We start from the raw sequence: 56640 nt of genomic DNA, 5'->3' as shown, positions 1-56640 counted from the left end.
GCCGGCGGGAGAAAGGGCTGCACTCGAAAAGTTGGACACGTTCGCCCGAGAGAGGCTTCAGGACTACAAGGCCGATCGAGACGTCCCCTCCAAACCTGGCACCAGCGGACTCTCGCCGTACCTGGCCGTCGGCGCCTTGTCCCCCCGACAGTGCGTCCAGGCCGCCCATGGCGGCTATGATCCGACCGATCCGTTCGAAGGCCTGGGGCCAGGCGCTGCAACGTGGGTTTCGGAGATCGTCTGGCGAGAGTTCTATACCCATGTCCTGGTCGGGTTCCCCAGGGTCTGTAAAGGGCGGGCGTTCCAAGCGGCCTCCGAGGCGGTGGAATGGTCGTACGACGAAGCCGCCTTCCGGGCCTGGTGCGAAGGCCGGACGGGCGTGCCGATCGTCGACGCAGCGATGCGGCAACTCTTGGCGACCGGTTGGATGCACAACCGGCTCCGCATGGTCACAGCCATGTTCCTGACCAAGAACCTGCTGGTCGACTGGCGGTGGGGCGAAACGTTCTTCATGGAACACCTGATCGACGGGTCCTTCGCCAGCAACAACGGAGGCTGGCAATGGTCTGCGAGCACGGGCACGGACGCCGCACCGTACTTCCGCATCTTTAATCCCGTCAGCCAAGGCCGGAAGTTCGATCCCGACGGGACGTTCGTCAAGGAGTGGGTTCCGGAACTGCGTCACCTCGATGGGCCCGACGTCCACGAACCTTGGGCGCACGCTTCGTTGTTCGAAGAGTCCGACTACCCTTCGCCGATCGTCGACCTTGGCGCCAGTCGACTTCGCGCCATCGCGGCGTTCGAAAAGGCGAAGTCCAAGGCGTAAGCCGCTTGCGCGGCATAATCCCGTTGTGACGACCGTCGTAGGCTCGAACGTGGCGACAGGGATGCGGATCGGCATCGTCGTCAGCCGCTGGAACGAGTTGGTGACGAAAGAGCTATTGGACGGTGCCGTCGACCACTTGCAGCGGTCCGGCGAACCGGAACTGACCGTCGTCTGGGTTCCAGGCACATGGGAAGTGCCGCCCGCGGCGTCAGCCTTGGTCGAATCGGGCGCCGTCGACGGTGTCGTCGCGCTAGGCTGCATCCTTCAAGGCGCGACGCCCCACGCGACCATGCTCGCCCATGACGTCAGTTCGGCCCTGATGGACCTTCAGAACCGCACGGGAGTGCCCGTCGCCTGGGGGGTCTTGACGCCCGAAACGCAAGAACAGGCCCTGGAAAGGGCCGGCATGAAACTGGGGAACAAGGGTCGCGAGGCGGCCTGGGCTTGCGTCGAAATGGTCGATGTCCTCCGCAAGATCGGCCGCCCCGGAGCCTGAGCCTAGGGTGTCGGTCGCTGTCCCGCCGCCAGATAGCGACGGAACTCCTCGGGCCGGTTCCTGGCCCACTCCGTGTCGTTCTTGAAACGGTGCTTCGGTGCAAAGGAAGGACCGGTGCCGCTGCTCTTGTACGAGACGAAGTTGAAATCCGAGTTCACGAGGTTGCTGTTGAACGTGACGGCGACGACAAGGTCGCCGTTCAGGCTGGTGGCGCCGAAGGTGTTCCCTAGCGCGCTTCCGACCGTCGTGAACGTCTGAGCGACATAAGTGAAGCCGTCGATGTGGACCTGGTACGTGCCCGTCGCGGTCTTGGTCACGGTGAAGTTCCCCGAACCGGACTGCACGGCCCCCGTGCCGTCGACCGTCCCATAAGCGATCGGCACCATGCGGGCGTAACCGGCCCCGTAGTCCTTCATCACGTCGCCGCTGGCGACGGCGATCGCCCGACCGTCGGTAGCAGGGGCCGAGGCTTGGACCGCGGTCCCCTGCGGGCTTGCGGTCTGGGCGTCCACCGCGACGGCCCCCGTGAACTTTCCTCCCGTACCGGCGCCTGAAGCGTTTCCAGCGACCGCGATACCCGGCGACTCGCCCAAGACCCCGGTCCCGACCGTACTGGCCGACGTCCCACGGACGCCGATCGGGGCACCGCTTCCGGAGGTCGAAAGCGCCCGTCCCCAGACGCCCTGACCCGTCGTGCTCGCGGCTTGGAACATGCCTCCGATGGCGTTCCCACCTGTCCCCAGCGAGTCGCCGAAGACCGCCCGCCCTCCGGAACTGTTGCTCACGAAGTACCCGCCGTAACCCGTGCCCGTCGGTGAAAGGCTCTGACCGAACACGCCGGTCCCTTGTGATCGGGCATAGAGCGCGTTCCCGATCGTGCCCCTATCGACGGCGATCGAGCCCCCTGCCGGACCGTTCCCGACCTTGACCGATCCGGCGAGGACGTTTCCTGTGACGTTGATGTGGCCGGTCTGTGCCGTCCCCGGTGACGTGGCCTGGAGTTCGACCGTGTTGACGAAGACGAACGTGCCTCCGACGACCGCAGAAGTCAGAGCCGACACGGCAATGTTCGAAAATTGCGACATGCCTTAACTATAAGGCCTGATTGGTCTTTCAAGGTCGCGAATGTTCTTGACTTTGGAATTTGAGGGCGGTCCTCCATGCCGCAGAGCCGTCCGCCTTGTGACTTCGGCTCCGAACAAGAAGATCTGCGACATGGCGTTCGCCCAGACCAAGACCGCCGCCAACACGCCGGCCGCACCGAAGCCGGAGAGAGCGTCGGCCCGCGTCAGATAGAGCGTGAACGCAGGCTTCAACACCGTCGCCAAAGCCGCTGCGACGCCGGCACCGAACCAGACGTCCTGCCATTCGACGCGGATCCTCGGCAAGTAGCGGTAGAGCGACGCTGAAAGGAGGCCCAACATCAGGAACGTGACCGTCAGGTCGGCCGCCCTCGTCATGCCGGCTTTGAACCCCGGATAACCGGACAATCGTCTGAGTCCGGCTTCCAAGACCGTGCTCGAGGCTAGCAACGCCAACAAGACGACCGCCGCCAAGAGCACCATCAAGAAGGAGCGGAAGCTCTCGCGGATGAATCCCCAGAACCCTTCGTCCGGAGCCTTGGTCTCCCAGACGGCGTCCATCGCTTGCTGGAGATGGGCGAACACACCGGACGCACCGGCCAACAAAGCGACCGTGCCGACAAGCGGAGCGAGAGGCCCCGTGCCGTGTTCGGAAGCCGACACCGCCAACTTGTGGACACTTTCGGCGGCCTCTCTGCCCAACCAAGGCCCGATGAGGGACACCAGCTTCTGGCGGGACGGCTCGTCCCCGAACGCCCGTCCGGCGACTGTGAACACGAGCGCCGTCAAAGGGGCGAGCGAAAAGAACGCGTAGTAGGCCACCGCAGCGGCCAGAGCGGGCCCACGGTGGGACTGAAAGTCCGACGCCGCCTCCTTGAGCATCCGGACAGCGTCGCTGACGAGCACCCTTTCAACGACGCCGCCCTGGTCCCCCGGTCATGTCGGCCGCAAGTCCCTCAGGCCCGATGGCCCCTCACGGGGTCCGTTCAATCGGTCAATGTCCAGACCGCCTGATCGAGGCCCAGACAAGGAGCGGCTGACGCGCTCGGCCCGACCCTCCACGTCCTCACCCGGGCCCGGACTTCACCCGAAGCACCGACGTAGTCGCCGGCAGGAGTCGCCGTGGCACTGAAGTCGGTATAGGTCGTTCCGACCGCCGTCTTGACGCCGGTGTCATAGACCCCGTTCACGAACCGGTAGGGCTCCAAGGCGGCCTGGAACTGTCCGGAATTGAGCATGTGCGCCCGGACCTTGAAGATGTACGACGATGCCGCGGACAGCGTCGTCGCGCCGTCGACGACCACGTTGACGATCGGAGACTGCTGGGTCGGAACGACGAATTTGCAGACGGCGTAATCGGTTCCGTCCGCCACGGCCAGATCGGCCACCGTGCCTGCCGTGTGCTGTCCGAGCACGACGGTCACCGAAGAGGGCACGACCGTCTGACTCTGCGACCCGTACAAGGTGAACGCCGTGTCTCCGCTCTTGGAGCCGAACCGTGCGCCGCCTGCATTGAAGTAGAAGTGGCTACCGTTGCCGCCCGATCCGGTTGCGATGCCCCAGTCCGGGACCGAAGGATGGGAGGCCAACATCCGGATCCAATACTTGACGCCACCGCTCAAGTGAAGGGGTCGGGACAGCGTGTAACGGTAGTCGTACATCGTCGTGCCACCGAACGTTCCGGCGGCGGTTTCCTGGGCGTTTCCGTTCACGAAGTAGCGGGCCAGATAGATGTTGTCCTCGACGTGCGGGTTGCCGCAAAGGGGCTGGCTGTCCAACGCCGCCGACTCGAAGAAGTACACGCTGAAATCGAAGGCCTTGCCGAACATCGCCCCGTAGATGTAACCGCCCCGCCAGCGGACCTCGGTCACGTCCGTATCGGAGGCGAGGACGAAGCTGTCGTACGTGTACCAATCGCCGTCATAGCCGTCCGGATCGAGCCATGACGACTGCAAGAGGGCTCCAGTGCCGTTGTGGGGTTGGCTATAGACGACTCCTGCGAACGCTGACGGTGAGAAAAGTGCGGCCAAGAGCAGAAGGTGTTTCATCGGACAACGGACGGACTCAGGCTTGTTCAACCGGGACGTCCCTCCTTCCTTCTGTACGTTGGAATCAGAGGGACTGACAACCCGGATGCCGCTTCGAATATGTGCAGATTTCTGAAAGGGGGCCTTCGCGGTCATGGCCGCCTAACGTCAGGCGCCCGACCGCGCGTTCGGCAACGTCCTCTTCGGATCGCCAATTGTGTGGAGAAGACGGTGGAAAATCGGCCCCGCACGAATATTCCGGTTCAAAGATGACGTGGACTGTTCACACCCTGTCGCCATCGGGGGCGAAGAGTCTTCGCCCGGATCGTCGCTTGACGTTCGTCCCTTCGTCCTGCGGCGTTCCGGACAAGCCCATGGCCGCGTGACGGGGCGGGCGGGCAGGCACGATTTCGACAGCCGCCGACTTTCGCCCCTTCTACTCGCGGCTGACAAGGACTGTGGACGACTTCCACTCGCCTTGGGCCGAAGTCTGCTTGACGATGCCCGTACCTGGCGCGATCCACGTCTCCTGGCGACTGTCGCCAAGGTCTTCAGAGTGCCGCTGAACGGTCACGTGCCACGTCACGAACGTTCCCGCAGGGACGGTCACCTTCTCATCAACGCTGACCAAAGTGGCTTTGCAGTGGGTCTTCAACCGCTCCCAGTCGAGCTCTTTCGCCCCTGGTCCGCCGCTCGTCTGTCCTCGGAACGGTTCGACCCATTCCCACGATTGTCCCGCACGCTTGTTCTTCAAGAGGACGGGCACGGGAGCCGAGTCCTTGTCCAAGGTCGTACCTTGCATGTCGGACACGTAGAACTGGAACAACCCTTCGGGCGAAACGCCGAAAAACTGGTGCCGACCGTTCTCCATCTTGATGTCGAACACGTCCATTCCCTGGGCGCGCGTCTGTCCGACCACTTTCGACTTTTGGAGCTTCTCACGTTCCGCACCGGTCGTGGTCTGATAGACCCTCTCGGTTCCAGGTTTCAATCCGAACTCGTCAGGACCGTGCGTCCAGGCGGACGCTCCCAGCAGGATCAACGGGATGATCGGCATCGTTCTACACCTTCATAGGCCTCTACGCCGGCCGTCACCCGATACGTTCCCGCACGGGAGCCGCCATGCGTCAGACCACCCGTGCTTCGACTTCGCGTTTGATCGAAGAAAGGGCCTGGTCCAAGCCCTGGTCGATCCGGGACTCCCAGTTTCCGCCGCTGTGCTCTTCCATCTTCTTGTCCAGGTCTGGCGGGGGGTTGATGTGAAGATGGATCGTCACTGTCGATCCGTCGCCGTCGCCCATCGCCTCGATCCGACCGTGGTAGTCGTGGTCCTCTGAGCCCCACTTAAGGGCCCTATCGCCGTCCACGCGGAGGTAGCCGCCGTCCTCATGGTCTTCGCCGTCGATCTCGACGGCTATGTGGACGTGGTCTTCGTCCTCCATGGACGCCCTTTTGACCGTCGGAAGGTACTTCGGCATGTTCTTCGGGTCGGCGACGAAGGCGATCACCTCTTCCCCGGTCGCGGCCACATCGATCGATTTTGTAAAGTCGGGCATGGGTTTCCTTGGACGGGCGCTTGGCCCGGTTCCATCCCAGACGCCGGACTCTGGCCGTGCGTTCTCTCCCGGAAGCCCGGTAAGAAGACCGGAACCAGGGCCAAGCTTCCGCGCCCTTACCAACGTCAGTGTTCCTTCGCAACGATCCTGCGCTACCATGACCCTCGATGAGAGCAAACGACGTCAGGACGGTCGTCCTTGGTTTCACAGGTGGACTCGCGGCTTGGGGACTCGTCCACTCCGGCCCCGCCGTCGCCCAAAGCGCGAAGGAGTTCATGGTGCGGTTGCAACCGACCACGCCCGGCACGCCGCAAGCCGGTCATGTGAACGTCTCGGGCACCGTGCTCGCAGGGCACCTGTCCGGAGACGGCTCGGCCGTCACTGGGGTCGACGCCGCCAAACTCGGCGGCCAGGCTTCGTCCGCCTACGGGCAGGTCGGCGCGACCAACAATTGGAGCGGCGTCAACAACTTCAACAACGCCTCCAACTCCTTCACAGGCTCCGGCAATCTCTTGACGGGTCTGAACGCCTCGGCGCTGGCAAGCGGCACCGTGCCTGACGCCAGGTTGTCCGTCGGAGGAGACCTGTCCGGCCCTCTCAGCGCGGCGAGAGTCGTCAAGCTTCAATCGTCCACGGTCTCGAACTTGCCTCCGGAAGACGGCAACGTCCTCCACTTCGACGGGTCGAAGTGGGTGCCCTTTGCGGACGGCGTGACGCTTCCGTTCCTGAAGAGCTTCAACGGTACCAGCGACGCCTTCCATGTCTTCAATCAGACCGGTAGCGCGGTCAAAGGGTGGGCAGGCACAGACGGGAGCGGTGTGATCGGGGTTTCGGACACCTTCCTAGTGGTCGAAAACGGCCACGGCGTGTACGGCCAGTCCGGGCGGCCGAACGGCTTCGGTGTCGTCGGCCGAGCGGGCAACAGCGCTGCGGGCGCGGGCCGGTTCTTCGGGAACGGACAGACGGTCACACTGGGAACGTCGGCCGGCGCGGTGCACAACACGGGGTTCTATTATCGGACTTATGCCTTGAACTCACCCAGCGTCGCCGTCCCGATGGCTTATGGGACGGTCAACGCGGCCGGCACCATTGCGGGCGGGACGGGCAACTTCTCGGTCGTCAAGGACTCCACGGGCTTCTATACGGTGACGGTCGACGGCGAGACGTACAGCAACAGCAGCCACGTCGTCACAGTCACGCCCGTCGTCTCGTCGCCCCGCACGTTCGGAGTCGTGAACCCGGGCAACGGCGGCTTCGTCCTCCGGTTCTGGGACTCGGCCGGTGCTTTGACCGACACGCAGTTCCAGTTCACCGTCTGGACAAGGAACCCCCAGTCGCCAGGATAGTCGCGCGTGGAAAGACCGACCGTCGTCTCCCGCGTGTGGTCCGGGATACCGACCTGCGTCCACACTCCGACCGGGGCCTCGGCGTCGTCCGTCCGTATCACGCGTGATACGGACGTATTACGGACGTATTACGGTCGTGATACGGAAACAGGGCGCTGCAAGCTCTTGAGCACGGAGAAAGAGCACGGTCTGAGGCGTCTGACGGCAGGAACCTGACCGGGCCCAGAGAAGGCCGCGCCGAGCGGCCTTCTCTTTGAGACCGGCTTACGGGAAGATGCCGCGGACGGTCGTAGCGTGGGCCACGCGGTCGACGGCGATGATCATGGCGGCGGTGCGCATGTCCGTCTTGTGCTTGAGCTGAGTCGCATGGACGGCGGCGAAGGCGCTGCGCATGATGCGCGAGAGCCTGTCGTTGACCTGCTCTTCTTCCCAGAAGAAGTTCTGCAGGTCTTGCACCCATTCGAAGTAGCTCGTGACGACGCCGCCCGCGTTGGCAAGGATGTCCGGCACGACCATGACGCCTTTGTCGGACAGGATGTCGTCCGCCTCCGGAGTCGTGGGGCCGTTCGCGCCCTCGACGATGAGCCGGGCCTTGACGTCGCCCGCGTTCTCGCCCGTGATCTGGCTCTGGATCGCGTTCGGCATCAAGATGTCGCACTTGAGGGCGAGCAGCTCGGCGTTCGTGATCTGGTCGCACTCCTTGTAGTTCCGGATGCCGCCGTCGATGCCGCTGTACCGCTCGTAGAGCTCGCGGATGGGCAGGCCGTTCTCGTTATAGATCGCACCCGTCGCGTCACTGACCGCGATGACTTTGGCGCCGGCCTCTTCGCTGAGTTCGGCCGCGACCGAACCGACGTTCCCGAAGCCTTGGACGACGATCTTGCTGCTCGCGAAATCCATGTTCAGGACTTTGCAAGCTTCGTGCGCGCTGACGACAACGCCGCGGCCCGTGGCCTCGACGCGGCCCTCGGAGCCGCCCAGCTCGATCGGTTTGCCCGTGACGACGCCCGGCGCCGTGTATCCGACCTGCATCGACAGCGTGTCCATGATCCAGGCCATGACCTGCGGGTTCGTACCCACGTCCGGGGCGGGGATGTCGCTGCGTTCGCCGACGACGATGTTGAGCTCGGAGATGAAGCGGCGGGTCAGCTTCTCGAGCTCGCGCTTACTGACCTTCTTCGTGTTGACCTTGACGCCGCCCTTCGCGCCTCCATAGGGGATGTTGACGACCGCGCACTTCCACGTCATCCACATGGCGAGCGCGGTGGCTTCGTCCAGGTCGACTTCGGGGTGGTAGCGGAGACCGCCTTTCGTCGGGCCGCGGCTCGAGTTGTGTTGGACGCGATAGCCCTGGAAGCACTCCACGGAACCGTTGTCCATCACGACGGGAAAGTTGACGACGACCTGCCTTTTGGGCTGGGCGAGGACGGCGTGAAGGCCCTCGTCGAGGTCGAGATACTTCGCGGCCGACGCAAGCTGCTTGCGGGCCATTTCTAAGACGTTGACTTCGCTCATCCTTTCAATCCACCGGCGGGTCCAGCCATCGCCGCAGGAGAGCGTCTAGGGACGCCGCGACGACACCGTTGTAGATCGCTGTCCCGATTGTAACCCCTAGGAACGCACCGATGTCAGGCGGCTGGGCCATGAACAAGAGGCCGGTTTGGGCGACAAGAGTGAACACGATCGCGACCAGTCCGACGAGCAGGCTTCCCACCTGGAGGCCGAGTCCGACGACGAACGACGTCAAGAACGAAACGGCCGTCCGGGAGAGCGTCAAGGCCGTCATGTCCGCACCTGCCGGCCCTGCGGCCAGGACGCCGGCCATGAATCCGAAGAAAGCCGAGACGCCTGGTCGGGAGCGTACGGAGGCAAGGACGAGCACGACCAGGACGGGATTGAAGCGATGGCCGAACAGTAACGACCGGCCGGCTTCGGACTGGTTCCAGCACGACGCGAGCCACAGCAGGACGACCACTCCCGCGACTTTGAGCGCGTTCATTTCAGCACCCAGACTTCGGTGGCCTTGCCGACCTGCACGGCCGGGGCCACGTAGACGCGGCGGATGCCGTAGTTCTCGTCGGTGACGACTTGGACGACGCGGCCGACGGCCAGTCCCCGAGGGATCTTTTCCGAGAATCCGGACGTGACCACGGGATCGCCGACCTCGACCTTGTTCGTGTCGAGCACGTCCAAGGTCAGGCGGACCGGCGACTGACCCTTCAAGAACCCGGCGACAGGCGGGTCCCGGAACACCATCGCGCCGATCTTCACGGCGGGCGAAGTCAACAGCAACACCTGGCACCGGTCCGCTTCGACGGCCTGTACGACGCCGAGCAGGCCCTGGGCGCTGACGACGGGCAAGCCCTTCGTCACGCCTTGGTCGCGGCCGGCCGAGACCGTCACTTGGTTCTGGTAGGCGAAGTAGGCGACCGTCCTGGCAGGAACGCGCGTCCGGCCGACGTCGGGGAACCCTTGCAGGGCCCGGAGGGACGCGATCGTCTGGTCCTTCACGGCCACCGTATCGGCGTAAAGCTTGGCCGCACTCTCCACATCCTTGAGCCGCGCCAACTCGCGCTGCAGGCCCGGGCCGGAGGTCAGGTTGACGGCCGTCGATCCGAACCACGCGGACATCCCGTCGAACGCGCGTGCGAGGGGAAGGGTCACGGTCCTTGTGAAACCAGAGACCGGATCGACGGACCCTGTCGCCCGGGCACGGTTCTGGAACTGCCCGAACACGATGGCAAGGGCCACGAAAACGGCGAAGGCGATCCAGTCCGGACGCCGGGAACCTTCTAACCCCTCGATGCTTTCTCCAGCATGCGGCGGATCGCCGGCTCTTCATAGAGGGCATCGAGCATGCGGCCCGTGCCGATCGCGACACAGTCGAGGGGGTTCGGTGCGATATGGACGGGCATGGACGTCTCTTCGCTGATCAACCTGTCGAGACCTCTGAGAAGGGCCCCGCCTCCAGCGAGGACGATACCGTGATTCATGCAGTCCGCGGCAAGTTCTGGAGGCGTCGCTTCCAGCGTGAGCTTGACCGCTTCGACGATCGAATTGACCGGCTCTTGGATCGCGACCCGGATCTCTTCGCTGGAGATGACGGCGCTGCGGGGCAGGCCCGTCACCAAGTCGCGTCCCTTGACCTCTAAGGTCAAGACCTCTTCCAGCGGGTAAGCGCTTCCGATTTCGATCTTCGCCTGTTCGGCCGTCCGGTCTCCGATGAAGAGGTTGTGGGCCCGCCTGACATAGGCGCCGATCGCTTCGTCGATCTCGTCGCCCGCGACCCGGATCGAGCGCGAGTGGACGATGCCCGCGAGCGAGATCACCGCGACTTCGGTCGTCCCGCCTCCGATGTCGACGATCATGCTTCCGATCGGCTCGACGATCGGAAGCCCGGCGCCGATCGCGGCGGCCATGGGTTCCTCGATGACGTACGCCTTGTGCGCGCCCGCTTTCTTGCACGCGTCGAGGACGGCGTCGCGTTCTACCTCCGTCACGCCGCTCGGAATACCGACCACGACGGTCTGGTGCAAGGTGATCCCGCTCCGTGCCCTCTTGATGAATTTCTGGATCATCTTCAGGGTCATCTCGTAGTCGGCGATGACACCGTCGCGGAGCGGACGGGTGGCGACGATGTTCGCAGGCGTCCGTCCGAGCATCCGCCGGGCTTCCTCACCCACTTCCAGGACTTCCTTCGTGTCCTTGTTGATCGCGACGACGCTCGGCTCGCGGATCAAGATGCCTCGTCCCGCCACGTGGACAAGGGTGTTGGCCGTCCCGAGGTCGATCCCGATGTCGCTGGTGAAGCGCTTCAGGATGGACCTCCAAAGGGGCACGGGCTGGCCGTTGGACTTCATGAAAAAGGAGAAAAGGAGCCGCGGCCCTTTCCTGGCAAAGATGACACATCGCGCGAACCTAGCGTGGGCCGAAGCCGGGCGCCGCGCGAGTCCCAGCCGGACAAGGGGCGGACGGTGCCGCGATGCGTCACAATCCGTCCATGCGCGGGAAGTTCTGGGCGCTCGCCGCCCTGACGACGTTGGCCTTCGTCATCGGGTGCGAACAGCCTCAACGCGGTATCGAAGGACGGCCGATCGACAAGCCCAAGAGGATCGTGAGCCTCAGTCCGAGCACGACCGAGATCGTGTCTCAGATCGGACTTTCGAACTCGATGCAGGGCCGAAGTTCGTCGTGCGACTTCCCGGCGGGCGTCAAGCAAGTCCCGGTCGTCGTCGACGGCACGAAACCCGACTTCGAAAAGATCGCGCAGATCCGGCCCGAAGTCATCATCTTCGACGGCGCCCTCTTCGGCGACGACGTCAAGCAGAAACTCCTCCAGACAGGCGCGACCCTCGTCGACGTTTCGCCCACGACGATCGCGCAGTACGAGGACCAGCTCCTCGACTTCGGATCGATGACCGGCACCATCACGCGCGTGTCCGACCTCGTCGACAAAGTCCACAACGCTGCCGAAACGGCCGCCTCGAAAGTCCCCGAACCAAGGGTCAAGGGCTGTGTCCTCATGGCCGGATCGGGAGAGTTCCTGACCGCAGGCAAAGGCTCGTTCGTCGCCGACGTCCTCAAAACCTGCGGCGTCGACGTCATCGGCCCCGACACGCGGCTCTTCGCACCGTTCCCGGTCGAACAACTCGTAGCGGGCGATCCCGAGATCGTCTTCACCGGGTTCGGCGAGGGAGAGAAGATCCTGAAAGACCCGAGACTGGCCTCGACCAAGGCTGTCAGACTACGCCACGTGTACGAAGTCCGATCCGACATCCTCTACCGTACCGGCGCCCGTGTCGAAGCGTTCATCGACAGCGTCAGCAACCAGGTCGCCCGGGTCGCTGAAGGAAGGACGTCGAAGTGAGCCGCACCCCCATCGAGATCGGCGTTTTCGGAGGTTCGGGGTTCTACAGCCTCCTTGAGGACATCACGGAGGTCAAGGTCGATACGCCTTACGGCCCCCCCAGCGACAGCGTCTTCGTCGCGACCGTCCACGGCCGCCAGGTCGCGTTCATGCCCCGTCACGGCCGGCGTCATACCATCCCGCCCCAGAAGGTCAACTACAGGGCGAACGTCTGGGCCTTCCACCGACTCGGCGTGAAAGCGGTCGTCAGCCCGTGCGCGGTCGGTAGCCTTCAACGGCACATCGCACCCGGCGACTTTTTGGTCGCAGACCAGTTCGTCGACCGGACGAGCGGGAGACCCGACACGTTCTACGACGGGCCGATCACGACGCACGTCAGCCCCGCCGACATGTACGACAAGGCCCTCCGCCGGCTCGCCTGCGAGGCGATCGAAGCCAACGGCATCACCTGTCACGACGGCGGCACGGTCGTCGTGATCCAGGGCCCGCGCTTTTCGACGAAAGCGGAGAGCGCGTGGTTCACCCAAATGGGGTGGCACGTCGTCAACATGACGCAGTACCCCGAGGCTTACCTGTGTCACGAACTCGGTATGGGCGTGGTGAACATCTCGCTCGTCACCGACTACGACAGCGGGATCGTGGCCGACACCGAAGCGGTCACCGCCCATAACGTGCTCGAAGTGTTCATGAGCAACGCCGAGAAGGCCCGGAGCGTCGTCCTAGACCTTGTGAAGCGTCTTCCTGCCGACCTTTCCGGCATCGGAGGCCGAGAGGCCCTACAGTTCACAAGGGGCGACGGTCATGCGACGTCTCCGATGGACGTGCGTCTTTTTGAGGTGACATGACCGTCAGCGCCTTGGTCTTCGCGACCTTCCTGAGTCAAGCACAACCTACGACGCAGGACGCCAAGCCGGCAGTCCCCGAGGTGACGTTCCCTTCGGGCGGACCCTTCGGCAGGAACACGCCGACCGTGCTGATCGGGACGAGCCGCGTCGCCGTCGCTGGCACAGGGCGAATCGACCGACCGTATCTCGTCGATGGAGGCTGGGGCGACTTCAAGGAGCTGTACTCGAAGGTCGACCAAAGCACCACCAAGCCGGCTTATCGCTTGAAAGTCATCGTCTTCGACGACACGACGGTCCTCCAAAAGAGCCCGGCGGGCGTCGTCCGCCAACGACGGACGGTCATCGATGGCCCCGACCTTGCCGACCTTCGATCCGGACTGGCGACGTTCGAGGCCATGCTCGAAGGATCGCTCGGCGGAAAAGTCGACGTGAAGCTCGACCTCCAGACCGAGGGCGACCCGTTCGTGGTCGAGACCGAAGCGGGAAAAGAGGACCCGCCTCAGGCCGCTAGACTGGACATCGGCACGGATCCGACGTCTCTGCCGCTCGGATCCTTCGGAGCCCGGTTCGTCTACCAGAACGCCATACCTTGCTTCAACAACGACCTGTTCGAAACCGACGACAAGGTCTACCGGGGCCCCTATGCCGGAGTCTTCGTCGTCCATGGAGGTCTCGCAGGCCGGACCGACACTTTCTTGTCTGGCAGCACGCCGCTTTCCGTGGTGCCGCTCTATCGAACAGGTGACCAGGCGACGCGCGAAGCTTTTCCTGCAGTCCTCTACGAATGCTGGAAGCGCCAGCTCGTGGTCAAAGCGAGCGGTCTCGTTTCCGCTCAGACTCCTATCGAACTCTCTCGGACTCCCGTTCCTTGGTGGGGCCCGACGGTCGAACGGCTGGCCCTCGAGCCGACGGATCCGGCCGCTTGGACCCTAGAAGACGTCCAGGGACCTGTGGTCAAGAAGGACGGCCGGACGGCTGTCCGCATCGAACTGGCCGATACTCTGTTCCGGACTCCGTCCGGCTCGAAACCCGTCGCATGGAGCTTCTCCCCTAGCGGCGTGTACGCCGAATTCGAGTCGGCACCGTCCGAGGACGTCCCGACGTTCGAAAACGTCGAATACGAGAGCGTCCAACCCGCCGTGCCTTTCGGGTCCGGAAGTTTCGAGTGCTCGCAACTCCCGGACTCCGGGCAGGCTTCCGCGTTCGAAATCAAGGTCAAGGGGCGCGTCTTGCGAGGTTTCGCGCGGGTCTTTTCCGGTCTTGTCCCTCCTGACGCGAAGTATCTGAACGCCAGCGTCAAACTCTCGGCCGACGAAAGCGTGGCCCTTCGGCTCGTGGGCACGGAAGGTCAAGAGCTCGCCACGGTGCTCTTGGGCGGCGACTCGGCAGGCCCGGTCGAGCAACCCGGCCGTAAGGGGCTCTTCGACGCGGCCGTTCCCGCCGACGACCAGTTCCATGCCGTCAGCGTCCCGATCGGAGGGCTGATCGCCGGGCACAAAGCGGTCACGATCCTGTTCGGACCGGCCGAACCAGGAGCCTGCGAGCGGACGACCCGAGGGACGGCCACGTTCACTGTCTCCGGCCTCGCGTTAGCCCCGGCCCCGGTCGAGGTCCCCAAGGCCGAACCGGCGTCCCTGAAGGCCCTTGAACTGGCCGCGATCCAAGACACGCCCGACGCTGAGGACCTCGCGTCGCTCAAGGCGGGTCTGTCCTCTCAAGATACGACCGAGAAACTGACGGCCCTCTCCGTTTTGACCCGTGTCAAGGACGTGGGATCGATCCCGGCCTTGGCCGAGGCGGTCCGTTCGGCCTACGTCCCCGTCGCTTTCCTTGCCGCTAGGGCCCTGGCGTTCCAAGGGACGACCGACGCGCTCGCCGAATTGAGGGCCACGGTCGAGAAGGGGCCGTTCGACCATAACCAAGGGTTCGCCGCAGCCCAGATCGCACCGCTGGCCGATCCGGCCATGGTCAAGTCCTTGAACTTCTTGGCGGTCCGCAACCGGGAAGCACGGCTCGAATCCGTTCGCGCCCTCACGCTCGTGAAATCACCCTTAGCGGGAGCCGTCCTGTCCACGATGTTGATGACGGAGCCCGATCCGGTCGTCAAGACGGAGATCGCCAGGAGGGCCGACACCGGCATCGACCTTGTTGCCAGGAGGCTGTTGTTCGCGGCCGTGAACGATCCGTCCGAGGTCGTCCGAGCAAGTGCGTACGCCCGTCTGATCGACGTCAAAGACCCCGGGCTCCAGTCCGAAGCCCTCAAGGGTGTCAAGGACGATTCGCCCACCGTCCGGACGTATCTGCTGGACGTCATGCGCCTACGGGCGAAGGAAGCGTATCGCCCCGCCCTCAGGTCGGCCGTGGTCGATACCGACCCTCGCGTCCGGGCCATGGCGCTCCGCGCCTTCGCGACCCAGCCCGGACCGGTGCAACCGGACGAAGTCAGAAACGCGTTCTCCGATCCTGATCCTCTCGTCAAGAAGGCCCTTGAAGAGCTTGCCAAGGCCAAAGGGTTCCCGGTGACGGGAGGATGAGACTCGTCTTCGGCTCGGACCATGCAGGTTTCAGCCTGCGACAGAGCTTAGCCTCGGCCGCCAGGTCGAAGGGCCATGAGGTCGACGAAGTGGGCGCCCCAGGTTTGGAAGCGTTCGACTATCCCGATGCTTCCGACCTGGTTGTCCGGACTCTCCGCGACAGCGCTGCCGACTTCGGCGTCCTGATATGTGGCACCGGGATCGGTGTCAGCATCCGGGCCAACAGGCATTCCGGGATCCGGGCAGCGGTGTGTTGCTCGGTCGGGCATGCCGAGATGGCAAGGAAGCACAATCACGCCAACGTCCTTTGCCTGGGTGCCAGGGTGACCACGGAGCCTGAGGCGGAAAAAATCCTCACCGCGTTCCTTGAAACCCCGGAAGACCACGAGGAGCGGCACGAGCGCAGGGTCCGAAAATTGGACGGGAACCCAGACGGCGCGTAAGTTGTAAGGAGTCTCACAAGAAGAGCATGTCGGACTGGAAGAAGAGCGTCGGACCCGCCGTGGCCGCCTTGGCCGCGATCGGGTCGTTCATTTGGGGGAGCGAGGTGCGGACGCGCCAAGAACTGGGCGCCGCTCCGAAAAAGACCGGCCTTCTCGATGTCGCCAGCATCGAACTGTCTCCCGACAGTGGCCGCAACATCCCTGAAGGCGAGTACTTCTATCAGTTGACGCGCATCTTAGAGCGCGACTACATCGAACCCGTCGCGGACGAGCGGAAGCTCGCCTACGGGGCCGTCAAAGGCATGGTCCTGGGTTTGTGGGACCCCTTAAGCCAGTTCCACCCGGCCGACCATCTCGCTGAGGCGAAAGACCGCCTCAAGGGGACGTTCCACGGTGTCGGGATCGAGATCCGGGCCGGCATCGACCCTTCGCAGGTCTCAAAGGCCCGGAAGAACATCCGGTCGGCCGACCCCGCCATGCTGTTCCCTGAGATCGTCGTGGCCACGGTCCTCCCGGGAAGCCCGGCGGAGCGAGCAGGAATGAAGGTCGGCGACGTCATCCGCGGTGTCAACGGCAAATCGGTGCTGAGTTGGCGGGACATCAAGGCGCTACGGGACATGCAGGACGCGGTCTCGAAGGGCAAGGGGGACGCCGCCGCCCTGAAGTCCCTGCGTACGGACTTTCAGAAGCGGGCCAAGGCCGGAATAGGCGCCATGCGCGCGGCCGACCTCCTGACCAGCGGATCAGGCACGACGCTGTCGGTGGAGTGGTCGCACGGCGGAAAGGTCCAAAGAGCCGACGTCGAGACCGCCGTCCTGAAGCTTCCTTCGGTCGAAGTCGACGGTCAGACCGTCGTCTTGAGGATGTTCGAAGGCGCCGCCCACGAACTGGGTTCCAAACTGCCACCCGGGGACGTCACCATCGACCTTCGACAGAGCACGATCGGAGCCTGTAAGGAAGTGCTCCCCGTCTTGTCCGTACTCGCCCCCCGGAGCCAGTTCGGCGAGATCGTCCGAGAAAAGGGAGGAACGTCCAAGACCCTGACCACTACGAACGGGGCGCCCGTAGCCAAGAAATTGACCTTGCTCGTCGACCGCTCGACCCGGGGCGCCGCCGAGATCTTGGCCTCAGCGTTGACGGTCAAGAACTTTGCCGTCGCAGAAGGAGGCGCCATGGCCGGAGAGCCGGTCTGGACGGAACTGCGGGAACTCGAAGACGGAAGCGGATATACATTGAACGAAGGCAGGTACCAGTCCGAAAGCGTGGAGGCGTCACGATGAAGGGCGTGGCCAAGGGACTCGGGCTCCTCGTGCTCTTCGCCGTCCTCTTTTCGAGCGGGTTCGTCTGGCGCGACGTGACAGCGAACCGTCAACCCGACCTGAAAGGACTTGCTTCGATCGTCAATCCGAAGCTCGGTCAACAGAAGTCGGCGACGGAGATCTTCCAAGAGCAGTACAACACGATCCTCGCCTCCTCGTCCGTACCTGTTTCAGACCAGAAGCTCAAGTACGCGGCGTTCGAAGGGATGTTCCAAGCCCTCGGAGACCCCCATACGAGCTTTCTCGAACCGGACGACGCCGACACGTGGAAACAGATCACGAAGGGCGATTTCGTCGGCATCGGGGCCAAGCTCGGTAACGATCCGTCAGGCGCCAAGATCGTCGTCGTCTTCAAAGGCGCACCTGCAAGTCGCGCCGGTATCAAGCCGGGCGATACCGTCATCGCCGTTAACGGCGAATCTGTGGCCGGAAAGGACACCAACGAAATCGTCTCGATGATCAAAGGCCCGGAGGGCTCGATGGTCAAAGTGCGGGTCATGCGGGCCAAAGAACCGCAGCCGCTCGAGTTCGAGATCCGACGGACCCTGGTCGTCATCCCGACCGTCGAAGGCCGCATGGTGTCCAATGACGAGGTCGGTTACGTGTCCGTGGCCGACTTTGCCAGACCGACCGGACAGCAGTTCGAATCGGCCCTCGACGACGTCCTGGCCCAAAACCCAAAAGGCCTCGTGATCGATCTGAGGGGCAACGGCGGCGGGTTGCTCGATACGGCCGTCGACATGCTCAGTCGGTTCATGGAGAACAAACCGGTCGTCCGAACGAAGAAGCGGAGCGGCTCGATCGAAACCGTCTTCACGTCGTTCGGAAAAGTCAAGGGCATCAAGGTCCCGGTCGTCGTGCTGGTCAACTCCGATTCGGCCAGTGCGTCCGAAATCTTCGCGGGTGCCCTCCAGGACTATCACCTCGCGACTTTGGTCGGTGAACACACGTACGGCAAGTCGTCGGTGCAGTACATGCGAAACCTGGCCGACCTGTCCGTCGCGAAGATCACGATCGCGAAGTACTACCTACCGTCGGGCCGCGATATCGGACGGAAGCTCGACGAGGACGGAGAGTACGTGAGCGGCGGCCTCAAGCCGGACGTCGCCGTGACCGTCGACCTCGACGACGAGGTCGTCTTCGGCGACGAGGTCAAGGACCCCCAACTCCGCAAGGCGATCGAGATCGCAAAGAAGCCCGCAGTCCAGCGCTAGCGGCTTCGGGGGTCGACCAAGGCCCGGACTTCGTCGCCGAGGAAGTTCAGCGCGAAGACCGTCAAGCTGAGGATCAAGCACGGCCAGAGCAGCATCACGGGTTGCGTGTTCATCGTGACCCGGGCGTCGTTGATCATGTTGCCCCAGGTCGGTTCGGGCGGCTGGACGCCGATGCCGAGGAAGCTGAGCGAACTCTCGGCCAGGATCGTGCCCGCGACGTCGACCATCGAGACCGCCAACAGCACGCCCCAAAGATGAGGCAACACGTGCTTGAGCACGAGGTGGACGGTCCCCGCGCCGAGCGCCTGCGAGGCGACGAAGAACTCACGGTCCTTCAACGAGGCGACCTGTGTCCGGACCAAACGTGCGACGGCGGGCCAGGCCGTGACGGACAGGGCCACGATCACGGGGACCAAACCCGTTCCGAAAACCCCGATGATCAGGATCGCGAGCAAGATGTCCGGGAACGCGAACATCGCGTCGGTCAACCTCATCAAAGGGACACGGATCCACGCCGGACCGAAGACCCCGGTCACGCCGACAAAGATTCCGACGGCAAGGGAGACGACTTGGACCGAAAGTCCGACGAACAACGACAGCCTCGCTCCGTAGGCCAATCGCGCGAAAATGTCGCGTCCCTGTTGGTCCGTACCTAGCCAAAACTCGGACGACGGCGGGGAGAACGGTTTACCGGCGGCTAACGTGTACCCGTGACCGACTTGCGGCCCGAACACGGCGAATACGGCAAGAACGACGAGGAAAGCGCCCGCCGAGACGAGCACGGCGTTCTTGCGCTTCAAACCTGGGACTCCCGTATGCGAGGATCGACGAGGGGCAGGAGCAGGTCGACGATCAAGTTGACCAGGACGAAGAGCGCGCCGGTCACGAGGACGGTGGCCAGGATCAGGGGCGTGTCGCGCTGCTTGATCGCGTTGATCGCGTAGTAGCCGAGACCTGGCATAGCATAGAAGCTCTCCGTAATGAACGATCCCGTAAGGAGAATGCCGAACGACGTGCCGATCGACGTCAGGACCGGAAGGACGGCGTTCCGGAGCGCGTGCACCACGTAGAGCCGGAACGGCGGCACGCCTTTGGCGACGGCCAGACGGACGAACTCTTGGCGCAACGTATCGACCATGCTCGCCCGGGTCAAGCGCGCCAAAGTGGCCATCGGACGGGCCGCCATGATCACGACCGGGATAATCAGGTACCAGTACTCGTCGAACCGGAGCTGAGGGTCGTAGCTGTCAGGCAAGACGCCAAGTCGGTTATGGAAGACCAGCACCAAGAGCGGACCGAGCACAAAATTAGGCACAGTGACGCCAAGCGTGCTGACGCTCAGAGCAAAGCGGTCCGTCAACCGGTTTTCGTAGACCGCCGCGACGGTCCCGAGCGTGACGCCGACGATCGTCGCCAGCAAGATCGCCAACAGCGCGATCTTCCCCGTCATCTTGAGTCCTCGGCCGATGATCGTTCCGATCGGCTCTTTCGTCCCGAGCCAACTGTTGCCGAAGTCTCCGTGCGAGGCTTTGGCGACATAGTCGACGAACCGGACGGGCCAAGGACGGTCGAGACCCATTTCTTTGCGGGTCGCTAGGTACGCCTCTCGGGACGCCTTCTCGCCGACACGGGCCAAAGCCGCGTCTCCTGGGGCGAACTCGCCCGCCACGAACGTCACGAATGCGACAAAAAGAAGGCTCAGAAGTCCATAGACGAGCCTGAGTGCGAGCGACTTAAGAAGTTGTCTGGCAGTACCCATCAACCACGTACGATGGACGTGGACGTTACCTGATCACCCAGTTCGACGGCTCGGACGACGTCCATGCCGCCGACGACTTTCCCGAAGACGGTGTAACTACCGTCCAGGAACTTGGCCGGACCCAAGAGGATGTAGAACTGCGAGTCCCCGCTGTCGCGGTCGTTCGGCAAGGTCGACAGGCCGACCGCGCCCGTATCGTTCGGCACTCCGCTGTCTTCGTAAGGCACCCGGGCCCCGCTCCCGCCTTTGCCGAGGCTCGGATCGTCCATCGGCTTGGACTTCGAACCCGGATCGCCCGTCTGGATCAGGAACGGGCGTGGCTGTTTGACGACCTTGAAGAACTTTTGGCCGTTGTAAAACCCTTGCTGGCTGAGCTTGATGATCTGCGCGGTCGCCTTTTGCGCCTTCGCCGTGTACAGTTCGACCTGGATCTGGCCCCGGCCTTTGACGTCGATGAGCCAGAGTGTCTGTCCTGGCTTGGCCCTGACCTGCGCGACCGCGAGCACCGAGATCACGGCGAGGATCGCGGCGACGACCGCCTTGGACAGGAGCGGCAGGAACAGGACTCGGGCGTTCATCGTCCTCACTTCACAAGCTTAGACGACCGAAAGCGCGATCCTGCACCGCTTACCTAGTCCTCGATCAATCGGCCGTACCCGTCGTACTTGACCCCGCCCAAAAGGATGTAGATCCCGTCGATGATCGACCAAACGAACCCGATCCCGCACAATGCGACGGTGAACAACTGGAGGACGCCGTGGGCCGCATATCCCAGATAGAAGCGTCCGAACCCCGGGAGAATGTTGAGAAGGCCCCCGACGACCCGGCTCTTGTCGCTCTTAGGGATCCCGGATTCCAGGTACGTCCATTGTCCTGCCGAGAGTCCCGGCATCGGGGCCGCGGCCATGGGTGAAGGCGGGCGTTGCGCCATGCGCGCCGGACTCCCGGGAGCAGGCGGAGGCACGATCTCGTAGGCGGGACTGGGGACGCTCAAGCCAAGGTCGGGGACGTCACGGGCCTGTCGCCAGTCACCGATCCCGTGCCGCCAGACGTACGTGTCGGCCGCGATGACGCCGTCCCGGGCCAGCTCGGTCATCTGTTCGTACGTCAATGGACCAAGCTGACCGTAATGGCCGACGTAATACCATTCTGCCTGGCTCAGGAGCTCGCCCATGGATCAGCCTTTGTGCTACGAACGGTTCATTCTAACGCGGGGTTGCGGTCGGATTGGGACCCGATCACAATAAGTCCAAAAGTCGGAGCGCTGTACGCACCTGGTCGAAGGGAGTGAGCCCGGCTGTGACAAGCGTGGCTGCCCAACCTCGCCGGCGTGCAGCCTCGACGTTGACGGCGCCGTCGTCGAAGAAGACGACTTCGTCCGGGGAGACCCCTGCCGCCGTTTCGAACGCGGCGAACGACGCCGCGTCAGGTTTGTTGGCCCCGCAGAGGTGAGAGGCGACCCGGACCTGTAGGCGACCGATGGCGGACATGGAGACGAGGGCGTCCCAGTGCAAGGCGTTCGTGTTGCTCAGGCACCCTGTGACCAAGCCCCGCTCTTGGAGCCCGACGATCAACCGGTCCATCCCTTCGAACTCTTCGCGGAGGATCGCGGTATGCGTCCGCCTCGCGTCGTTTTTCGTGACCTCCAACAGGTCGGCGAGAGCCTCCAAGTAGTCGGACTCCAGGACACCGCCCGCCTGATAGGCCGTCAAGAGCGGACATTCCGAAAGGCGAAGGGTCCGTCCCGTCGGTTCCAGGCCGGCTCCTACCAGCGCGTCGTCCCATGTGTGACGGATATCGACGAGGACGCCGCCAAGGTCGAAGCAGACCGGTCGCGACCTCAATCCTCGACACCCAGCCCGGTCAAGTACAGGTAGCTCGCCGCGACGCAATCGACCGGATCGGACGGACTTTCGTCAAGCTCGACGATCGCCCATTCCACGCCCGCCGTCCTCGCCGCCGCGACGATCGGCTCCCACTCCAGAGAGCCCTCACCGACAGGCGTGAACGCTCCGTCCCTGCCGTCCTTGAAGTGGACCAAAGGCACCCTTCCGGACAGGGCTCGGAGCACTTCGGCCGGGTCTCTGCCCGCACGGTGGGCCCAGTAGACGTCCAGTTCCGCCTCGACCGTCTCAGGTGCCGACTCCCATAACGTCTCGAAACCGGGACGACCGTTCTGCTCGCGGAACTCGAAGTCATGGTTGTGATAAGCGAACTTCAGCCCCCTGGAAAGGACGGTCTCCGCGACGGAGCCGAGCCTTTCGCCGAAGCGGTCCCAACCGCCTGCGTATTCGGCCTCCGAGATCCAAGGCACGACGAGCCACTCCGCACCGAGCGTCTTCGCCATGTCTTCGGACTCTGAGAGCCCGCCCTCGACGTCGTCGAGGCCGACGTGGCACGAAACCGCCCGGAGTCCTACCGAGTCCAGTCTCTTCCGGAACTCCTTGGGCGACAAGCCACACGTCCCGGCCGTTTCCACGTGCTCGTAGCCTGAATCCGACGTACGCTTCAGCGTGCCGTCCAGATCTTTCGCCAGGGACTCGCGGAGCGTGTACAGTTGAACGGCGAGCTTCATTGTTCGATGATAGTCGAAGGGCCCGACAAGGCCCGAAGAAGAGGCCGTCGGGCGGGACCTGCGATATCATAGAAGGGCAATCTGCCTGTCCGCAGGGGGTGCCGAAGGCGGCTGAGACGATCCCGTAGAGCCGGGACTGTCCCCTAGAACCTGATCCGGGTCATGCCGGCGTAGGAAATGCGGCGACGCAAGGTCCCTTGACAGAGCGCCGTCCACATTCGCGGGGACGGCGTTTGCAGGAACCAGACCTCGTGAAAACAACGACACGCCCTCCGGGCACCGGCCTCGCCGCGGCCTTTACGCTCATCGAGCTCCTCGTCGTCATCGCGATCATCGCGATCCTGGCCGCCATCCTGTTCCCCGTGTTCGCGCAAGCGAAGGCGGCGGCCAAGAACACGGCATGCGTCAGCAACGGCCGCCAGATCGGCATGTCCGTCATGATGTATCTGGGCGACAACGAAGACGTGATGCCGATCTTCTATGCCTACAACTCCGTTCCCCCCAACGGCGACCCCGCGCACAAGGGCACCGAGCTCTTGGTGTTGCCCTATGCGAAGAACAAGGACATTTTCAAGTCGCCTTGGGACAACGGGAGCCCGTACCAGCAACGGGACGTCCCCGGTGCGGACAGCTATTGGAAGGCATATGGCACGTCGTACCGGTTCACGTCCTGTCTTTACTCGGTCGTCAAGGGCGAATCGTCCCAGAACAACAACGTGCTCGACTTCGACCGCCTCGTGAACGCCACGGCCATGGCCCTCCCGGCCGAGTCGAGGATCCTCCGGTCGGAGATGTTCCCGTTCTTCTCGTCGGAGAAGGATCCGGGGTGTGCCCGATATGGCTATGACTGCGGCAGCCCTGCGGACTACTACAGGCAATGGTCGGGAACGGGCGGGACCGTGATCTTCGCGGACGGCCACGCCAAGTTCGTGACCGGAAACGGAACCTTCGACAGTCATGTCGTCGATAGGAGCGGGCACCGGTCGGGGGAACCGAACGACCAAAGCTGGTCGGGGACGTGGTACGGGGTTTGCGACTGACCTTCACGTCGTTCGAACTCCGTCCTTGACGACCACCCTGTCCTTCGGGACTTCGCCATGGCCTGAAGGACAGGGGTAAAATCCTGCCTCCCGCAGGGGTGTAGCTCAGTCGGTAGAGCGACGGTCTCCAAAACCGTAGGTCGCGGGTTCGAATCCTGTCGCCCCTGCCAGCCTCGACATTCCCATCGATCCGACCGATGATGAATAGCGTCGAGGGCCATGTCGATACCCATCCTGTTCGCGTGCCTGACGCTCGCGCTTCCAGGTCTGATCGCGTTCGTCTGCATCTGTCGCCAAGCCAAGGGGCTGGGCGCGAAGACGCTCGAATGTGTCGCGTGCGGCCTGTGTTGGTCGGCCCTAATGGTTTCGGCCGTGTGGGGAGCCGAGTCTTCGGCCGCCGAAAAACGGCGGGCGCTCCAGTCGGAACTGCAATCGGTGGCGGCCCTGTTCGCCCAAAGGATCGAACGTCTGGGCCATGCGCGCGTCCCGACCCGCGCTAGAGCCGACGATCCCGACCTTCTGCGGCTGATCGAGGCCGAACGCCGTTGGATGGCAGACCACGCGGACGCCGAGTCCGTCTACACCGTCCGACGCCGGCCTTCGGGAGGCTACACGTTCGTCGTGGCGGCAGAAGCCGACCTGGACCATGACGGGTTCATCAAGGGCGACCGGGAGGCGAGGATCGCGCCCGGCTCCGACTACGAAGAGCGACCTGCAGAGTTTGCCGAAGCGTTCGCAAGAGGATCCGGCTTCTCCCGGGCTCCCGAGGCGGACCCGTGGGGGGTCTGGGTCACGGCCACCGAGGCTTTGCACGCCCCTGACGGGAGGGTCGAAGCGATCCTAGGCGTCGACTTTCCGGCAGGTGAATGGACGACCCTTCAAGAACGAGCCCGACTTCCGTTCCTGTTCCTGGGGACGGTGGTCACGTGGCTCTTTCTGGGGACGTGGGCGATGACGGTCCGGCTACGAAAAGAGCGTGAAGTCGCCCTCGAACGGGCCCGGATGTTGGCCCGCGAACGCGACCTCTTAGAGCAGTTGGCCGACGACGAGACCCGTCTCACCGAGGGGAGCCTTCTCGAAGAAGACCGGGCCGCCTAGCCGCGCCGCCGGACTTGGGACGCGGCCGACCTCAAACCGTCCGGATCTCTGTGGGTCACGACCAGGAACAGGCAACCAGACTCGGTCCAACTGATCGCGGGAACCCCGTTGACCTGTCCCCAAAGGTAACCGCCTTCCCTCTGCTCGATCCCCTCGACAGAGCTGGTCCCTGACAGGACGAAGAGGTCCATCGGACCGATATGGTCTTCGAGGATCATGTGCGCAGCTTTGCGGCCGTCCACGTATCCGATCTCTAGGGACCGGACTTTGGCGTCCCCGTCGACCGTCGCGGGCGGTGCGCCGACACTGTTGTACGCGCTGTCGAACGCTTGCTGCGAGTCAGGGAAACTCAAGGGCGTCAAGCCGTTGAACAGGGCCGCGACGTGTTCGTTCGCAAGGGGCCGCATGCGGCCCGTACGGTTCAAAGTGGCCGCGCTGAAGATGCCGACGAGGAAGATCAGACAGAACGCCCAGGCGTACTTGCCGACGAAGACTTCGGCCGACTTCCGCTTGTCCAGGGCGCGGATCCGCTCGCGGCAAACGCTCCAAGCCTCGTCGTCCCGAACCGGCTGGACCTTGTCCTGAAGGGTCTGTTTGAGATAGACGGCCCACTGGTGCTCGGCCTTGGCCCGAGGATCGCTGTCCAGGAATGCGAGGGCTTCGGCTTGCTCCTCGCCCTGCAGCTCGCCGTCGGCAAGTGCATGGACCTTGTCTACCCAGTTGCTCATCGTTTCAAATAGCCTCGTTCTAAAGCAAAGTTCTCTAACTCTCGCCGTAAGATCGCCCTTCCCCGAGCGATCCTCGACCTCACCGTTCCGACAGGCACTTCGGTCGCGGCGGCGATCTCGTCGTAGCTGAGGCCCTCCAGATCGGACAAGATGACGGCCATCCGGAACACGTCCGGAACCTTGGCCAACGCCTCTTCGATCTCCGAGCCCAGCATCTCGTCGAAGACCAGCCTGTCCGGTGCTTCGTCCGCCGGTGCGACGGGCTCCATCGCTTGCTCTTCGTCGAGCGAGCCGCTGGTCCCTTCGCGTTGTCGTTTCCGATATTTGTTGATGTAGAGGTTCGTCAGGATCCGCAACATCCACGCCTTGAAGTTCCGACCGTCGAAACGGTCGAAGGCTTCATAGGCCCGGACGAGCGCCTCCTGAGCGAGATCGCTCGCCTCTTCCCGGTCGCGCGTCAACCGCAAGGCGGTTCCGTAGACCGAGGAGAAGGCTTGCTCGGCCAACCGCTCGAAGCGCTCCCGAGCGGGGTCGGCCCGCTTGAAGAGCATCCGGCGGATGGTACCTCTCAGGCTGGTTCAACAGCGGTCGGACCGTCCTCGGTTCCCGGTTTCGGAGAATCGTGCGACTCCGGTGCAATTACCTGGCGACGCCTCTGCGGCTGTCGGGCGTCTGAATGGTCATGGTCCTGACCGTGGCATTGGCCGTCGCCCTACAGACCGGGCCGACGTGGGCCGAAGCTTTACGGTCGGCCAAGGACGCGGACACCTTGGTGGTGGCCCTGGTCCGGGACAAGGGTCGGCCGACATGGGACGCGGTCGGGGACACCGTCTTGGCCGACGCTTCCGTCAAAGAAGCCCTCTCGAAGGTCGTCGTGACCGAAGTCCCCAGCCGATCGCCGGGCGGTTTCCGGACGCCTGCCGGCCCCTATGCCGTGTTTTTCGACGCAGAAGGGGACGTGCGCGGGTTCGCCACAATCTTGACGACCCCGGGTCTGTTCGTCAAGTCGGCGAAATCGGTCGTCAGGCTATGGAGGGCGCACGACTCTCTTGAATTCCGGACGCGGAGGACCGGCAACGACCGGGATCTGGCCGAGGCGGCAGAATCCTTCGCGTTTCGGACGGACAGGCCCCGGGCCAAAGCCCTTCTTTCGAGGATCAAGCCCGAAGCGGCCCGCAATCTCGACTCCGACGCCCTCGACGCCGCACGGGCCGCGCTCGGGGAGGCCTGTCTCGTCGCAAAGGACCGTTCGGGTGCCGAAGACGCGTTCCGCGCCCTGTGGACGTCGAAAGACCGAGATTTGGCTTGGTCGTCCCGACTCGGCCTGATGAGGCTCTATGCCGACGTCCGGCCGGCCGAGGCCGAACGGACCGGTAAGGAGATCGCCGGTTCCACCGAGGCGCCGGAACTGATCCGAAAGGCGGCCGAGGCCTTCCTTGAGACCCGTCGTTAAGCGGAGTTCAACCGCCTAAGCGACCCAGGATTCCGGCCATTCCACCGCCGACGTCTCCTTGAATGGAGAACCACTTTGTCACGTCGTAGCGGTCACAAACGGCCTGGACGTCCCTGTCCGCCGCCAAGGCGGGCGAGTCCACCCGGCCGGCGCTCGTTCCAGTCATCTTGTAGAGTCCTTCGAGCGACTGCCGCGGAGAGTCTTCACCGGACGTGACGAACCCGAAAACCTCGTTCATCATCTGCGAAGTCTGTCCCAACGTTTGACCGAAGTCGGTGGCGGCACGGCTACAGACGTCCGGGGCCTTGACCGACCAGAAGGACACCGAGAGCCGGTCCCACTCCGTGCGGTATTCCTGCACCCTCTTCTTGAGCCGCTGAATGTTCCTGGACCGTTGCTCGGCCGTGACGGACGGCACTTCGTCCGGGTCGGCCAATGCTGAATAACCGGTCGCGATCATGCCCGAAAACTCGGCCAAGAGGGCCCCGGTCTGAGACCGGGCCAGCTCCCGTCGACGGTTCTCGGTCCGCTCCAAGTGCTTAAGCCACTCCATGACGTCGGGCGGCATTCCTGCCGGGGCGTGTTGCGTCAAGTGCACCGGAGCAGGCGCGTTCGCCTTCGTGACGGGCACGGCGGTTTCTTTCGCGGGCGTGACCGGCGGCTCGTAGGGCGCAGGGGACGATAAGACGGGAGACGCCGCAGGAGCCGGTGACGCCGTCTGGGGCACTGACGGTGAAACCGGTTGCGCCATGACGTTGACAGGGGCGTCCGTCCGTGCGGGCGTGAAACCCTGTGTCGGAGCGGCCGGGGTGCCCAGACTCGGTGAGGAGGGCGCAGAGGGACGGGTGTCGGTCACGGATTGCGGCCGGCCCCCCGAAGCCGGTCTGAGCGCGACAGCGGCGCCGACCGCCATGCAGAGGACCCAAGCGCTTCCCAGCGCGATCATGGCAGGCCTCTTCAGCGGCAAGGGCCGTTCGGTCATAGATCGGTTCATGGGATCCCTCGGTCCTCAGTTGGACGCCTCGAACGGCTTCCAACGTTCGGAAACATCTTGTCATTATCGGCACGTCCGTCCTCGGACATCAAGGCCCGGCGGTGACGATCCGGGCTCAAGGCGCGTCTAACGTACGGGTGCATGGAAATCGGGTCAGGTTCCCCGCTATACTTCCTGCGACCCACAGGAACCAAGAAATGATCGCTTGGAAGCACTCTGCCGCCGCTGTGATCGCGGCCTCCGCCGTTTTACAGGCACACGCCGAATTCGACGGCCCCGCCCCGGTCGCATGGCGCTGGGCGCAACCGACCTCGGCTTCCCCCTCGGGAGCCCCGCTCGTGGCCGGAGACGTCGTCTACGCGGCCGTCGGCGGACGCGTCTACGCCTTGGAACGCACGACGGGCAACCAGGTCTGGCGGTTCCCGGTGGCCGAGCCGATCGAAGCGAGCTTCAGGACCGGCGCCACAATGTCCGACGGACTCATCGTCGCGGCCGCCGACAACCGTACGGTCTATGGGATCGATCAGGCGACGGGCAACTTGAAGTGGCAGTACGTGTGCCCGGCCAACATCAGCGGTGCGCCTGTGATCCAAGGCGGCCACGTCGTCGTCGGCATGTTGCCGGGAAGCATCGTCTCTTTGAGCGCGGCGGACGGCACGCCCGAGTGGGACAAGCCGATCGAACTCGGCGAAGGCCTCTATCCGAACATGGCCGTCGTCGGCGACACGGTCGTCCTCTTGACGAACGCTCCGGCCATCCATGGGTTCAACGTCAACGCCAAGAAAGACCGTTGGTCCATTTCGACGTCACAGCTCAGTTCGTCTTCGATCCCCGCGGTTTCAGGCGACACCGTCTTCATCAATACCGGTAACTATCTGACGGCCCTCCGTGGAAGCTCGGGCGGCAAACGATGGGACGTCCGGTTCGACGAAGACCTGGCCTTCGGTCCGGCAGCCTCTCCTTCCGGCGTCGCCGTCGTTTCCAACAACGGCAACGTGTTCGTCCTGACCGCTTCCGGCAACTTGGTCTTCCGAAAGGGCGTGGCACTGAATTCGTCCCCGAGCGCGTCGCCCGCCTTTATCGGGAGCACGGTCGTCGTGCCGACCGACAACGGCTCGGTCAACGTTATCAATCCGAAGTCCGGAGACGTGGTCTTCAATTACGTCGTGCCTCCGCTCTTCCGTGGCGCCCGGACGTCTGCGACCCCGGCCGGAGGTGGTAACGCCGGCGGCGACAACAGGGGCGGCAACAACCGGGGCGGCGGCGGTGGAGCGCGTGGCGGCGGAGGCGGCGTCGTCGGTGGCGGCGGTGGCGGGTCTCAAGACAGCGAAGAGATCAAGTACGTCAACGTGGCCGGGCCGGCGTCGTTCAGCGGCGACACGATGTACGTTCTCGCCCGTGACGGGAGCCTCCTGGCGTTCGACAAATCCATGGGCGTCGACCTGACCGCACCGTCCGTCCGCATGGCTTGGCCGAACCCGGGCGACCAGATTTCTGGCCAGGCCCCACTCGAGCTCGTTTTCCTCTTGGAGGACGCCGCTTCCGGCATCAATTCGGACTCCGTCAAGGTCAAGATCAACGAGAAGGAGTACGCCGGGACGTTCACTCGTGACGGTTACCTATCGATCAAGATCTCGGCGCTCGGCTCCAACGCTCCGCTCATGGACGGAAGGGCCAACATCGTCGTCTCGGCGGTCGACTGGCTCGGCAACAAGGTCGACGCACCGTTCGCCTTGTCGATCGACAACACGCTCCGACCGATCGGAGGACCTCCCCGGCGCGAGACCACCAACAAGGGCAACTCAGGCGGAGGCGGCCCAAACCGCGGCGGCGGTGGCGGCAGCCTCGGCGGCGGCTAGAGCAGCCTCCTACGCGGAATTGGCCACGGAACACGACCTCATCTTCTGGCAGCGGCTTCTGGCATCGGAAGCGCCGCCGGAGAGGTCGTGGCCCGTGGCCGAGGATTTCTGGAACGGTGGGCAAGACCCCTTCACCCACCTGACCGGACGGGAACGGGACAATGCGGACCGGACCTCGGTCCCGTCTCCTAAAATCGGTGCGCCGACTCACATTGTCGACGCCCGAGAACGCCCGGAGCTTTTTCCGGCCCGGTCGGTCCCTCCCGGCGTCTTCATCGTCGGTGATCCCGCCGTCCTGGAACGGCCCCTCGTCGGCATCGTCGGGACGCGCTCGGCGAGCCCCTATGGCCGAGACGTCGCGTCAGCGTTCGCCCGGGGTCTGGCGAGGACGGGAGCGACGGTCGTCAGCGGCGGCGCGATCGGCATCGACGCAGCCGTCCACACGGCCGTGCTCGATGACGGGGCTCCGACCGTCGCCGTCCTCCCCTGTGGCGCCGACGTCGACTATCCCGCCCGGCACCGCGACCTCTTCGCCAGGATCCGCGCAAACGGGTGTACCGTCAGTCGCTTTCCCCTTGGCGCTACCCTGCTCGAACACTGGCTGCCCTGGCGCAACCGTACCGTCGCGGCCATGTGCCAAGCCCTGATCGTGGTCGAAGCTCCTGAGCGCTCAGGATCTCTGATGACGGCCGGGTTCGCGCGCGAACTCGGGCGCCCCGTATTCGTCGTCCCCGGGCCTGTGACAGGCAACGGGTTTCAGGGTTCGCACGCCTTGATCCGCGAAGGCGCGACACTTGTCGACGAACCTGGACAGGTCGCCGCCGCCCTGGGAATGCGCTCCCAAATCCGATCGGCACCGGACACCGACCGCGGCGGGGTCGGCGATCGCGTGCTCCAGGCTGTCACAGGGCTACCCAGAAGCGCCGAATCGATCGGGGAAGAGACCGGTCTGCCCGTGCCGGACGTCCTTCATGCCCTGACTCTCTTGGAGATCGACGGGGAGGTCTACAGATCGGTCGAAGGGTACGCTCGGCGCGCATGACGCCTAGGTTCGAGGCTTTGGGGCCGGACGGATTCGGGACGTACGGTTTCGACCGCACCGGCTTCCGCTTCTCGGATCGTCTTGACGGCCCTGCGGACGCCTACTTGATCCCGGGGTTCGTCGACGTCCACATCCACGGCGCCTTCGGGACCGACATCATGTCGTCCTCGCCGGACGACGTGTCACGGATGGTCGCTTGTCTCGAGTCGATCGGGTACGAAGCCCTCTTGCCGACGACGGTCACGGCGCCCTGTGGCCAGGTGTCGCGGGCCGTCGAGGCTCTTCCTGACCATCGCGCCGTGCCGGGCTTTCACCTTGAAGGGCCGTTCATCAGTCCGCTCCATCCAGGTGCGCAACCGCCGGCCGATATCGTCGACCCCGCTCAAGCGGACCAGGACTGGGACGCCGTCCTCGACGACCCTCGGCTCAAGCTGATCACGCTTGCACCGGAGCGGCCCGGGGCGGAGGTGCTCGTCCGACGGTTGGCCGCACATGGCGTCACGGTCAGCATGGGGCATACCGACGCGACCTTCGAAGAGTCGGTCAAGGGAGCCGGATGGGGCGTCCGACACGCGACCCACACGTTCAACGCGATGCGGCCGTTCCATCATCGGGAAGCAGGGGCCGTGGGGTTCGTCCTGAGCGATCCTGACCTGACGGCGGAGCTGATCTACGACGGCCACCACGTTTCGAAAGAGGCCGCCGCCTTGTTGTTCAAAAACAAGGGCGTGGAGAAGGTGGTGGCGGTGAGCGACTCGACGATGGCGGCGGGCCTGTCCGACGGCTCGGCCCTGACCATGTGGGGCCACGACTGCCGGGTCTCGGGCGGAACCGTCAGGTTAGAGTCGAACGGGGCGCTAGCGGGCAGCGCGAGCACGCTGACGGACTGCTTTCGGAACCTTTGGTCGGACTTCGGACCGGAAACGGCCATACGGGCGGCATGTCTCAACCCGAGGCTCGTCGCGGGCCTGAAAGGCGCCCCTATGGTCTGGACCGTCTTAGACCGGGCCCTGGACATTTGTGACATCTGGCGTCAGAATCCGGAGGGCGCGGCACCCGACTCCGTCGCGGCGCCACCGTCAGGCCCGCCGCAAGGTCGTCCAAACCCATGATCGTCGAATCGTATGATGACGTCGTCGTCCTGTCCGGCCCCTTGAGGTCGAATTTTTGGGACACCATCCACACGGCGATCTCGTTGACGCTAAGGAGGCACCCGACGGGCGTCATCGTCGACTGTAGCGGCATCACGGCCCTCACACCCGAAGGCGCGGAGACCTTCCACGATGCGATCCGGTTCGTCAAGTCGCACGAGCAAGCGCGGATCGTGGTGGCGGCCGTCCCTCCCGCCGTCATGGAGGTCTTCCGCGAAGTACCGGAGGTCCGGTCTCAGCTTCCCGTCGCCGCGACGGTCGAGGAAGCCCGGCGGTCGCTCGACCTGCTCGTCAAAGAAGAGGACCACGGGAAGAAGCGGAAGAAGGAGTCGTTCAAGGAGTTCGACCGGAACATCTTGGCCGTCATCAGCGGCGACTCCAGCGACGCGCACATGTTCAAGGTTTTGGAAGAGCTGATCGAGGCCGTGCCCGCCAAAGTCGTTCTACTCTGCCCGATCCTGATCCCGAGGGAACTTCCCGTCACGGCTCCGATGCCCAAAGAAGAGGAGTTCGCCGCCTCGGCCCTAGAGCACGGACGTCGACGGATGTCCGAACACGGGACGGCCTGTGAGATCCGGTTGGAGCGGACCCGCGACATTCCGACGATCATTCAAGAAGTGTCGGCCGAGGTCGACGCCGCCCACGTGATCGTCGGCTTGGCTTCCGACATGAAAGGTGACGACGCATACCTGAAAGTCTTGAAAGCCGTGATCGACAAAGTCAAGCGGCCCCTCGTCATCGTCCGCGGCGAACGCGACTAGCGCGAACTCGCCTTCCTGAGCCGGTCACGGACAGCTTCCCATTCTTGCGTTTCGGGAGGAAGCTCGACCCAGATCTCGTCGTGGCCCTGGTCGTCTAGCCGCTTCAGAGCGCTGTAGAGGTTCGCCGCATAGGCGGCCGGTTCGCTAGGCATGGAAACCTGCGACGGGCCGCCCGAAGCGCCGAACACGAGACCTGGCTCGCCCGCCCTCATACGGTCCGTCAGCTTAACGGTCGCACGCGGCGCATAGTGGCGGCGATAAAGCCCAGGGGACTTCCTGACGGACGGAGGAGGGACGATGCCCAACGGCATACCCAGGACAGCCTGGACTTCCGCCCTGGACACGCCTCCCGGTCGAAGGATCTGGACTTGTTCGCCGGCCAGGTCGAGGACCGTGCTTTCCAAACCGACTTGGCACTGCCCACCGTCCAAGACCATCCCGGCCCCTTCCGCGATCTCCGGGGCGACGTCCTTGGCGCTCGTCGGAGAGAGCTTCGTAAAGGCGTTCGCGCTGGGGGCAGCGAGCGGTAAGCCGCACTCCCGGATCAAGGCCAAGGCGACCGGATGGTCCGGGATCCGGACGGCGACCGTGTCCAGCCCACCCGTCGTCCGATATGGGACGTGCTCGGCCTTTTCGAGCACCATCGTCAAGGGGCCCGGCCAAAACCTCTCGGCCAAGACACGGACGACCGCAGGCACGTTCCGCGCGATCTGGTCCAGGCCGTCGAGATCGGCGATATGGACGATCATCGGATTGTCGTCCGGCCGGCCCTTCAAGGCGAACACCTTGGCAACGGCCTCTTCGTCCAGGGCGTTGCACGCCAGGCCGTAGACGGTTTCGGTCGGCATGACGACCGTCCCACCCCGCTGGATGATCCGGGCGGCCGCCTTGATGTTCTCAGGACTCGGTCGGAGGACGTTCAAAGGACGGCATGAAGCATAGCTTCTCGAGGGGCGGGCAGGCCCGTCCACCACTCGAAGGACAGGGCGCCCTGGTCGACAAGCATCCTGCGGCCGTCAACGGCCCTCAAACCGACCTCGCCGGCCGCACGGACGAAGGGAGTCTCCTCCCCCGAATACGTCAGGTCGTAGGCGACGGCCCCTGGCTCGGCCCGGCCCCAAAGGACTGGCGGACACTCCTTCCTCAGACCGGCAGACGTCCCGTTGACGATCAAGGCACACCCTGCCGGATCCGGGTTCTCGAGGACGGTGACCGGAACTTGGACCTGTTCGCACAAGGCCGTGGCCCTGGCCGACGTACGGTTGAACAGCAAGACTTCGAATCCGGCGTCCGCAAGGGCGACGACGAGCGCTCGAGCCGATCCTCCTGCGCCGAGCACGAGGCTCTTGCAAGGGGCGACGCCCAAGTCGCGGAGGGTCCCCATAAAGCCGGGAGCGTCCGTGTTGGTCGCCCGGTCGTCGCGCAGATTGATCGTGTTGACCGCACCTTGCCGGGGGTCTCCGCCCGGAAACGAGCGGTAGGCCGTTTCCTTCAACGGGACGGTGACGTTCAATCCCCAGTACCCCAATGACCGGAGCCTATCGACGGCCTCTTCGAACTCGCTCACCGGGACTCGGACGGCCCGGTAACGGTAGGACAGCCCGAGCGCGGCATAGGCTTCGGAGTGCATGCGTGGCGACAACGAATGGGAGACCGGATCGCCGATGACGGCGAACTCTCCTTCAGGCGTCTCGGACCACTCGTACCAGTCCACAGTCCCGTTGTTCCCCTTACGTTCCCGATTCGCCCTGAGGGACCTGCGGGAGAGAGCCGTCCTGATCGCTTTCGCTGCGGGGCTTGAAGGCCCAGAGCTTCTGACCGAAGAAGTTCCAGAACGCGACGACGACGGTCGCGACGGCCTTCGCGACGGCGAGGCTGACCTTAGGATGGCCGGGGACGACGCTGTTCAGTTTGGTCGTGATCACCCAGTTCAGGAACATCGCCGACAACGAGACGACGAGGAAGCGGCGGAACTGGAGGCCCTTGTCCTCGTTGCCGGAAATGCGGAAGGTCCACATCCGGTTGAACGCAAAGCTGTTCAAAAGGGCGATGGTCGAGGCGATGGGCTGGAACACCGGGACGGCCGCGTCGGACGTCCGGGTGATCCAGCCCTCGAACAAGTGCGGGTACTGAGCGATCAGGTTCCTTCCGACGATGGTCCCCAGCTCTTCACCGCCCGGTTTGATCCAGAACATCAGGACGAACAGGACTGTGAAGTCGATCACCGTCGACGTCCCCCCGACGATCACGAACTTGCCGAATTGACGGACCAGGTTATGGCCGAAGAAACCGGTCTTGGTCGGCTCGGACGGCTCGTTCGACTCCGTCGCCTGGAAATATCGGTAGAGGAACTTCCCGATGACCCGCTCGACGTTCCGCGACAGGACGCGCGTGCCGACGAACTCCTTCGGCCCGAGCGGCTTGACCCAGACCGCGTCGATCCCGGCCCGGTTCGCGCCCAACACGTCCGTCAACAGTTGGTCTCCGACCATGACCGCCTGTTCGGCGGGCACTCCATAGCGTTCCAGCGCGATCAAGTACATCTTGCGGCTGGGTTTGAACTTGTCCCGCACATAGTCCACGCCCATCTCCGAACAGAGGGCGGTAAGCCGCTCCGGATGGCGAGTGTTGCTGAGGACGCAGAACTGGAACCCGAGCGTCTTGGCCGCCCGGATCCAGTCGTGAGTCGAAGCCGGGATGTCGCGGCTCCTCCACGGCAAGAGGGTGTTGTCGACGTCGAGAAGGATCAGTCGTTTGCCTGCGGCCCAAAGGGCTTCCAGGTCGATGTCCTCCAGCGCGCGCAGGGCCTCCGTCGGACAGAAGCCGCGAAGCGACGAGGGGATACGGTGCCGTTCGAATCGTCCGTGTCGGAAATGTCTCAACGCCGCCCCTTGGCGGCCCACTCTTTACGGGCCTTCTTGATGTTCTCCCGGTGCTCCTCGTACGTCTTGGCGAACAGATGGCTCCTGTCGGGCCTGGCCACGTAGTAAAGGTACCCGTGCGTGTCGGGTCGCTTCGCAGCGAGGATGCTTTTCACGCTCGGAGAACCGATCGGGCCAGGCGGCAGACCCTTGTGAAGGTAGGTGTTGTACGGCGAACGGACCGTACGGACGAACCCGGGCGGCAACTGTCTCCACTCCTGCAAGGCGTAAAGCACGCTGGCGTCCAAATCGAGCGTCATGTTTTTCTTGAGGCGGTTTTCGATGACGCCGGCAATCTTCGACCGTTCCGCGTCCAGGGCTGCTTCCAGTTCCACGAGCGATGCGATCGTCACCGTCCTCCGAAGGTCGCCCTCGCCGACTTTGCGCTTAAACGTCCGAAGTTGCGTCTTCACGACCTCTACCGCGGGAGTCGCAGGTGAAAAGTCGTAGGTGTCGGGAAACAGGAAACCTTCCAGCGAACCGTCGACGGTCAGTCCCGCCTCCTGGGCGAGCGACGTATCGGCCGCGGCGAGCCGGTACTCCTCGGCGGAACAGACGCCCGAGTCTTCCAGCCGCTTGGCCGTCCTTGCGATCCACCATCCTTCCGGTGTCCGGACGCGCAAGACGACGGGCTTCGATAGCGCTTGGAACAGGCCGTCGGTCGTCAGACCCGGCTTCAGCCGATAGGTGCCCGACTTCACCTCTGCGGGCCTTCCCGTCACTCGGGCCACCGCCTCAGTCGCCATCGCGTTCTTGACGATGCCTTCGCCTTCCAGCCGTACGAGTGCGTCGTGCAACCGTGTCGACGACGCGAACTTGACGTAGCGCTCTTTCCCGACCGGGGTCGGCGTCAGACCGATGGCGAACCAGGCCCCGGCCCCGATCAATGCGGCCAAGGCCAGAGAGGCACAGCCGCAACTCTTGCCACAGCCCTTACCCCTTCGGGACATCGGCCTCCAGATACCGTTCCACGATCCGGCACGCCGCTTCCCCGTCGCTCTTCTTGCGCCGTTCCGAACCCTTCAACCCTACTTCGAACATGGCCGTCTCGGCCTCATGGCTCGTCCACGACTCGTCGCAGAACGCGACCGTCGTACCTAGGGCCGCGATCTCCGCTCCGAGCGCCCGGCAGACACGGGACATCTTGGTCTCTTCGCCCTCGACCAAAGGCAAACCTACGACGACCGTCCCAGCCTCTTCTTGGGCCGCAAGTTCGACGATGTGCCGCGCATCCGTCTTCAACGTGCCGGAAGCCTCCAAAGGTTTCCTGGGTGACACGAGGCCGACACCCGACTCACCGACGGCGACGCCGATCCGGGCCCCTCCGAAGTCGATGCCGACGATCCTCATAGTCCGAGTGCCTCCCGAAGCGGCCCGTCGATGGCGGGCGTCCGGCTCAGGGCCGATCCACCCGGCTCCTCGTTTCCCTTAAAGTCGTGGAAGAGGCCACCGGCTTCCTTGACGATGACCGACATGGCACTGACGTCCCAACGAGAGACCTTGGGATCGACCATGGCGTCGGCCCGGCCCGTTGCGACGAGGGCGTGCCCGTAAGCGTCGCACCAGGTCCGGACGGCCAGCGCCCGACGCGACAGACCGACCAGCTTGTCCAGGACCCCCTGGTCGGCCAAGGACGCCAGACCTCCGCAGCACACGACAGCCCGCGACCAGTCCGACTCGGACTTGACCCGACACCGTTCGCCGTTCCAGAAACACCCGGACCCCTCTTCGGCCCAGACGGTCTCGTCGAGGGCGGGAAAGTACGCCGCCCCTATGACGGGACGGCGATCGACTTCGTACGCGACCAGCGTTCCGAACAACGGGACGCCCGCGACGAACGACTTCGTCCCGTCGATCGGGTCGACGACCCACCTGTCCTCCGATCCAGCCTCGCCCCCTTCTTCCTCCCCGAGCACGGCTTCTCCCGGATACCGCTCGGCGATCCTTTGCCGGACGAGGCGCTCGGCGCCCGTGTCCGCTTCGGTGACGGGTGTCGCATCGGACTTCAGACCAAAACTGCGTCCCTCACGGAACAACGCCATCGTACTTCGCCCGGCTTCCCGGGCGGTTTCGACCGCGAACTCGAGCCGGGACGTCATCTGCGGGAGTTTGGCGCAAGCGCGTTCCGTCCTATGGGATTTTTGCCTGCCAGACCTGTCGACTAACCGCCGCCGTCCCCTCCCTCGGAAGCGGGCACTCTCCAGAGCGATTTTTTCTCGGCCGTCACGGACGCCGAACCGTTACCCTTGGCTTGGAATCCCGCGGCCCCGTCCTTTCCGAAGAGGTCGATCTGTCCGTCTTCCGCCGCTCCTTTGACCTCGAACTTCTGGACCCCGTTCCTGCCGTAACCTGAAATCCTGCCGCCCTCGGCCGGTCCATCGATCCGCAGTCGGGCCTCGCCCCGGGCATCGTTGACCTGGAACCGGCCCCCGTCGTTCGAGGACGTCAGGACCGCACCGTCCTTCAGTTTCAGGGTCGACGTCCGGCCGTCGAACGTCAGTTGGAGGCCGGCTTCGCTACCGGAACCGAGCTTGACCGACGTCGATTGGCCTTGAAGCGAGACCTGGCCGCCGCCGTCGCCCGAGAGCAACACGCCCGGTCGCCCCCTCTGGTCGAACAGGGCGATGGACGCGGCGCCGTTCGTAGAGCCGATGAACCCGATCGTCCGGTTTTGGCCCGTCACCATGCGAAGGCCACCGTCAGGGATGAACAGCACGTTTTCCGTCCGGACCTGTTGGTTCGGGCTGTTCGGGGGCACGACGTACTGCGCCATCGCGGGCGTGGGCCCCGTCCGGGCAAGGTAACCGCCCACCGTACTGCCGACGAGCGTGACGGCACAAAGTGCTAGGAACTGGTTTCTGCGCATATGGAACATGACGTCCCAGACGGCCCAAGGGCATGCAGGACAGGTAAAAGGATCGAGTGATCCTTATCGCCGCCTTGGCCCTGCAGACGAACCACTTCGTCGCTGCGGCCCCGTTCCCCGCCCTCCCGTACGTCACAGTGGACGAGCGGTACGCCGGCGATATGGTCGCGGACGGAGTCTGCAGAAAGTACGGCCTCCAGGGCCGCGTCCTCTGGATCGACGGAAGCGCGAACCTGAGCGCCCTGTCCAGCGACCACCGGATCCGGGCGCTGGTCGCCAAGATCAAGGACGTCGGCTTCAACACGGTCGTCTACGACGTCAAGCCGATCGTCGGCCGCACCGTCTATCCGAGCGCCTTGACCCGGCAGATGACGCGGTGGAAAGACCAGACGATGCCCGAAGGCTACGATCCGGTCAAGGCGATGCGCGCCGAGACCCTCGCCGCCGGGCTGTCGTTCTTCGTCAGTTTGAACGCGTTCTGCGAGGGCCACCAGTACGCCAAGCGGGACGAAGGTAAGGCCGACAGTCAGTTCGGCGACGCAGGATGGGGTTACCGACATCCTGAACTCCAGTCCGTCGTCTATTCGGCCACGCCGGCCGAAGAACTCCGCTCCGGTCTGCGCGGATCGAACGCGACGTTCGCACCGACCTCTGAAGGTCAAGACCAAATCCCGTTGATGATGAACCCCCATCATCCAGAAGTCCAGGCCCGGGTCTTGGCGTTCGTCAAAGAAGTCGCGTCCCGGTACCGACCGGACGGGCTTTTGTTCGACGACCGCTATCGGTTCCACGGCTTGGACGCCGACTTCAGCGATTACACGCGGGCGAAGTTCGAGAGGAAAATCGGCCGAAGGCTCGTCTGGCCGGACGACGTGTACCAGACCACGTTCTCAGGCGAAACCAAAGGCATGAAGCCCGGCGCCTTTTTCGACGATTGGCTCGCCTGGCGCGCCGACGAACTGGCGTCCTTCACGCTGCGCGTCCGACAGACGCTCAAAGAGGCCAGCCCCGCCACGCGGTTCGGCATCTACGCCGGTTCATGGTACGGCGACTATGCCAAGTACGGTTCGAACTATGCCTCCGACGCCTTGGCCGCCGGGTTCCCGTTCCTGACGCGAAAATACCGGCAAGCCGGTTTCGCGAAGAACCTGGACGTCCTGATCACGGGCTGTTATTACCGCGTTCCGACGATGTTCAGAGCCTTAGAACAGGGCCAGCCGATCGGTCGGACGGTCGAAGCCGCAGGCGTCGTGAGCAGCCGCGTCGCCCGAGACCAGTGTTGGGTGTACGCCGGAATCCAGCTCGCCGACTTCAAAGGTGACGAAGACCTCGTCGCGCGCTCGCTTCAAGCCGCCGCTGCCACGACCCAAGGGATCATGGTCTTCGACCTGTCTCACGGGATCGATGCCTATTGGCCTCTATTCAAGCGGGCTTTCAAGCACCCCGCGGCTGCACCGCACAGCGTCAACGGCCTGATCCAGGACGTCCGCGCGCGTCGCGAGCGTCGCGACGCCGAGAAACGGTACGACAAACCGTTCCCGATGTTCGAAGGCGCGCCCGGCGCCGGGTTCTGATATGGCAAAGCCGAGCCCACTGGCCCGTATCGACGGCATCCTTGCGAGCAGGTCGCCGCTGGCGGTCGTCTTCCGCCGCGGCCCGAGCAAACTCACCCAGCTCCTTGTCTGGGACACGGATACCGATAGCGTCGCTCCGGGCCAGTGGATCCGCGGGCGGGTCTACACCAAACGGTGCGACGTGAGCCCCGACGGACAGCTCATGGTCGGCGCGTTCACCAACTACTCCTCGACCCGGCAACTGGCGGACAAGATCGTCAGCAAATCATGGGAAGAATGTGGATGGACGGCGGTCAGCCGGCCGCCCTACTTCTCTGCGATCGCACTGTGGTTCACAGGCAGTGAATGGAACGGCGGAGGAGTGTGGCAAGAGGACGGCAGATTGTCGCTCAACGATCCCCCTGGACTCTGGAAGGAGGCCAAGGCTCCCCCCTCGTGGCTTAAGGCCCGCCGGATGTCGCTCGGCGGGTCCGAGGACGAACCGGTCTTCACCACGAGGTTACAGAGGCACGGATGGGACGTCGTTCGAAAACTCAAGGTCGAGATCCTTAACCCCTCATGGAGCGACGTCTCCAAGAAGCTCCTGAACGTGCTGGAAGGCCTCCTCGATCCTCGAAAGCAAGCGAGCCTGGATCCGGACCAGGTTTCGTCCTTGCTCGAAGACAGCGTCCCAAGGTGGCGGACCGACGCGGCCGGCCTCATGGTCAAGTCGTTTGCGAACGGCCGTCTCGAGCGTCATTCATGGCACGACCGTGGCGTCTGGAAAGCCTTGGACAGCGACGGACGTGAGCGGCTGTCCCTTGCCGAACGGACCTTTGAATCGCGGTGGCTCGATGTCGACCACCGAGGACGGGTGATCTTCGGCGACAAAGGCTGTCTGTGGGCTTGGGACGGTTTCCCTGACGGGTCACCGACCCTCGTCGCTGACTTGAACGCGAACACGTTTGAGAACGTCCCTCCACCCGAGTGGGCCGTCTCAAGGGAGCGCGGCGCCCGTTAGTCCTTGCGGTACGGACGGCACAACGGGTCACCGATCACGACGTCCTTCCACTTCGCCACGAGTGAGGCCGCGTAGAACGATTCGGCCAGGTTCATGCCCTTCGTATAGCGCTGGAACAGGATCTCGGGTCGTGCCAGCGCGAACGTGTACGGCTCGCTGACGTAGCCTTTGACGCCCGTCACGCCTTGCTTGATCAGATCCGTGATCTGGCTCTGACCTGGTTTTCCCGGCTCGAACGACCGCCCGCTCGTCGACACGAACGTTTCTGCCAGCGCGCCCGGCAAGAACTTCAACTTGTGATACGTGACTTCGCTGAACCCACTGTCGTTGCTGCCCCAACTGCAGTAGCCCATTAGGGCCTCGCTCGGGGCCACGAACGCGTTCGTCGATTCGAGGGCCGCCTGCCAGCCGCCGCTGCGAAGGTCTTCGCACGCCTTCTCCAGCGCCTTGTTCAACACGGAATAGCCTTCCGAGTTGCGGTTTCCCGCCTGGTCGAAGAAGAAGGGACCCCTCGCCGACTTGGCGGCCAAGGCGTTGTCGATCAACCGCTTCGCGTCGGCCACGGTCGGCCCATCAAGCCGCGTCACCAGGTACATCCCCCTGAACTTCGTGCTCTCGAACGGCTCTTCGGAACCGAAGTACGGGTTCATCGACTTCTTGACCCCTTCTTCCGTCAACTGGCTGATCGTGCCGAACGGCAGGTTCATCCCCGCTAACAGCGCGTCCGTCGCGGCACCTCCGTCGTCGTTGATCCGGATCGGGACGCCCTTCGTCATCACGATGTAGTCGATCCGCCGACCGAGCTTGCCGATCGCTTCCTTCACCGGTTTCTCGATCGACTTGTAGTAATCGTCGTAAGGGATGTTGTCCGTCGTGACGGTTTTGACCTTGATCACGTTCTCGGCCGGGACCGCCCGCTTCGTGCGGTAGTAGCCCGCGACCTCTTCGCTGTCCGTGCTCCCCTGGTTGACCACCACAACGACGCGCGACGCCTCTTCCTTGTCCCGTTCCGTGAAGACGACGGGCGGCTGACAGGCGACGCAGGCAAGAAGGGCGGTCAACATGATGATCGGGGGAAGACGCACGTCGGTCTCAAGAATGCAGACGTATCCGGCGCGCGGATCGTGCCCTTAGGCCGTCACCGCGCCCAAACGGTCCCGTACCCGCACGAACGCGTCCAACGCGTCCTTCAAGTCTTGGTCGGTGTGCGCCGCGCTCGGCATCGTCCGGATTCGGGCCTTGCCGCGACCGACCGTCGGATAGACGATCGCCAGCGCGTAGACCCCCTCGTCCCACAGCATCCTCTCCGCATCCTGAGCCGCCTTCTCGTCCCCGAACATGACGGGAGTGATCGGCGTTTCGCTGCCCATCGTGTCGAAGCCTGCATCGGCCAGCATCGCCTTCCACTTCTTCGCGTTGTCCCACAGCTTGCGCATCGGCTCCGGGTCGTTCTGCATGACGTCCAGCGCCGCGATCAGCGCCGCCGCCACCATCGGCGGGTGCGCGGTCGAGAAAAGGTACGGGCGACCTCGGTTGATCAACCATTCTTTCAGCTTCGCCGAGCCCGCGATGTAGCCGCCGACCACACCGAGCGCCTTGCTCAACGTCCCGAGCTGGATGTCGACCCGGCCGTAGAGGCCGAAGTGCGAGGTCGTCCCCGCCCCGCAATCGCCGAGCACGCCCGAAGCGTGGGCGTCGTCGACCATGACGAAGGCGTCGTACTGTTCGGCCAAGCGGACGATCTCCGGCAACGGCGCGATGTCGCCGTCCATGCTGAAGACGCCGTCGGTGATGATCATCTTCTTGGCGAAACCCTTGGTCTGCGCCCGCTTCAGGCAGTCCTCGAGCGCGTCCATGTCCTTGTGCGCGTAGACCCAACCTTCGCTCTTGCGGTATTCGGCCGGGCTCAAGCGCACGCCGTCGATGATCGAGGCGTGGTTCAGTTCGTCGCTGATCACGACGTCCTTGTCGGTCAGCACCGCGGGAATGCAGCCGCTGTTGGCGGTAAATCCGCTCGTAAAGACGAGGACCGCCTCCACGTGCTTGAACGACGCCAGGCGCTCCTCCAGCTCGTCGTGGACGCGCATCGTGCCGCCGATCCACCGCACCGCACCCGCGCCGACGCCCCACTTCTCGACCGCGTCCAGCGCCGCCTGCCGCACCTTCGGATGGTTGGCGAGGCCGAGGTAGTTGTTGCTGGACATGTTGACGACCTCCTTGCCGTCCATCCGCACCCGCCCTCCGGCCGGGGACTCGAGGATGCGCGGGGTCTTGTAGAGGTGCTGGTCGCGGAGCTTCTGGATCTCGTCGCCAAGCCAGTTCTGCAGCGTCGGGTTCACGCGATTAGTTTAGTCGGGAAAGGGGATCAGGGGGTGGGGAGTCGATCGTCCGGGGCCCCTCGCCCCTCCGGGGGAGAGGGGTTGGGGTGAGGGGTCGATCCACCCCTGATGCAGATCATGGTGCCGCTATCGGAGGAGGTGGCGCAAGGCGACGGAGGCGATCAGGGGCCGACGGTCGGGAGTCGGGAGTCGGCACCCGAGACCCGACTCCCGACACCCGCTCTACGCCGCCTTCTTCTTCGTCCCGCTCCCACCCGCTTCCAGCGCGAGCGTGACTTGACCGGCGTTGATCGGTTGCAGGTCGGTCGCCTGCCCCGTCGCGACGTTGACGAAACGGTACGCCGCGGCATAGTATCCCGGCGGCACCGTCACGTCGAAGCTGAGCGTCCCCGGCACGAACTGTACGAAGCCCTTGCTCCGGTAAGCGCCCTTTTGCGCATGGCGGTTCTGCGCCGGAAGGCGCTGCATGAGCAACTCGGTCCGCGTGTTCAGGCTATTCGGCGCCGACCCGGTGAAAGTCGCCTTGCCGGCCGAATAAGCGACCGTCACGGCGATGCTGTCCCCGTAATAGGACGCCGCAGGCGGGGCGGTCGGCACCGTTCCGGTCGGAGTGACCTGCAAGAACTTTGCGGCCAACTCGACAAAGGCGTCGACTGCGGTCTTCTTCGGTTTGCGCCCCGTCGGAGGGTTCTCCACGACCTGCGTCTGCGCATAGAGCTCCCATGCCGCCGCTTGGGCAGGAGTGAGGTTCTTATAAGCGACAGCGGCCTTGCGAAGGTTCGTACGGACGGCTTGCTGCGCGGGAGTACTCGGGTTCGCAGGTGTCACGCGCGGCCTTATGTAATAGCCGTCGCGCCCTTTGACGATGACGAGAGTGCCTGCCTTACCTCGTAAGGACTGGAAGGCGACGGACAGTTCGGCGCGTGCTATGGCGCACCTCCTTCGGCTCGTTTCATGTTGTTATCCGTTACGGGCCTCGGGAACGGTTTGCGGACCGGTATTCCCTCGGCCCGCAAGATAGAGTTTTGGAGCGCTTTAAGCGGTTCGTTAGGGCGAATGCGAAAAAGCATGAAGATTCTTGTCCCTCAGGCGAATGTGGCCACCCGTCGCTTGCCCCTTCCGTCGTAAGACCTGTTCGCGAAGGTTTGGGCAAGCACCCGGGATCGTCCCGATCAACCCGGTCGCTCGACAAAGGATTCTGACGGGTGGCCCGGTCTGGCAACGCGCCGTGACGAGCCTTTCGAGCGCACTTGTCCCGTTGCAGACCGGGTCAAGGACGTCACCACGGGTCGCGTCCCAGGACGTCCGAGCCCGCTGAGGACCAAGGATAGTCTTCCGGACGGGAAGCCAGGGCCTTGCGGCGGGTGGCCCCACCAAAGGGTGACCTCTTGACAGGTGGCCAGGACAAAGAGGGACGGGCGTGCCGCCTTGTCCTGGACGCGGCGCGACTGCCCCGTTGACGCGGTCCTGCGGACAAGGACAGAAACGCTCGCTCGGTCCACGAGCCATGCCTAGGGCAGAACGGAGCGTTTTGTCCTTGCCACCCGCCGGTCCGGCGGAGTGAAACGTGGACACCGTTGCCAGACCGGGCCAACCGTCAAGCGGGGAGAGGGAGACCCTTGGGAGCAGGCCGACAAGCCTCCAGACTAGGTCGGATCCTTGTCGTCACCGCGAGGACTTTGGAGTCTGGAGGCAGCAAAGGGTCAATCGGAGGGCGGTCGCGCTTTGCGATCCTTCGCATCTTTGACACTCTGCGGGAAACGTGCGGAAGCGGCCGCGACGGAGCGTGGCCCTCCACATCGGAGTCTGGCGGAAGATCCTGATCCGCCGAGGGCGGAGTTCGGAGATATTGAGACATGACTTAGCCACCCTTTTTGGAATCGGCCAACAGACCTCTCCATCGTTGGACATACTCGTCGATTCCCTCGAGCTCCAATACCCCTTCCTTCGCTTGCTCGCGGGCAATGACCTTGCATCCTAGACCCTGCAAAGTCGAGCCGTACTTCTCCCAACCCTCGATCTGGCCGGTGGCCAAGGTTTCAAGGCTTCTTGGTTCTCCCTTTCGCAATCTGTGGTCGACGGCCCAGGCGGCCATAAGCGTGTTCATAAAGCTGAAGCGCGGCCCGTTGCTCGTCTTGAACACGCTTACGGCTAATTCCCCTGGCCTGCCTTCTGGCGAAGACAGTTGAAGTCCTGCGGCCGCGCTTCCGCCATCGTCCTGAAGTTCGAGGCCTCGCGCCGTGTTCCGTGTCAGTACAGGGTTCAGGGCCTCTCGGCAGATCGCGGTGAGGCTAGCGGCCGTATAGCCGTTCGCTTTGATCTCTTCTTCCCAGACGTAGGGCAATATGCGGTTGCCGTCCCCCGACTGCAATGCTTCTACGACGGCTTTCGCGTCCAAAGTCAAAGGCCTTGGCCTTCTCGCCACGACGACCCAAAGCACGAGAGAGGACGTGACCAAAAGCACAACGACGCAAAGTGCCTGCCGCCGCTTTTTGTCTGCAATCAGAGAACGGACCGTGGTCTTCAACGACGTTTTCCGATACGGCGACCAAACCTACGGAGAGCACCGTCCGACCACACCGTTGCAGAGCCTGGTCGAGTACTCCAGTCTTGAAGCCGACAGTGCGCCTGTCCCACCTCCGCACCAAGACCAATTCACGCAAGTTCCATAATAATACGTGCACTGGCAGCAAGCGTCCATGCTCTGGTAGCACGTGTCAGCCGTTGGGCCCCACACCGTTAGGTCGCACCCAAGAGCACAGTTATATCCTACGCAGTTGTTCGGAGGCGTCGACGGTGCAAAACTACCGCTACCCCAGTTGCAGAGCGCTATTGAGTTCGCTGCTATGGCTAATGTCGCCGCTAGGACGCTTGTCATCTTTGTTAAGTATTTCATAGTGTTCACCTTTTGGGTCGATCTGTCGCGGGTGGTCTCACTCCCATGCCTCGTACCGGGCCAAGAGCCCTTTTGTCCATTGCCTTCGTACGTGCCCGTCCGCATAGATACCCAGGCCGAACCTGCTCTCAAAATAGCAATCAGTACAAGAATCTTCGACGTTTTGACTGTCGTCGACCAAGAGGACCGGGTTCCCGCCGGTTCGTGAATTGTGCGTCATCCAAGGACTTTCACCACCCTTCCCTTTCGATGAGGCAGCGTCATGCTCCGAGGGGAACATCTGGATATAGACTGCATATTTGCTGCCGGGCTTTGGCGTACCGCCCGTCTTGAACATGTCCAATGGATAGCGGTAGGGCGTAAACCTGAATATGGCTAAACTCTGTGGCAATCCGATTTGTGATGGCCCGCCCTGAAAGTCGTGGTCGATCTGGTACAAATAGAGTGCCTGCTGAAACTGCCTCATTTGTGCCGAGCTCTTTGAAATGATCGCTGATCTCCTGGCCTTTGCGAAGACCGGCATGAGGACTGTGAAGAGTAGAACGAGCACCGTCAAACATGTGACTACCTCCAACAATGTGACGCCGTGCCTAAACTTGGAGCCATTGATCGTTGTCACGAGGCACGTCCAATACATTTCTCGTCAGCGCTCCGTTGCATGCGCACAAGCGTTCCGTCGATGTATTCATACCAACGTCCGACCCAGAGGGCGTTGAGCGAAGTTGTAAGATCAAGGTGCGGATCGGCGATCAGGCGCAGCTTGGCATTGACTGAGCGCAGCGCTTTGGGAACCTCCTGTGGCGTGGCGGAGAACACCAAAACGATTTGATCGAACGCTTTGAAGGGCAACACGGTCGGATCAACGGCATTTAGGCTGCAAGAGGTGCAAGCTCCCGCATAGACGACGAGCACTTTGCCTTGTGCTAACCCGATCCCTCGATTGTCGACGTCGTGGCCGGGCAATGTGATGCGTGAACCAATCCGTGGATCTCGGCGAAGGTCGCCCCCCCCCGCCGCCCGCAGTCGACTCTCTGTGTAAAGATCGCACGAAAGCTTATACAGTGCGCCCAACGAAGCTAAAGCTCCTATAACCCCTAGCACCGTGTACGAGGTATAAGCCACATATTCACTGTATCACAGATTCTGCAATTTGAGGTCTAGATTTCGTTTCCTCCACACTCGGCTCACCACCTCCCCTCGCGTTCGGACTTCTCACGAATTGCTGCCTCCAGACTCCGGACACCACCTCACACCGCGCGCCGCCGAACCTAGTCTGGATGCTTCGTCCGCACCGACTCCAGGCACGCTACCAGACAACCCTGCTCCCGCGGCCGGCCTACGGAAGCGTCCCGTCCTGCCCCCTGTCCGTCGAAACACGCCATTTTCCCCGGTCTTTCACCGCTCCTTCACGCATGCTTCACGCATCCGCATGCGTGAAGCATGCGTGAAGGAAGGCCGCACCACTGCAGAAAGCGGCTTGCTGCGCCGAAGATCAAGGTCAGGATGGCGCGGGCGACGACAGGAGTCCTCTTCGGCGGGTTGACGGGGAAACCCGGCACGGTGGTCTTGGTGCGAGGGCCGTCGGGCGCGGTCTACGTACGGCCAAGGATCACGCCACGGAACCCGCAGACCCCGGGCCAGAGGGCCGTGCGCGAGGCGATGTCTCGGGCCACCCGCATTTGGCGGGAGCTCACTCCGGCCGAAGCCGAGGCTTGGTCCGCCTATGCCCGCGGGCTCGACCGTTCCCTCGGCCCGACCGAAAGCGGCGCCGCCCGACGGCCCCACACCGTCTTCTCCGGGCTCGCAGTCAAGTTCCTCCAAGTCGACCCGGACGGCGACGTCCCGCGCCTGCCGCCCGGCGAAGGTTTTACAGGCGACGCGGTCGTGGTCACGGTGGCCCCCTCATCGGTCGCCGCAGAGGATCCGTGCACGAGAGAGCGGGAGGAGTCCGGAGCCCGCTCCCCGTGTGCAGGTGACGGCTTGGGCAAGGAAGGAGAGGAGGAGTCCGGAGCCCCCTCCTCGTGTGCAGGGGATGGTTCGTGCCCCGAACATGAGGAGGGGGTTGGGGGTGGAGCCTGTGTCCGGCACGAACCGTCCGGTCCCCAAGCGGGCCCGGATCTCCCTCCCCTAGCCCCTCCCTCATGTGTCCGGCACGAACCATCCGGTCCCCACGAGGGAGGGGGAGCGGGAGTGGTCTTCTCCACCAACGCGCCGAACGGCGCCGATGTCACGACGGAGCTGCTTCTTCAGCCGGTCGGATCGCTCCATTCGAAGGGCACGCCGGCGCTGTTCCGGACGAAGGGTTTCCACACCTTCACCTCCGGGTCCCTCTCGGGGACCGTCGCGGTGCCCTCAGGGTGTTACGCCTGTGCGGTGCGCTTCGTCCGCCCGTCGACAGGGCAGAGCTCGGCGCTCGTGCCGGTCGGAACGGTACGGGTGTAGGGTGCTTTCCGCCTCACCCCTCGACCCGTAACCGATAGCCCACGCCAGACTCGGTCGTCAGGAGCTTGGGGCGGGCGGGGTCGCGCTCCAGCTTGTGCCGCAATTGGGCCATGTAGACGCGCAGGTAGTGCAGTTCGTCGGCATAGGCCGGGCCCCAGACCTCGGTCAGCAAATGGCGGTGTGTCAGCACCATCCCGGCATTGCGGACGAGGCACGCGAGCAGCCTGTATTCGATCGGTGTGAGCTTGACCTCGGACCCGTTCAAGAAGACGAGGCGGGCGGCGAGGTCGACCCTCAGGCCCTCGGCCTCGAACAGGGGCTCCGGCTCGGCGCCTTTCAACCGAGCGGCGTGGCGCCGGGTGACGCGGATGCGCGCCATGAGCTCGCCCACGCCGAACGGTTTGGTGAGATAGTCGTCTGCTCCTGCGTCAAGGGCGGCGATCTTGTCCTTCTCCTGGCCTCTGGCCGAGAGCACGATGATCGGCACGTCGGTCCATTCGCGGAGCCTACGCGCGACTTCCAGTCCGTCCATGTCCGGTAGACCGAGATCGAGCAGAACGACGTCGGGATTGGCGCGGGCGACGATGCGCAGCCCCTCCTCGCCCGTCTCCGCTTCGAAGAGTTCGATCGACTCCGCACCGAGTCCCGCCTTGAGGAAGCGCCGGATCTGGACTTCGTCGTCGATCACGACGACGCGCACGGGCTCAGCCATGTGGCACCTCGGGCGGTTGACCGTCGACAGGCAGCCCGATCCGGAAGACGACGCCGCCGCCACTCCGGTCCAGAGCCGTAATGGTCCCGCCGTGAGCGTCCACGATCGCTTTGCAGATCGCCAGACCGAGCCCGAATCCTTCACGGTTCGGACCCTTCTGGAAGCGTTGGAAGAGGCTGTCCGACGCACCGCCCTCGATTGAAGGGCCGTCGTTGGCGAACTCCACCTGGACGCCCCCCGGCGTTCGCGAGCCGTGGATCCACACGTGGGTCGTGGGCAGGGTGTGACGGGCAGCGTTCTCCAAAAGGTTGACGAAGACCTGTTCGATCAGGACGCCGTCCACTTCGATCAGCGGCATGTCGGGATCGAGTCCCACACTGAGAGGACGCGGGCCAAGAAGGGGTTCGGTGCGCTCGACCGCAGAACCGACGAGTTCCTCGAGCGACTGCCATTGACGGTCGAGGACTACGGTACCGGACTCCATTCGGGTCATGTCGAGCAGGTTTCGGACTTGCCGTTCCAGGCGGTTGGCCTCGGTCAGCACGGCATCGGCGAGCTCCTTGTCGCGACCGAGGACCGAGGGGCTCGAAGCCAGGCTCTCCGCGGCTCCAGCGATGACGGCGAGAGGCGATCGGAGGTCGTGCGAGACCGAACTCAGCAGGCTGTTCCGAAGCCTTTCCTGCTCGACGGCGATGGAGGCTTCGTGAGAGTCTTTGGCCAGGTTCGTGCGCTCGATCGCGACCGCGAGTTGGCTGGCGATGGCTTCGAGAAGGTGGCGTTGTCGGGGATCCTCGCCTGCCACGCTCGTCTGAAGCGCCATCACGCCGACGCACCCTGACTCTGCATTGAGGGGGACATAGAGCCCCTCGGCCCCGGAAAGGGTGTCGGTCCCCCGGCCTGCCCGGATGCCGTGCTCCAAGACCCACTCGGCGACGACCGTTTCGTTCGCGGCCTTCTCGAAGCCGGACCTCGACTCGGGAGCCGGGAAAAGCTTGCCTGTCGAACGGCTCCGGACGAGAACGGCGACGTCGCATCCGAGGACTTCGCGGACTTTGCCTGCGGCATAATCGCCGATCTCGTGGCGGCTCCGGGTGCTCGAAAGTTTGCGGCTCAAGTCGTAGAGCGCGGCGGTGCGGCGTTCCCGGTCGGATGCGGCCCCGGACTGATCGCGCAAGCGCGAGGTCAGGCTGCTGACGAGCACACCGACGACCAACATGACGACGAAGGTGAGAAGGTACTCGGCGTCGTCGACCGCGAACGTCCATCGTGGAGGCACGAGCGTAAAATCGAACGCCAGCACGCTCAGAAGCGATGCGACGACGGCGGCTGTCCGCCCGTGCCTGGCCGCGACGAAGACGACGCCGAGCAAGTACAGCATCACGTGGTTGACGAGCGAGAGGCCCCCTGCCACCAAAAGGTTGACCACGGTCGCCAATGCCGTCACGACGACCGCGGTGGCAAATCCTTGCCAGTCGTGCCTTTCGGTGCGCGGAGCCAACCGGATCGGCGTACCGAGGTCGTCGCCGCCCGTAATGACGTGGACGTCGATGTCCCCGCTCGCGCGGACGATGGAGGCGACGACGGATCCGAAAAGGAACTCTCTCCATGGGGGTCGGACGGGCTTTCCGACGACGATCATCGTCGCGTTGTGCTCTTGGGCCGCGCGGACGATCTCCGCCGCGATGTCCTGCCCGCTCAGCATCAGCGTCTCGGCGCCCAAGCTCTCGGCAAGCCGGACGGCTTCGGACGCGAAGAGGCGGTCGCGGTCGGACAGTGCGGCTTGTCGAGGACTCTCGACGTACACGGCGATCAGTCCGGCATGGAGGGCGCCCGCCATCCGCTTGGCCGCCCTGACGATGCGCGTCCCCATCTTGTTCGGAGCGATACAGACGAGGATGCGCTCGTTGGTCGCCCAAGGCTGGACCGATCCTTCTGCGGCCCTGGCCGTCCGGACGTCCAGCTCCACGCGCTCTGCGGTGTGCCGGAGGGCGAGTTCTCGGAGGGCGAGCAGGTTCGGTCGCTTGAAGAAGTGCGTTAAGGCGTGTTCGACCTTCTCTGGGACGTAGACTTTGCCTTCCCTGAGCCTCTGGACGAGTTCTTCCGGCGGGATGTCGACGAGTTCGACCTCATCGGCCTGAGCGACGAGGGCGTCCGGGACGGTCTCGGCGACGCGGATCCCCGTGATCTGCGCCACTACGTCGTTCAGGCTTTCGAGGTGTTGGACATTGACCGTCGTAGCGACATTGATGCCGGCCCGAAGGAGTTCCTCGACGTCCTGCCATCGCTTTTTGTGGCGGCTCCCCGTAGCGTTGGTGTGGGCGAGCTCGTCCACGAGAAGCAGCGACGGCCGGCGAACAAGGGCCGCGTCCACGTCGAACTCGTTGAAGGTGACCCCGTTGTGCTCAAGGCCTTTCAAGGGCATCCGTTCAAGACCGTCGGCCATCGCCTCCGTTTCGGCGCGACCGTGCGGTTCAAGGTATCCGATGACGACCTCGACGCCCCGCTTCCGGTCCTCTTGCGCGGCTTGGAGCATGCTGTACGTCTTGCCGACGCCCGCAGCCATTCCGAGATAGACCTTCAGTCGGCCCCGTTTGGCCCGGGCTTCTTCGTGGCCCAGCCGTGCCAAGAGAGCATCGGGGTCCGGTCTAGCGCGCATGCTCCTCGTTCAGGTTAGCACCCCGTGTCAAACGCGCCTCACGACCGTGCTCTCGGGTAAGGACGCGCTCAGCCGCTCCAACCTGACGGCGAGGCGTCGGCTCGACCGGAGCCCGGCATCGTCGGCTAGCACGAGAAGGTCGATCTCCCGGTGGCGCGCCGCGAGTTCGGCGACGAACGCGCGAAGGTCGTCGTCGGACGAACCCGGTTTCGTCCGGAGTACGAACAGATGGGCGTCGGGCCAGTCGGGTTGCACGGACTTCTCCCAGGCGTTGCGGACTCCCTCCGACGGTTCGCCGACCCCCATCAGGCACAAGAACACGATGCGCCCGGCTTTCTGGAGTTCCCCCTTCGCCATCGCCACGAACGATGCCGGCAGTCCTTCGAAGCACAGCACGCGGAACGGGCGGTCCACAGTCAGGGCCCTCCGCGGTCTAAGGCCATGTTCAAGCGCAGGACGTGGACAGCCGGCTCGCCGAAGACGCCGGCGAACCGCGGGTCTGTCGACGCCGTGATCAACGCCCGCACTTTGGCTACGCTCAGGTTCCGCTCGCGGGCGACCCGCGCCGCCTGCAACAGCGCGTTTTCCACAGAAATGTGCGGATCGAGCCCGCTCGCGGACCGCGTCACGGCGTCCGAAGGCAGCTTCGTGTCGGCAGGCAAGCCGTTTTCGGCCCTATAGGCTTCGGCCAGTTGCTTCACTCCGGCGAACGATTCGTCGACGTCCTTGGTCTTCGGATCGTCGGCAATGCCGTTGATCAGTTTGTCGCTGGTCGGGCCAAGGTTGGTGCCGCTCGAATTGGCCGCATCGTATCCGCTTCCTGCGGCAGACGGTCTGGGGTGGAAGTACTCCGGCCTTGCGAAGTCCTGTCCCAAAACCGCCGATCCGACGACCTGGCCCTTGGCATCTTTGATCAGACTGCCGTTCGCTTGGTTCGGGAACAGGACCTGGGAGAGGCCGTACACCGCAAAGGGGAAGACAAGCCCGGTGAACACGACGAAGAACAGGGTCATTCCGATCGCCGGCCAGACGATCGGTGAACGGGTCGTAGCGGCTTTCGCAGCGGTTTCGGATTGCAACGAAGGTTGTGTCGTCATGGTCTTAGGCAAGGCGCATCAGCACCAGAAGGCGGTCGATCAGCCAGATGAACGGGAACGGGACGAGGATGCCGAACAGCCCGTACACGAGCAGGTTCCGTCGAAGGACGGCCGCGGCGTTCATCGGGCGGTAGCGCACGCCACGCAGGGCGAGCGGGATCAAGGCCACGATGATCAGGGCGTTGAAGATCACGGCCGAGAGCACCGCCGATTTCGGGTTGCTGAGGAAGTTCATCTGCTGAAGTTCGGGGTACGTCACGATGAACATCGCGGGAATGATCGCGAAATACTTGGCGACGTCGTTGGCGATGGAGAACGTCGTCAGCGAACCTCGGGTGATCAACAATTGCTTGCCGATCTCGACGACTTCGATGAGTTTCGTCGGGTTCGAATCGAGGTCCACCATGTTCCCCGCTTCTTTGGCCGCCTGAGTTCCCGTGTTCATCGCCAAGCCGACGTCGGCCTGGGCGAGCGCAGGGGCGTCGTTGGTGCCGTCGCCCGTCATGGCGACCAACCGCCCGCCCGCTTGTTCCTCCCGTATGTAGGCCAGCTTCTGCTCAGGTGTGGCTTCGGCAAGGAAGTCGTCGACTCCGGCCTCGGCCGCGATCGCTGCCGCGGTCAAGGGGTTGTCGCCTGTGATCATCACGGTCTTGATCCCCATCTCGCGGAGCTGGGCAAAGCGTTGTTTCATTCCGCCCTTGACGATGTCCTTGAGCTGGATGACGCCCAGCACCCTCGAGCCATCGGCGACGACAAGGGGAGTGCCGCCTTCCCGTGCGATGCGGTCGACGTTGTCTTGGACCGGGACGGGGAACGACCCGCCGAGCTCCTCGACGAACCGCTTGATCGCGTCGGTCGCGCCTTTGCGGACCTGTCTGCCGTCGATGTCGACGCCGCTCATGCGCGTGGTCGCGCTGAACGGAACGAACGTCGCGCCGAGCTTCTCGACCTCGCGTTCGCGCAGCGCGTACTTTTCCTTGGCGAGCACGACGATCGACCGACCTTCGGGTGTCTCATCGGCCAACGATGAGAGCTGGGCGGCGTCGGCCAAATCCTCGTCGCTGACACCCGGGGCCGCGAGGAAGGCCGTCGCCTGACGGTTACCCAGCGTGATCGTGCCCGTCTTGTCGAGCAAGAGCGTCGAAACGTCGCCCGCCGCCTCGACCGACCTTCCGCTCATCGCCAACACGTTCTGCTGCATGACACGGTCCATACCGGCGATGCCGATCGCGCTGAGGAGCCCGCCGATCGTGGTGGGGATCAGGCACACGAGCAACGCGACCATCACCGGGATCGTCGGCACGGCACCTTTTCCTTGAGCCGTCACGGCGTATTGGGCATAGGGGACCAGAGTGAACGTCGCGAGGAGGAACACGATGGTCAGACCCGCCAGGAGGATCGACAAGGCGATCTCGTTCGGCGTCTTCTGGCGCTCGGCACCTTCGACGAGCGCGATCATGCGGTCCAAGAACGACGATCCGGGTTCCTGGGTGACCTTGATCACGATCCGGTCGGACAGCACGCGCGTCCCGCCGGTCACGGCGCTCCGGTCTCCGCCCGCTTCACGGATGACGGGTGCGGATTCGCCGGTGATGGCTGACTCGTCGACGCTGGCCACACCCTGGACGACGTCGCCGTCGGCCGGGACCATGTCCCCGACTTCGCAGACGACGAGGTCGCCTTTCTTCAGGGTCGGTGCGGCGACGGTCTCTTCGGAACCGTTCCCGAGGAGGCGTCGGGCTTGCATGGTCGACCTCGCCTTTCTCAGCGAGTCGGCCTGAGCTTTCCCTCGACCTTCGGCCATCGCTTCGGCGAAGTTCGCAAAGAGCACCGTGAACCACAACCAGAGGGCGATCTGTCCCGAGAACAGGGCCTCGCCGCCGGTCGTAAGGTCGCGGACGAAGAAGAACGTCGTCACGGCGCTACCGATCAGCACGGTGAACATCACCGGGTTCTTAGCGACCACGCGCGGGTCCAGTTTGCGGAACGCGTCGACAAGAGCCCGCTTGACGATGTCCGGTTCGAACAGCTTGGGCGGTTGATGCCGGGGCGTGTGCATTTTCGGCTCGCCCGTGGACGGGTTTGCGGAAGGCGTATGCGTGGTCATTTCGTTTGGAGTCCGTTCATTTGAAAGTGCTCGACGATGGGGCCGAGCGCGAGAGCAGGAAGATAGGTCAGGGCACCGACCAGCAGGACGACCCCGACGAGCAGCACGACGAACGTGCCGCCGTCGGTGGGGAACGTCCCTGCGGTCACTGGCACCGCTTTCTTCCGTGCGAGGTTGCCTGCGATCGCCAAGATCGGCAGGATCATCAGGAAGCGTCCGAAGAGCATCGCAAGACCGCCCGTGAAGTTGTAGAACGGGGTGTTCCAGGTGATGCCTGCGAAGGCCGAACCGTTATTGGCGGTCTGCGAGGAGTACCCGTAGAGGATCTCGCTGAAACCGTGGGCGCCAGAGTTATTGATGTTCGCCGAAGCCGGGCCGTAGGCGTTGTCCGCACCTCCGTACGCCGAGCCTGGCCAGGTATTAAGGGCCGCTTGCGGCCCATCCTTCGGGAATTCCGCGACGCTGGCGACCGACGTGAAGCATAGGATGCTCGCCGCGCAGACGAGGATGGCGAGCATCGACATCTGGACCTCGAACTTCTGGATCTTCTTCCCGAGATACTCGGGCGTCCGGCCGACCATCAGGCCTCCGATGAAGACGGCCAAGATGGCGAACACCAGCATGCCGTAGAGTCCGGCACCGACGCCGCCGAACACGACCTCTCCCGTCTGCATGTTGAACAACGGCACAAGTCCGCCGAGCGGCGTGTACGAGTCGTGCATCGAGTTGACGGCGCCGCAACTGGCGCCTGTCGTCACGGTCGCGAACAAAGTCGATGCAGGAATGCCGAAACGGACTTCTTTGCCTTCCATGTTCGCGGCTTCGACACCGAGTCGCGTGAAATGAGGATTGCCGCTTTGCTCCGCGACGGTCGAGACGGCCGCCCCGGCGAGGAACAATGCGGACATCGCGGCGAACACCGCCCAGCCTGCACGGACGTTCCCGACCATCTTGCCGAACATGGTGGTCAGTCCGGCCGGGATCAGGAAGATCAGGAACTTCGTGAACAGGTCGC

56 protein-coding genes, 1 tRNA gene and 1 riboswitch (2 of these 58 running past the window's edge) are annotated in these 56640 nt (G+C 64.0%); of the genes, 20 read left to right on the top strand and 37 right to left on the bottom strand.

Annotated features, from left to right (window positions below; translation table 11 throughout):
- On the top strand, positions 1–826 hold the 3' portion of the coding sequence (gene phrB / locus JST30_07305) for a deoxyribodipyrimidine photo-lyase (protein MBS1714130.1). The gene continues 611 nt to the left of window position 1, outside the view; the window shows 826 of its 1437 coding nt (coding positions 612–1437); the start codon falls outside the window, past its left edge; its stop codon occupies positions 824–826.
- 61 nt (positions 827–887) lie between these two features.
- Positions 888–1322 carry a 6,7-dimethyl-8-ribityllumazine synthase gene (locus JST30_07300; protein ID MBS1714129.1) on the top strand — a complete coding sequence of 145 codons (435 nt, stop codon included), beginning with the start codon at positions 888–890 and terminating at the stop codon, positions 1320–1322.
- A gap of 2 nt (positions 1323–1324) precedes the next feature.
- Here the strand turns inward: JST30_07300 and JST30_07295 are convergent, their stop codons facing one another.
- The 5 genes from JST30_07295 to JST30_07275 all read right to left on the bottom strand — a co-directional run bounded on the left by JST30_07295 (position 1325) and on the right by JST30_07275 (position 5987).
- On the bottom strand, positions 1325–2407 hold the full coding sequence (locus tag JST30_07295) for a hypothetical protein (protein MBS1714128.1): 1083 nt from the start codon (positions 2405–2407) through the stop codon (positions 1325–1327).
- 3 nt (positions 2408–2410) lie between these two features.
- A complete protein-coding gene (locus JST30_07290; protein ID MBS1714127.1) occupies positions 2411–3310 on the bottom strand; it encodes a YihY/virulence factor BrkB family protein in 900 nt (299 codons plus the stop codon).
- Positions 3311–3390: 80 nt separating this feature from the next.
- Positions 3391–4452 carry a hypothetical protein gene (locus tag JST30_07285; protein MBS1714126.1) on the bottom strand — a complete coding sequence of 354 codons (1062 nt, stop codon included), beginning with the start codon at positions 4450–4452 and terminating at the stop codon, positions 3391–3393.
- A 415-nt stretch (positions 4453–4867) separates the two neighbouring features.
- Positions 4868–5488: a hypothetical protein gene (locus tag JST30_07280; GenBank protein ID MBS1714125.1), complete on the bottom strand. Its 621-nt coding sequence runs from the start codon at positions 5486–5488 to the stop codon at positions 4868–4870.
- Positions 5489–5558: 70 nt separating this feature from the next.
- Positions 5559–5987 (bottom strand): SRPBCC family protein, encoded by a 429-nt coding sequence (locus JST30_07275; protein ID MBS1714124.1) that lies wholly within the window; start codon positions 5985–5987, stop codon positions 5559–5561.
- Positions 5988–6154: 167 nt separating this feature from the next.
- Between JST30_07275 and JST30_07270 the strand changes: the two genes are divergently transcribed.
- Positions 6155–7333, top strand: a complete 1179-nt coding sequence (locus tag JST30_07270) for a hypothetical protein (GenBank protein MBS1714123.1) — start codon at positions 6155–6157, stop codon at positions 7331–7333.
- Between the two features lie 264 nt (positions 7334–7597).
- Here the strand turns inward: JST30_07270 and JST30_07265 are convergent, their stop codons facing one another.
- The 4 genes from JST30_07265 to JST30_07250 are packed head-to-tail and all read right to left on the bottom strand — an operon-like array spanning position 7598 to position 11154.
- Positions 7598–8848 carry a Glu/Leu/Phe/Val dehydrogenase gene (locus JST30_07265; protein ID MBS1714122.1) on the bottom strand — a complete coding sequence of 417 codons (1251 nt, stop codon included), beginning with the start codon at positions 8846–8848 and terminating at the stop codon, positions 7598–7600.
- 4 nt (positions 8849–8852) lie between these two features.
- Positions 8853–9332, bottom strand: coding sequence for a hypothetical protein (locus JST30_07260; GenBank protein MBS1714121.1), 480 nt, complete (start codon positions 9330–9332; stop codon positions 8853–8855).
- Positions 9329–10084 (bottom strand): rod shape-determining protein MreC, encoded by a 756-nt coding sequence (locus tag JST30_07255; GenBank protein MBS1714120.1) that lies wholly within the window; start codon positions 10082–10084, stop codon positions 9329–9331. The genes JST30_07260 and JST30_07255 overlap by 4 nt, the downstream gene beginning before the upstream one ends.
- 41 nt (positions 10085–10125) lie before the next feature.
- Positions 10126–11154 carry a rod shape-determining protein gene (locus tag JST30_07250; protein MBS1714119.1) on the bottom strand — a complete coding sequence of 343 codons (1029 nt, stop codon included), beginning with the start codon at positions 11152–11154 and terminating at the stop codon, positions 10126–10128.
- A 179-nt stretch (positions 11155–11333) separates the two neighbouring features.
- Between JST30_07250 and JST30_07245 the strand changes: the two genes are divergently transcribed.
- From JST30_07245 to JST30_07220, 6 genes are read left to right on the top strand one after another with little or no spacing between them, the layout of a single operon-like run.
- The gene (locus tag JST30_07245; protein ID MBS1714118.1) at positions 11334–12200 is read left to right on the top strand and encodes an ABC transporter substrate-binding protein; all 867 of its coding nucleotides are present in this window, start codon (positions 11334–11336) and stop codon (positions 12198–12200) included.
- Positions 12197–13045, top strand: coding sequence for an S-methyl-5'-thioadenosine phosphorylase (locus JST30_07240; protein ID MBS1714117.1), 849 nt, complete (start codon positions 12197–12199; stop codon positions 13043–13045). The genes JST30_07245 and JST30_07240 overlap by 4 nt, the downstream gene beginning before the upstream one ends.
- The gene (locus tag JST30_07235; protein MBS1714116.1) at positions 13042–15579 is read left to right on the top strand and encodes a hypothetical protein; all 2538 of its coding nucleotides are present in this window, start codon (positions 13042–13044) and stop codon (positions 15577–15579) included. Before JST30_07240 ends, JST30_07235 begins: the two co-directional genes overlap by 4 nt.
- Positions 15576–16022: a ribose 5-phosphate isomerase B gene (gene rpiB / locus JST30_07230; GenBank protein MBS1714115.1), complete on the top strand. Its 447-nt coding sequence runs from the start codon at positions 15576–15578 to the stop codon at positions 16020–16022. The genes JST30_07235 and rpiB overlap by 4 nt, the downstream gene beginning before the upstream one ends.
- Before the next feature lie 26 nt (positions 16023–16048).
- The gene (locus tag JST30_07225) at positions 16049–17302 is read left to right on the top strand and encodes a PDZ domain-containing protein (GenBank protein MBS1714114.1); all 1254 of its coding nucleotides are present in this window, start codon (positions 16049–16051) and stop codon (positions 17300–17302) included.
- Positions 17299–18555 (top strand): S41 family peptidase, encoded by a 1257-nt coding sequence (locus tag JST30_07220; GenBank protein ID MBS1714113.1) that lies wholly within the window; start codon positions 17299–17301, stop codon positions 18553–18555. Before JST30_07225 ends, JST30_07220 begins: the two co-directional genes overlap by 4 nt.
- Here the strand turns inward: JST30_07220 and JST30_07215 are convergent.
- The 6 genes from JST30_07215 to JST30_07190 form a co-directional block, all read right to left on the bottom strand.
- Positions 18552–19355, bottom strand: coding sequence for an ABC transporter permease (locus tag JST30_07215; protein ID MBS1714112.1), 804 nt, complete (start codon positions 19353–19355; stop codon positions 18552–18554). The genes JST30_07220 and JST30_07215 overlap by 4 nt on opposite strands.
- Positions 19352–20314 carry an ABC transporter permease gene (locus JST30_07210; protein ID MBS1714111.1) on the bottom strand — a complete coding sequence of 321 codons (963 nt, stop codon included), beginning with the start codon at positions 20312–20314 and terminating at the stop codon, positions 19352–19354. Before JST30_07210 ends, JST30_07215 begins: the two co-directional genes overlap by 4 nt.
- On the bottom strand, positions 20314–20892 hold the full coding sequence (locus tag JST30_07205; protein MBS1714110.1) for a peptidylprolyl isomerase: 579 nt from the start codon (positions 20890–20892) through the stop codon (positions 20314–20316). Before JST30_07205 ends, JST30_07210 begins: the two co-directional genes overlap by 1 nt.
- A gap of 53 nt (positions 20893–20945) precedes the next feature.
- On the bottom strand, positions 20946–21410 hold the full coding sequence (locus JST30_07200) for a DUF4339 domain-containing protein (GenBank protein MBS1714109.1): 465 nt from the start codon (positions 21408–21410) through the stop codon (positions 20946–20948).
- A gap of 142 nt (positions 21411–21552) precedes the next feature.
- On the bottom strand, positions 21553–22158 hold the full coding sequence (locus JST30_07195) for an HAD-IA family hydrolase (GenBank protein MBS1714108.1): 606 nt from the start codon (positions 22156–22158) through the stop codon (positions 21553–21555).
- Positions 22155–22889 carry a sugar phosphate isomerase/epimerase gene (locus JST30_07190; GenBank protein ID MBS1714107.1) on the bottom strand — a complete coding sequence of 245 codons (735 nt, stop codon included), beginning with the start codon at positions 22887–22889 and terminating at the stop codon, positions 22155–22157. The genes JST30_07195 and JST30_07190 overlap by 4 nt, the downstream gene beginning before the upstream one ends.
- An 84-nt stretch (positions 22890–22973) precedes the next feature.
- A riboswitch (TPP riboswitch) is annotated at positions 22974–23084 on the top strand.
- Between the two features lie 56 nt (positions 23085–23140).
- Between JST30_07190 and JST30_07185 the strand changes: the two genes are divergently transcribed.
- From JST30_07185 to JST30_07175, 3 genes are all read left to right on the top strand, one after another.
- The gene (locus JST30_07185) at positions 23141–23929 is read left to right on the top strand and encodes a prepilin-type N-terminal cleavage/methylation domain-containing protein (protein ID MBS1714106.1); all 789 of its coding nucleotides are present in this window, start codon (positions 23141–23143) and stop codon (positions 23927–23929) included.
- Between the two features lie 94 nt (positions 23930–24023).
- Positions 24024–24099: transfer RNA gene (locus tag JST30_07180), tRNA-Trp, on the top strand.
- Between the two features lie 49 nt (positions 24100–24148).
- A complete protein-coding gene (locus tag JST30_07175; protein MBS1714105.1) occupies positions 24149–25027 on the top strand; it encodes a hypothetical protein in 879 nt (292 codons plus the stop codon).
- On the opposite strand, the gene JST30_07170 is transcribed toward JST30_07175, so the two are convergent.
- A complete protein-coding gene (locus tag JST30_07170) occupies positions 25024–25755 on the bottom strand; it encodes a hypothetical protein (protein ID MBS1714104.1) in 732 nt (243 codons plus the stop codon). The genes JST30_07175 and JST30_07170 overlap by 4 nt on opposite strands.
- Complete coding sequence (locus JST30_07165) at positions 25752–26306, bottom strand: sigma-70 family RNA polymerase sigma factor (GenBank protein ID MBS1714103.1); 555 nt, start codon at positions 26304–26306, stop codon at positions 25752–25754. Before JST30_07165 ends, JST30_07170 begins: the two co-directional genes overlap by 4 nt.
- A gap of 131 nt (positions 26307–26437) precedes the next feature.
- Here JST30_07165 and JST30_07160 point away from each other — a divergent pair, with 131 nt between their 5' ends.
- Positions 26438–27208 carry a hypothetical protein gene (locus JST30_07160; GenBank protein ID MBS1714102.1) on the top strand — a complete coding sequence of 257 codons (771 nt, stop codon included), beginning with the start codon at positions 26438–26440 and terminating at the stop codon, positions 27206–27208.
- A 7-nt stretch (positions 27209–27215) separates the two neighbouring features.
- On the opposite strand, the gene JST30_07155 is transcribed toward JST30_07160, so the two are convergent.
- Entirely contained in the window at positions 27216–28202 is a 987-nt protein-coding gene (locus tag JST30_07155) for a hypothetical protein (GenBank protein ID MBS1714101.1), read from the bottom strand.
- Positions 28203–28399: 197 nt separating this feature from the next.
- Between JST30_07155 and JST30_07150 the strand changes: the two genes are divergently transcribed.
- Genes JST30_07150 through JST30_07135 form a run of 4 tightly spaced genes read left to right on the top strand, consistent with a single transcriptional unit; the run spans position 28400 to position 33015 of the window.
- Entirely contained in the window at positions 28400–30061 is a 1662-nt protein-coding gene (locus JST30_07150) for a PQQ-binding-like beta-propeller repeat protein (protein ID MBS1714100.1), read from the top strand.
- A 19-nt stretch (positions 30062–30080) separates the two neighbouring features.
- The gene (locus JST30_07145) at positions 30081–31103 is read left to right on the top strand and encodes a DNA-protecting protein DprA (protein ID MBS1714099.1); all 1023 of its coding nucleotides are present in this window, start codon (positions 30081–30083) and stop codon (positions 31101–31103) included.
- The gene (locus JST30_07140) at positions 31100–32215 is read left to right on the top strand and encodes an amidohydrolase family protein (GenBank protein ID MBS1714098.1); all 1116 of its coding nucleotides are present in this window, start codon (positions 31100–31102) and stop codon (positions 32213–32215) included. The genes JST30_07145 and JST30_07140 overlap by 4 nt, the downstream gene beginning before the upstream one ends.
- Positions 32212–33015 (top strand): hypothetical protein, encoded by an 804-nt coding sequence (locus JST30_07135; protein MBS1714097.1) that lies wholly within the window; start codon positions 32212–32214, stop codon positions 33013–33015. The genes JST30_07140 and JST30_07135 overlap by 4 nt, the downstream gene beginning before the upstream one ends.
- Here JST30_07135 and JST30_07130 read toward each other — a convergent pair.
- The 7 genes from JST30_07130 to JST30_07100 all read right to left on the bottom strand — a co-directional run bounded on the left by JST30_07130 (position 33012) and on the right by JST30_07100 (position 38802).
- Positions 33012–33938, bottom strand: a complete 927-nt coding sequence (locus JST30_07130; protein MBS1714096.1) for a threonylcarbamoyl-AMP synthase — start codon at positions 33936–33938, stop codon at positions 33012–33014. The two genes, JST30_07135 and JST30_07130, sit on opposite strands and share 4 nt — an antisense overlap.
- Positions 33935–34729 (bottom strand): shikimate dehydrogenase, encoded by a 795-nt coding sequence (locus tag JST30_07125; GenBank protein ID MBS1714095.1) that lies wholly within the window; start codon positions 34727–34729, stop codon positions 33935–33937. Before JST30_07125 ends, JST30_07130 begins: the two co-directional genes overlap by 4 nt.
- A 16-nt stretch (positions 34730–34745) precedes the next feature.
- Entirely contained in the window at positions 34746–35897 is a 1152-nt protein-coding gene (locus JST30_07120) for a YqeG family HAD IIIA-type phosphatase (protein ID MBS1714094.1), read from the bottom strand.
- Positions 35894–36886, bottom strand: a complete 993-nt coding sequence (gene mltG, locus JST30_07115) for an endolytic transglycosylase MltG (protein MBS1714093.1) — start codon at positions 36884–36886, stop codon at positions 35894–35896. Before mltG ends, JST30_07120 begins: the two co-directional genes overlap by 4 nt.
- Entirely contained in the window at positions 36870–37286 is a 417-nt protein-coding gene (ruvX, locus tag JST30_07110) for a Holliday junction resolvase RuvX (protein ID MBS1714092.1), read from the bottom strand. Before ruvX ends, mltG begins: the two co-directional genes overlap by 17 nt.
- Positions 37283–38035, bottom strand: a complete 753-nt coding sequence (locus JST30_07105) for a histidinol phosphate phosphatase (protein MBS1714091.1) — start codon at positions 38033–38035, stop codon at positions 37283–37285. The genes ruvX and JST30_07105 overlap by 4 nt, the downstream gene beginning before the upstream one ends.
- Positions 38036–38097: 62 nt before the next feature.
- Complete coding sequence (locus tag JST30_07100; GenBank protein MBS1714090.1) at positions 38098–38802, bottom strand: hypothetical protein; 705 nt, start codon at positions 38800–38802, stop codon at positions 38098–38100.
- Between the two features lie 56 nt (positions 38803–38858).
- Here JST30_07100 and JST30_07095 point away from each other — a divergent pair, with 56 nt between their 5' ends.
- Entirely contained in the window at positions 38859–40376 is a 1518-nt protein-coding gene (locus JST30_07095) for a family 10 glycosylhydrolase (GenBank protein MBS1714089.1), read from the top strand.
- Position 40377: 1 nt separating this feature from the next.
- On the top strand, positions 40378–41376 hold the full coding sequence (locus JST30_07090; protein ID MBS1714088.1) for a hypothetical protein: 999 nt from the start codon (positions 40378–40380) through the stop codon (positions 41374–41376).
- On the opposite strand, the gene JST30_07085 is transcribed toward JST30_07090, so the two are convergent.
- The 6 genes from JST30_07085 to JST30_07060 form a co-directional block, all read right to left on the bottom strand.
- Complete coding sequence (locus JST30_07085) at positions 41373–42461, bottom strand: TIGR03790 family protein (protein ID MBS1714087.1); 1089 nt, start codon at positions 42459–42461, stop codon at positions 41373–41375. The two genes, JST30_07090 and JST30_07085, sit on opposite strands and share 4 nt — an antisense overlap.
- 45 nt (positions 42462–42506) lie before the next feature.
- Positions 42507–43715: a glycine C-acetyltransferase gene (locus JST30_07080; protein ID MBS1714086.1), complete on the bottom strand. Its 1209-nt coding sequence runs from the start codon at positions 43713–43715 to the stop codon at positions 42507–42509.
- Between the two features lie 222 nt (positions 43716–43937).
- Complete coding sequence (locus JST30_07075) at positions 43938–44543, bottom strand: hypothetical protein (protein MBS1714085.1); 606 nt, start codon at positions 44541–44543, stop codon at positions 43938–43940.
- A gap of 1033 nt (positions 44544–45576) precedes the next feature.
- Positions 45577–46059: a hypothetical protein gene (locus JST30_07070; protein MBS1714084.1), complete on the bottom strand. Its 483-nt coding sequence runs from the start codon at positions 46057–46059 to the stop codon at positions 45577–45579.
- 589 nt (positions 46060–46648) lie between these two features.
- Positions 46649–47167 (bottom strand): hypothetical protein, encoded by a 519-nt coding sequence (locus JST30_07065; GenBank protein ID MBS1714083.1) that lies wholly within the window; start codon positions 47165–47167, stop codon positions 46649–46651.
- 59 nt (positions 47168–47226) lie between these two features.
- On the bottom strand, positions 47227–47523 hold the full coding sequence (locus tag JST30_07060; protein MBS1714082.1) for a hypothetical protein: 297 nt from the start codon (positions 47521–47523) through the stop codon (positions 47227–47229).
- A 528-nt stretch (positions 47524–48051) separates the two neighbouring features.
- Between JST30_07060 and JST30_07055 the strand changes: the two genes are divergently transcribed.
- The gene (locus JST30_07055; protein ID MBS1714081.1) at positions 48052–49053 is read left to right on the top strand and encodes a hypothetical protein; all 1002 of its coding nucleotides are present in this window, start codon (positions 48052–48054) and stop codon (positions 49051–49053) included.
- Between the two features lie 13 nt (positions 49054–49066).
- Here the strand turns inward: JST30_07055 and JST30_07050 are convergent, their stop codons facing one another.
- The 6 genes in view from JST30_07050 to kdpA are tightly spaced (at most 44 nt apart) and all read right to left on the bottom strand, a layout consistent with a single transcriptional unit that may run on beyond the window.
- On the bottom strand, positions 49067–49765 hold the full coding sequence (locus tag JST30_07050; protein ID MBS1714080.1) for a response regulator: 699 nt from the start codon (positions 49763–49765) through the stop codon (positions 49067–49069).
- Positions 49758–52421, bottom strand: a complete 2664-nt coding sequence (locus JST30_07045; protein ID MBS1714079.1) for a sensor histidine kinase KdpD — start codon at positions 52419–52421, stop codon at positions 49758–49760. The genes JST30_07050 and JST30_07045 overlap by 8 nt, the downstream gene beginning before the upstream one ends.
- 27 nt (positions 52422–52448) lie before the next feature.
- Positions 52449–52835: a hypothetical protein gene (locus JST30_07040; GenBank protein MBS1714078.1), complete on the bottom strand. Its 387-nt coding sequence runs from the start codon at positions 52833–52835 to the stop codon at positions 52449–52451.
- Positions 52836–52837: 2 nt separating this feature from the next.
- Positions 52838–53518 (bottom strand): K(+)-transporting ATPase subunit C, encoded by a 681-nt coding sequence (gene kdpC, locus JST30_07035; protein ID MBS1714077.1) that lies wholly within the window; start codon positions 53516–53518, stop codon positions 52838–52840.
- 4 nt (positions 53519–53522) lie between these two features.
- Positions 53523–55577 (bottom strand): potassium-transporting ATPase subunit KdpB, encoded by a 2055-nt coding sequence (kdpB, locus tag JST30_07030; GenBank protein ID MBS1714076.1) that lies wholly within the window; start codon positions 55575–55577, stop codon positions 53523–53525.
- 44 nt (positions 55578–55621) lie between these two features.
- Positions 55622–56640: the 3' portion of a potassium-transporting ATPase subunit KdpA gene (gene kdpA / locus JST30_07025; protein ID MBS1714075.1), read on the bottom strand. 769 nt of this gene lie beyond the right edge of the window; the window shows 1019 of its 1788 coding nt (coding positions 770–1788); its start codon lies beyond the right edge, outside the window; the stop codon is at positions 55622–55624.

This window comes from Armatimonadota bacterium, from assembly GCA_018268395.1.
Classification (GTDB): Bacteria; Armatimonadota; Fimbriimonadia; order Fimbriimonadales; family Fimbriimonadaceae; genus JAEURO01.
The sequence above is the reverse complement of the archived record's forward strand: the minus strand, read 5'-3'. Positions and strand labels throughout refer to the sequence as shown.

What these genes read in the sequence shown, in the direction of transcription:
- JST30_07155 (MBS1714101.1), bottom strand. Translation starts at nt 28,202, where the DNA reads ATGAACCGATCTATGACCGAACGGCCCTTGCCGCTGAAGAGGCCTGCC.
- JST30_07050 (MBS1714080.1), bottom strand. Translation starts at nt 49,765, where the DNA reads ATGGCTGAGCCCGTGCGCGTCGTCGTGATCGACGACGAAGTCCAGATC.
- JST30_07190 (MBS1714107.1), bottom strand. Translation starts at nt 22,889, where the DNA reads ATGAAGCTCGCCGTTCAACTGTACACGCTCCGCGAGTCCCTGGCGAAA.
- JST30_07295 (MBS1714128.1), bottom strand. Translation starts at nt 2,407, where the DNA reads ATGTCGCAATTTTCGAACATTGCCGTGTCGGCTCTGACTTCTGCGGTC.
- JST30_07220 (MBS1714113.1), top strand. Translation starts at nt 17,299, where the DNA reads ATGAAGGGCGTGGCCAAGGGACTCGGGCTCCTCGTGCTCTTCGCCGTC.
- JST30_07210 (MBS1714111.1), bottom strand. Translation starts at nt 20,314, where the DNA reads ATGGGTACTGCCAGACAACTTCTTAAGTCGCTCGCACTCAGGCTCGTC.
- JST30_07100 (MBS1714090.1), bottom strand. Translation starts at nt 38,802, where the DNA reads ATGCGCAGAAACCAGTTCCTAGCACTTTGTGCCGTCACGCTCGTCGGC.
- ruvX (MBS1714092.1), bottom strand. Translation starts at nt 37,286, where the DNA reads ATGAGGATCGTCGGCATCGACTTCGGAGGGGCCCGGATCGGCGTCGCC.
- JST30_07275 (MBS1714124.1), bottom strand. Translation starts at nt 5,987, where the DNA reads ATGCCCGACTTTACAAAATCGATCGATGTGGCCGCGACCGGGGAAGAG.
- JST30_07045 (MBS1714079.1), bottom strand. Translation starts at nt 52,421, where the DNA reads ATGCGCGCTAGACCGGACCCCGATGCTCTCTTGGCACGGCTGGGCCAC.
- rpiB (MBS1714115.1), top strand. Translation starts at nt 15,576, where the DNA reads ATGAGACTCGTCTTCGGCTCGGACCATGCAGGTTTCAGCCTGCGACAG.
- mltG (MBS1714093.1), bottom strand. Translation starts at nt 36,886, where the DNA reads ATGTCCCGAAGGGGTAAGGGCTGTGGCAAGAGTTGCGGCTGTGCCTCT.
- JST30_07165 (MBS1714103.1), bottom strand. Translation starts at nt 26,306, where the DNA reads ATGCTCTTCAAGCGGGCCGACCCCGCTCGGGAGCGCTTCGAGCGGTTG.
- JST30_07205 (MBS1714110.1), bottom strand. Translation starts at nt 20,892, where the DNA reads ATGAACGCCCGAGTCCTGTTCCTGCCGCTCCTGTCCAAGGCGGTCGTC.
- JST30_07300 (MBS1714129.1), top strand. Translation starts at nt 888, where the DNA reads ATGCGGATCGGCATCGTCGTCAGCCGCTGGAACGAGTTGGTGACGAAA.
- JST30_07235 (MBS1714116.1), top strand. Translation starts at nt 13,042, where the DNA reads ATGACCGTCAGCGCCTTGGTCTTCGCGACCTTCCTGAGTCAAGCACAA.
- JST30_07140 (MBS1714098.1), top strand. Translation starts at nt 31,100, where the DNA reads ATGACGCCTAGGTTCGAGGCTTTGGGGCCGGACGGATTCGGGACGTAC.
- JST30_07135 (MBS1714097.1), top strand. Translation starts at nt 32,212, where the DNA reads ATGATCGTCGAATCGTATGATGACGTCGTCGTCCTGTCCGGCCCCTTG.
- JST30_07270 (MBS1714123.1), top strand. Translation starts at nt 6,155, where the DNA reads ATGAGAGCAAACGACGTCAGGACGGTCGTCCTTGGTTTCACAGGTGGA.
- JST30_07160 (MBS1714102.1), top strand. Translation starts at nt 26,438, where the DNA reads ATGGTCCTGACCGTGGCATTGGCCGTCGCCCTACAGACCGGGCCGACG.
- JST30_07175 (MBS1714105.1), top strand. Translation starts at nt 24,149, where the DNA reads ATGTCGATACCCATCCTGTTCGCGTGCCTGACGCTCGCGCTTCCAGGT.
- JST30_07265 (MBS1714122.1), bottom strand. Translation starts at nt 8,848, where the DNA reads ATGAGCGAAGTCAACGTCTTAGAAATGGCCCGCAAGCAGCTTGCGTCG.
- JST30_07055 (MBS1714081.1), top strand. Translation starts at nt 48,052, where the DNA reads ATGCGTGAAGGAAGGCCGCACCACTGCAGAAAGCGGCTTGCTGCGCCG.
- kdpC (MBS1714077.1), bottom strand. Translation starts at nt 53,518, where the DNA reads ATGACGACACAACCTTCGTTGCAATCCGAAACCGCTGCGAAAGCCGCT.
- JST30_07150 (MBS1714100.1), top strand. Translation starts at nt 28,400, where the DNA reads ATGATCGCTTGGAAGCACTCTGCCGCCGCTGTGATCGCGGCCTCCGCC.
- JST30_07245 (MBS1714118.1), top strand. Translation starts at nt 11,334, where the DNA reads ATGCGCGGGAAGTTCTGGGCGCTCGCCGCCCTGACGACGTTGGCCTTC.
- JST30_07090 (MBS1714088.1), top strand. Translation starts at nt 40,378, where the DNA reads ATGGCAAAGCCGAGCCCACTGGCCCGTATCGACGGCATCCTTGCGAGC.
- JST30_07105 (MBS1714091.1), bottom strand. Translation starts at nt 38,035, where the DNA reads ATGACGTCCCGGCTCGAGTTCGCGGTCGAAACCGCCCGGGAAGCCGGG.
- JST30_07285 (MBS1714126.1), bottom strand. Translation starts at nt 4,452, where the DNA reads ATGAAACACCTTCTGCTCTTGGCCGCACTTTTCTCACCGTCAGCGTTC.
- JST30_07200 (MBS1714109.1), bottom strand. Translation starts at nt 21,410, where the DNA reads ATGACCGAGCTGGCCCGGGACGGCGTCATCGCGGCCGACACGTACGTC.
- JST30_07260 (MBS1714121.1), bottom strand. Translation starts at nt 9,332, where the DNA reads ATGAACGCGCTCAAAGTCGCGGGAGTGGTCGTCCTGCTGTGGCTCGCG.
- JST30_07170 (MBS1714104.1), bottom strand. Translation starts at nt 25,755, where the DNA reads ATGAGCAACTGGGTAGACAAGGTCCATGCACTTGCCGACGGCGAGCTG.
- kdpB (MBS1714076.1), bottom strand. Translation starts at nt 55,577, where the DNA reads ATGCACACGCCCCGGCATCAACCGCCCAAGCTGTTCGAACCGGACATC.
- JST30_07280 (MBS1714125.1), bottom strand. Translation starts at nt 5,488, where the DNA reads ATGCCGATCATCCCGTTGATCCTGCTGGGAGCGTCCGCCTGGACGCAC.
- JST30_07225 (MBS1714114.1), top strand. Translation starts at nt 16,049, where the DNA reads ATGTCGGACTGGAAGAAGAGCGTCGGACCCGCCGTGGCCGCCTTGGCC.